32 protein-coding genes and 1 pseudogene (2 of these 33 cut by a window edge) are annotated in these 57671 nt (G+C 41.0%); 28 read left to right on the top strand and 5 right to left on the bottom strand.

The window, feature by feature from the left end:
- From BMX11_RS12380 to BMX11_RS12335, 10 genes are all read left to right on the top strand, one after another.
- On the top strand, nt 1-946 hold the final stretch of the coding sequence (locus BMX11_RS12380; protein ID WP_090884692.1) for a SusC/RagA family TonB-linked outer membrane protein. The gene continues 2258 nt to the left of window position 1, outside the view; only the last 946 of its 3204 coding nucleotides appear in the window; its start codon lies off the left edge, out of view; the stop codon is at nt 944-946.
- A 4-nt stretch (nt 947-950) separates the two neighbouring features.
- Nucleotides 951-2846 (top strand): RagB/SusD family nutrient uptake outer membrane protein, encoded by a 1896-nt coding sequence (locus BMX11_RS12375; protein WP_090884690.1) that lies wholly within the window; start codon nt 951-953, stop codon nt 2844-2846.
- A 20-nt stretch (nt 2847-2866) separates the two neighbouring features.
- Complete coding sequence (locus BMX11_RS12370; RefSeq protein ID WP_090884687.1) at nt 2867-4045, top strand: DUF5000 domain-containing lipoprotein; 1179 nt, start codon at nt 2867-2869, stop codon at nt 4043-4045.
- 23 nt (nt 4046-4068) lie between these two features.
- On the top strand, nt 4069-5250 hold the full coding sequence (locus BMX11_RS12365; RefSeq protein ID WP_090884684.1) for a DUF4998 domain-containing protein: 1182 nt from the start codon (nt 4069-4071) through the stop codon (nt 5248-5250).
- A 446-nt stretch (nt 5251-5696) separates the two neighbouring features.
- Nucleotides 5697-8819, top strand: coding sequence for a SusC/RagA family TonB-linked outer membrane protein (locus BMX11_RS12360; protein ID WP_090884682.1), 3123 nt, complete (start codon nt 5697-5699; stop codon nt 8817-8819).
- A gap of 33 nt (nt 8820-8852) precedes the next feature.
- Nucleotides 8853-10478 (top strand): RagB/SusD family nutrient uptake outer membrane protein, encoded by a 1626-nt coding sequence (locus BMX11_RS12355; RefSeq protein WP_090884680.1) that lies wholly within the window; start codon nt 8853-8855, stop codon nt 10476-10478.
- Between the two features lie 406 nt (nt 10479-10884).
- Nucleotides 10885-11904: a glycoside hydrolase family 43 protein gene (locus BMX11_RS12350; protein ID WP_090884761.1), complete on the top strand. Its 1020-nt coding sequence runs from the start codon at nt 10885-10887 to the stop codon at nt 11902-11904.
- A 1-nt stretch (nt 11905) separates the two neighbouring features.
- Entirely contained in the window at nt 11906-14404 is a 2499-nt protein-coding gene (locus tag BMX11_RS12345) for a glycoside hydrolase family 2 TIM barrel-domain containing protein (protein ID WP_090884678.1), read from the top strand.
- A 324-nt stretch (nt 14405-14728) separates the two neighbouring features.
- Nucleotides 14729-15133: a hypothetical protein gene (locus BMX11_RS12340; protein ID WP_139180180.1), complete on the top strand. Its 405-nt coding sequence runs from the start codon at nt 14729-14731 to the stop codon at nt 15131-15133.
- Nucleotides 15134-15343: 210 nt separating this feature from the next.
- Nucleotides 15344-15808, top strand: coding sequence for a zinc-binding dehydrogenase (locus BMX11_RS12335; protein WP_090884674.1), 465 nt, complete (start codon nt 15344-15346; stop codon nt 15806-15808).
- 557 nt (nt 15809-16365) lie between these two features.
- Here BMX11_RS12335 and BMX11_RS12330 read toward each other — a convergent pair.
- Nucleotides 16366-16638, bottom strand: a complete 273-nt coding sequence (locus tag BMX11_RS12330; RefSeq protein WP_090884672.1) for a hypothetical protein — start codon at nt 16636-16638, stop codon at nt 16366-16368.
- 338 nt (nt 16639-16976) lie between these two features.
- Here BMX11_RS12330 and BMX11_RS12325 point away from each other — a divergent pair, with 338 nt between their 5' ends.
- The 5 genes from BMX11_RS12325 (at nt 16977) to BMX11_RS12305 (ending at nt 27612) form a co-directional block, all read left to right on the top strand.
- Entirely contained in the window at nt 16977-18872 is a 1896-nt protein-coding gene (locus BMX11_RS12325) for a 7TM diverse intracellular signaling domain-containing protein (protein ID WP_090884670.1), read from the top strand.
- 252 nt (nt 18873-19124) lie between these two features.
- Nucleotides 19125-22211: a SusC/RagA family TonB-linked outer membrane protein gene (locus BMX11_RS12320; RefSeq protein ID WP_090884668.1), complete on the top strand. Its 3087-nt coding sequence runs from the start codon at nt 19125-19127 to the stop codon at nt 22209-22211.
- Between the two features lie 11 nt (nt 22212-22222).
- Nucleotides 22223-24097, top strand: a complete 1875-nt coding sequence (locus BMX11_RS12315) for a RagB/SusD family nutrient uptake outer membrane protein (protein WP_090884759.1) — start codon at nt 22223-22225, stop codon at nt 24095-24097.
- 33 nt (nt 24098-24130) lie between these two features.
- Nucleotides 24131-26347 (top strand): beta-glucosidase BglX, encoded by a 2217-nt coding sequence (gene bglX / locus BMX11_RS12310; RefSeq protein ID WP_090884666.1) that lies wholly within the window; start codon nt 24131-24133, stop codon nt 26345-26347.
- Nucleotides 26348-26439: 92 nt separating this feature from the next.
- Nucleotides 26440-27612 carry a glycoside hydrolase family 88 protein gene (locus BMX11_RS12305; protein WP_090884757.1) on the top strand — a complete coding sequence of 391 codons (1173 nt, stop codon included), beginning with the start codon at nt 26440-26442 and terminating at the stop codon, nt 27610-27612.
- Between the two features lie 345 nt (nt 27613-27957).
- Here BMX11_RS12305 and BMX11_RS12300 read toward each other — a convergent pair whose 3' ends face one another.
- Nucleotides 27958-28524: a hypothetical protein gene (locus BMX11_RS12300; protein ID WP_090884664.1), complete on the bottom strand. Its 567-nt coding sequence runs from the start codon at nt 28522-28524 to the stop codon at nt 27958-27960.
- 191 nt (nt 28525-28715) lie between these two features.
- On the opposite strand from BMX11_RS12300, the gene BMX11_RS12295 reads away from it, so the two are divergent.
- Nucleotides 28716-29588, top strand: coding sequence for a winged helix-turn-helix domain-containing protein (locus BMX11_RS12295; protein WP_245738653.1), 873 nt, complete (start codon nt 28716-28718; stop codon nt 29586-29588).
- Nucleotides 29589-29744: 156 nt separating this feature from the next.
- Here the strand turns inward: BMX11_RS12295 and BMX11_RS12290 are convergent, their stop codons facing one another.
- From BMX11_RS12290 to BMX11_RS12275, 3 genes and pseudogenes are all read right to left on the bottom strand, one after another.
- On the bottom strand, nt 29745-32249 hold the full coding sequence (locus BMX11_RS12290; RefSeq protein ID WP_090884660.1) for a sensor histidine kinase: 2505 nt from the start codon (nt 32247-32249) through the stop codon (nt 29745-29747).
- A 497-nt stretch (nt 32250-32746) separates the two neighbouring features.
- Nucleotides 32747-33861 (bottom strand): annotated as a pseudogene (locus tag BMX11_RS12280) (acyltransferase family protein).
- A gap of 204 nt (nt 33862-34065) precedes the next feature.
- Nucleotides 34066-34836, bottom strand: a complete 771-nt coding sequence (locus tag BMX11_RS12275) for a class I SAM-dependent methyltransferase (RefSeq protein WP_175474546.1) — start codon at nt 34834-34836, stop codon at nt 34066-34068.
- 908 nt (nt 34837-35744) lie between these two features.
- Here BMX11_RS12275 and BMX11_RS12270 point away from each other — a divergent pair.
- The 12 genes from BMX11_RS12270 to BMX11_RS12215 all read left to right on the top strand — a co-directional run.
- Entirely contained in the window at nt 35745-37247 is a 1503-nt protein-coding gene (locus BMX11_RS12270) for an alpha-L-fucosidase (RefSeq protein ID WP_090884653.1), read from the top strand.
- Nucleotides 37248-37832: 585 nt separating this feature from the next.
- On the top strand, nt 37833-38855 hold the full coding sequence (locus tag BMX11_RS12265) for a GntR family transcriptional regulator (RefSeq protein ID WP_090884651.1): 1023 nt from the start codon (nt 37833-37835) through the stop codon (nt 38853-38855).
- An 8-nt stretch (nt 38856-38863) separates the two neighbouring features.
- Entirely contained in the window at nt 38864-40456 is a 1593-nt protein-coding gene (locus tag BMX11_RS12260) for a solute:sodium symporter family transporter (protein ID WP_090884650.1), read from the top strand.
- 349 nt (nt 40457-40805) lie between these two features.
- The gene (locus BMX11_RS12255; RefSeq protein WP_245738652.1) at nt 40806-44102 is read left to right on the top strand and encodes a SusC/RagA family TonB-linked outer membrane protein; all 3297 of its coding nucleotides are present in this window, start codon (nt 40806-40808) and stop codon (nt 44100-44102) included.
- Nucleotides 44102-46024 carry a RagB/SusD family nutrient uptake outer membrane protein gene (locus BMX11_RS12250; protein WP_090884646.1) on the top strand — a complete coding sequence of 641 codons (1923 nt, stop codon included), beginning with the start codon at nt 44102-44104 and terminating at the stop codon, nt 46022-46024. The genes BMX11_RS12255 and BMX11_RS12250 overlap by 1 nt, the downstream gene beginning before the upstream one ends.
- 23 nt (nt 46025-46047) lie before the next feature.
- Nucleotides 46048-47280, top strand: a complete 1233-nt coding sequence (locus BMX11_RS12245) for a DUF5000 domain-containing lipoprotein (protein ID WP_090884755.1) — start codon at nt 46048-46050, stop codon at nt 47278-47280.
- Nucleotides 47281-47316: 36 nt separating this feature from the next.
- A complete protein-coding gene (locus BMX11_RS12240; RefSeq protein ID WP_090884644.1) occupies nt 47317-48531 on the top strand; it encodes a DUF4998 domain-containing protein in 1215 nt (404 codons plus the stop codon).
- Nucleotides 48532-48606: 75 nt separating this feature from the next.
- The gene (locus BMX11_RS12235) at nt 48607-50937 is read left to right on the top strand and encodes a glycoside hydrolase family 95 protein (protein WP_090884642.1); all 2331 of its coding nucleotides are present in this window, start codon (nt 48607-48609) and stop codon (nt 50935-50937) included.
- Nucleotides 50937-52958: an alpha-amylase family protein gene (locus BMX11_RS12230; protein WP_090884639.1), complete on the top strand. Its 2022-nt coding sequence runs from the start codon at nt 50937-50939 to the stop codon at nt 52956-52958. The genes BMX11_RS12235 and BMX11_RS12230 overlap by 1 nt, the downstream gene beginning before the upstream one ends.
- Nucleotides 52959-52988: 30 nt before the next feature.
- Entirely contained in the window at nt 52989-55199 is a 2211-nt protein-coding gene (locus BMX11_RS12225; protein ID WP_090884637.1) for an alpha-galactosidase, read from the top strand.
- A complete protein-coding gene (locus tag BMX11_RS12220) occupies nt 55199-57151 on the top strand; it encodes a sialate O-acetylesterase (protein WP_090884630.1) in 1953 nt (650 codons plus the stop codon). The genes BMX11_RS12225 and BMX11_RS12220 overlap by 1 nt, the downstream gene beginning before the upstream one ends.
- A 175-nt stretch (nt 57152-57326) precedes the next feature.
- On the top strand, nt 57327-57671 hold the start of the coding sequence (locus BMX11_RS12215; protein WP_090884628.1) for a glycoside hydrolase family 32 protein. 1302 nt of this gene lie beyond the right edge of the window; only the first 345 of its 1647 coding nucleotides appear in the window; the start codon lies at nt 57327-57329; its stop codon lies beyond the right edge, outside the window.

The following is a 57671-nucleotide window of genomic DNA, read 5'->3' as shown; positions in this document are numbered from 1 at the left end:
TGTGTTCTCTGAAACCAGGGACAACATCTTGATGACCCGTGCTTCTATTCCAAGCACTATGGGACTTGCCGCTGCGATCAAAGCCAATACCGGTAAGGCAAAAGCCAACGGTGTGGATATTTCGGCAGACTATAGCAAAAATTTCAATTCTTCGTTGTGGCTGCGCCTTCACGGGAACTTTACTTATGCCCATAGTGAATTTTTACAGTTTGAGGAACCTGAATATAAAGAACGCTACCTTTCCCGAATCGGGCAGCCACTCAGTCAAACCTATGGGTTAATTGCTGAACGCCTGTTTATCGATCAGGCTGATGTGGCAAATTCTCCTAGGCAGACTTTCGGTGAATATGCCGCTGGAGATATTAAGTACCGAGATGTTAATGCTGATGGTCAAATCACAGACCTGGATAAAGTGCCTATAGGATTGCCTACCGATCCGGAGATTATCTATGGTTTTGGATTTTCTACCGGTTACAAGAATTTTGATTTGTCCGTCTTCTTCCAGGGATCTGCCCGTTCATCATTCTGGATTGACACCAGGGCTACCGCACCATTTGTGCCTTACAATTACCCCGGAGAATCGTTGGGTGGAACGCAAAACGCATTAATAAAGGCCTATGCGGATAATTACTGGTCTGAGGACAATCAAAACCTTTATGCACTATGGCCACGCTTAAGTGACAATACAAACTTAAATAATGCACAGACCAACACCTGGTTTATGCGTAATGGTTCTTTTTTGAGATTGAAATCTGCTGAAATGGGTTATTCGCTACCTAAGAAAATCCTAAACAAGATCAGGTTGAGTAATGCCCGTTTTTACGTTAGCGGCACTAATTTATTAAGCTTAAGTGGATTTAAGCTTTGGGATATAGAAATGGGGGGTAATGGTTTAGGTTACCCTGTACAGAGGGTTTACAATGTTGGTGTACAGATAGGATTTTAATATTATGAAAAAGATAAGCATATTTTTAGCACTGGTGGTTTTCGCATTCATCACTTCCTGCAAAAGAGACTTTTTGGATATCGTTCCAGATAATATCGCTACCATAGATAATGCGTTTACCAATAGAAATGAGGCAGAGAAATATTTATTTACCTGTTATTCCTATTTGCCTCAGGAAAGTAATATTTACCAAAATCCAGCGATGCTGGTTAGCGATGAGTTTTGGACTTACTGGCCTATTACCTCGTTAAGTCGTTTGCCTTCCGGGCCACAGCAAATCGCCCGGGGAAACCAGTCACTTACTTTTCCGCTACTTAATTATTGGGATGGTGAGTCAGATGGTAAAGCTATTTTCAGGGCATTGAGAGATTGCAATATTTTCCTTGAACATGTAAATGAGGTTCCTGATCTTGATGCCTCTCAAAAGACAATATGGGCAGGTGAGGTACAGTTTTTAAAAGCCTATTATCATTTTTATTTGTTACGGATGTACGGACCGATTCCAATTATTGATAAAAACCTGCCCATTACAGCAACAACTGAAGAGGTGAGGGTAAAGCGTGAACCGTTAGATAAAGTGGTGGATTATATTGCCAGTTTAATGGATACTGCCGCCACGAAGCTGCCCATTAGCATTCAAAACCGCTCTTCTGAACTCGGACACATTACCCGCCCGATTGCGTTATCCATTAAGGCCAGGGTGCTGACTTTGGCAGCAAGCCCGCAGTTTAACGGGAATTCGGATTACAGCGGGTTAAAGAATGCAGATGGTACGGCTTTGGTGAATACCACTTTCAGCGTTCAAAAATGGCAAAGAGCGGCTGAAGCCTGTAAACAGGCCATTGATCTTTGTGAAAGGGCAGGGATTCGCTTGTATAAGTTTAACGCTGCGGTGTCCAATATATCTGATCGGCTCAAACTGGAAATGAGTATCAGAAACAGTGTTTGTGAGCCATGGAACCAGGAACTCATCTGGGGCTTTACCAATGGTACCGGTTCGGGGATACAACTTCAGGCTATGCCCAGACTTGACGTGGCAAGATCCGGGAATGAATCTACGCTCGGTCAATTGGCCCCTACTTTACGCATCGCCGAATTATTTTATACCAAAAATGGTGTTCCCATTTCGGAAGACAAGACCTGGGACTTCTCTAACCGCTACAGTTTAAAAACAGCCACCGGTGCAGATCAGGATTACCTGCAGAATGGTTACATCACCGCTGCATTGCATTTTGACAGGGAACCGCGCTTTTATGCTGATTTGGGTTTTGATGGCTCTCAATGGTATATGCAAAACAAGACCTGGCCAGTTCAGGCCAAGGCGGGACAGGGTCAGTCCAGGAGGGCTGCTTTTGGTTACTCCATTACCGGATACTACAGCAAAAAACTGGTGAATTGGAAGTTCGTTATCCAGGACGGCTTAAGTTATACCCAAGAACAGTATCCATGGCCAATCATGCGTTTATCCGATTTATATCTTTTATATGCTGAAGCATTGAATGAAGCAAGTGGCCCATCTGAAGCCGTTTATCAATACTTAAACCTGGTGAGGGAAAGGGCAGGTTTGCAATCCGTTCAGTCATCGTGGGATACTTATTCGATAAATCCCGGAAAGTATAGGGATCAGGCAGGCTTGAGACAGATTATCCATCAGGAAAGGGGTATTGAAATGGCTTTCGAAGGTAGCCGCTTCTGGGACCTGAAACGATGGAAGGAAGCCTCTTCAACCCTTAACAATGGTGTGTACGGTTGGGATATAGAGCAAACTGATGCAACAGGATATTATAGACCAAAATTACTTTTCAATCAAAAATTTGTTGCACCCCGTGATTATCTATGGCCAATAAAGGAAAACAACACTATTGTAAACCCCAATTTAGTTCAAAACCCAGGATGGTAATTACTTAATAATTAAATGTTATGAAAAAAAATAAATGGTTTGTATTGTTGGCACTTTTTTGTGCAACAGTACTCGGTTGTAAGGAAGATATGCTGGCACCTGTAGAAAAGGATAGCGTAGTGCCACAACAGATCACAAATCCGGTAGTAGAACGCATGTCTGGAGCTGTAAAAGTAACCTATAACCTTCCATCTGATCAGGATCTGATGTACGTCATGGCTCAGTATACCAATAAATACGGGAAGTTGATCAGCGTAAAGGCATCTGCTTACACCCGCTCGCTTCTTGTTGATGGTTTTGCGGATACTGCCGTTTATAACCTCAATCTATATGCAGTAGATAAATCGGATAACAAATCCGCACCGGTGACCATAAAAGTGAAGGCGCTGGAACCCCCAATTTTTGCCATCAGGAGAAGCCTGGTTTTGGCCAGTGATTTTGGGGGGATAAACATTAGTTTTGCCAACCCTACAGAAGCTAACATTGCAGTAGTGGTAAATTATAAAGATTCCCTTGGCAACTTTGCAACGCGTGAAACCATTTATACAAAGGCAAAAAATGGCGTATTCTCCTCGAGGGGATTTCCGTCAAAGGAAACTATTTTCGGCGTTTATATTCGCGACAGATGGGACAACCGCACCGATACTGCAATGACTAAGCTTACCCCGATCTTTGAAAAGGAGCTTGATAAAAGTAAATTTAAAGTACTCACATTACCAACAGATGCCCCCGTAGGTTGGGGGCTGCCTATCAATAATTTATGGAATAAGGTAATTTCAGCCGACGGGAACATGTGGCACACAACCGATGTAGGCATGCCACTTCACGTCACCTTTGATCTGGGTGTCACTGCTAAAATCAGCCGATTTACCCTGTGGCAGAGACAAGGCGTTTGGATATACAACCATGGAAATCCCAAAAGATATGAGATATGGGGCTCGAATAATCCGGCCAGTGACGGTAGTTATACCAACTGGACTCAACTGGCTTCATGTGTTTCAGTCAAACCTTCTGGTCAGCCACTCGGCTCTAATTCCAATGAGGATGTCGCTGCGGCAGCTCGTGGTGAAGAAACCAATGTTCCTTTAAATGCACCTTCGGTCAGATACATCAGAATTAAGGTTTTGGAAACCTGGGCTGGCCCAGGAGGACTGGCTGCCCACGTTTCAGAGATGACCTTTTTCGGAAATGATAATTGATCTTTTACTAAATATTTTTTGACATGAAATATATTATTGCTTATTCTATGGTTGCTGTTGCTTTGCTGATGGCTTCCTGTAGCAAAATGGATGATTATAAAAAGCTTACTGACGGCAAAGAGATTACCTATCCTGGTAAAGCCGATTCATTAACTGTTCTATCAGGCCGTAACCGGGCACTCGTCAAGTTTCTGCTGATTTCCGATCCCAATATTACCAAGGCAACAATTTACTGGAACAATAAAGCCAACCATCAGGATGTTGCCATTACCAGGGGAAAAGGGATTGATACCATCAAAGTGATGGTGCCTTCATTACCGGAAGGTAATTACTCCTTCGAAGTTTTTACATTTGATAAAAATGGTAATAAATCCGTGGCTGCCCTTAAACAAGGTGCTACCTATGGGGATATTTTTGAAAAATCGCTGTTGAACCGTATCTTGGAACGGGCTGTATACCAGCCTTCCACCGGGGCCACCATTCTTAACTGGCGGGTTTCTGATGCCGGTTCTGTTGGCGTAGATGTTACCTATACTACTGTCAATGGGGTCTCCCGTACAAAAAGGGTAACCAAGGCCGCCAACCAGATTGTTTTGACAGACCGTAATCCCGATACTGACATTCAGTACAGAACTCTTTTTTTACCAGATTCCACTGCGATTGATACCTTTTACAGCGCTTCGGTAAGCAGGAAAATTAATGAATTCCTTTTGAAAAATTCCGGTGCGCCATTTATTGCGGGTAAACGGGATGGAAGGTGGGGGGATCTGGCAGAATGGACGACTAATGCCGCAGCAAAAAATATGTCCAATAAAACAATTGGGGGATTCGATTCCTATAATGGAGGTGGCTTTATCTCATTTGAATATTGGTACTCCCCCCAGATTTCAAATGGTAAAATATTTCAAACCACCACGCTTCCTGCTGGTAAATACCGTTTTGTTGCAACAGTATCTGAAATCAACAGCACTTTAGAAGCCACTTATTTAGTGGTTGATGCAGGGAAGACCTTGCCTGATGTCGCCAATATCTCGCAGGCCATAGGTAATTTCAGGTTTTTGGATAATTCGCAGAATGGAAAAGATTATGCTGTATCCTTTACACTTGCGCAGGCACAGGAAATATCGCTTGGCTTTGTTTCAACTATGTTTGTTAAACATGAAAGCAGTATTAGGATTAGTAAAGTGCGGTTGTATAAAGATTAAGATATTCTTCTTTACAGACTAGAAACATCTCTAATTTTTTCAATTTAGAAAAGAGCGTTCTTACAACAGGAACGCTCTTTTTTTGTCAAATAGTCATGTTCTATCTATCCAGGACAGGAATTGATGGCGAAAGGACGGAAAATTATAAAAACAGGTCTGAATACGTCAAATTAATTTGGCCTGCCGGATTTTATATTTGATTATGTTTTTTAACAGCTCAAAAGTATAGAAAAGCCGAATAGATTAATGTTAAGATGGTGTAGCCATGTTAAAAATAGAAATTGATTCTGTTCCCCTAAATACAGAGCATGCAGACCTGGTTAATCCAAACTTTTAATCCAAAAATTAAAATGGCCTATGAAAGGAAAATAAACTCATCAGATCTTTTGATTAATCCGCTTTCCGGGAAATAATCTTATATAAAACAAACTAATAACTAACCAAATATGAATAATAATCCAAAGTCGCCAGAAAACTGGTGGAAATTGCTTACGCTTTTTGGTATTGGCACAGTACTTTCAGCTACCCCTTTTGAGCAGGCAGTTGCCAATTCCGCAAAAAAATATCTAAATACTAATACTTTCCTATTTAATGAAAAGTCTGCTTCCCTGACCTATGCCAAAGTGGATATCAATATTAAGGGTAAGGTTACCGATCAAGGTGGAAAAGCCATACCAGGGGTGGTGGTCAAGCATAAAGAATCCGGCAAGGCTACCCAGACAGATACACAGGGGAACTACACCCTAAGCATACCCGACAGCAAAGGTACCCTGATTTTTAGTTACATTGGTTTTACTACTAAAGAAGTGCTTATCGGTGAACAGACGCAAATCAATATTCAGCTTACCGATGACAATAAAAAACTGGATGAAGTTGTTATCGTAGGATATGGCACACAGAAAAAAGTTAACCTTACCGGATCGGTAAGTACAGTGTCTTCAAAAGACCTGGATAACCGCCCCATTACGCAGGCATCACAGGCCTTATCCGGTTTATCGCCAGGAGTACAGGTACAGCAAGGCGGCGGCCGGCCAGGAAGTGATGGCGCAAGGGTAATTATCAGGGGGGTAGGTACATTTAATGCAGGAAGCAGTCCTTTGATATTAATTGATGGGATTGCAGGATCTCTAGATGATGTAGCCCCGGATAACATTGCCAGCATGACTGTCCTTAAGGATGCCGCATCAGCTGCTATTTATGGTAACCGGGCGGCCAATGGGGTAGTGTTGATTACGACTAAACGTGGACAAAAGGGAAAAACTGTAATCAGCTATAATAACTATGTGGGATGGGAGAAAATAACAAGCCTGCCCCAGTTCGTCGATTCATGGACTTATGCTGAACTGACCGGTGCCAGCGCTGATGTGGTGGCGAAGTACAGAAGCGGTACCGATCCTGATAACTTTCCGAATGTATTCCACCTGAAGGATTTATTAAATTCCGGATCAGGGTTTCAGCAGTACCACAACCTTAATGTTTCTGGTGGTGAAGGGAATAATGTGTATTATTTATCGGGCAGTTATCGTGACCACAATGGTTTGACTGCGGAGACCAATAATAAGAGATATGATATCCAGGCCAATATCGATACCCGTATCAAGGATAACTTAAATCTTAAAACCAGTATATTGGGATTTTCCCGGTTTCAAACCCAACCTCAATCCAATGCTGCTGGAATAGGCGGGATAATTGGTTTTGCTGTACGTGAGCCTAATACTATTGCCGGTTTAAGATCTGATGGCACTTATGGCCGCCAGGATTTCTATGCACCGGAAGCGTGGCTGGCCAGTGAAGGTTTTAATAATTTCAGGGCCAAAAATTTCTATGGAAATACGACGCTTTCATGGGATATTATTCCTGGACTGAACCTGAGCGGAACAGCAGGGTACCACTATTACACCAGCGTGAATACAACCTATATCGCTGATATAAACATTGATAGGACTACATATGTTGGCCCAAATAGCTTAAACGTAGAAAACATAGATGGAAATGAAGTTACACTGAACATGTTGTTGAAGTACACGAAAAGTTTTGGAAAACATAATTTCTCCATCCTGGGAGGTTACCAGCAGGAAGCACACCGCGATAATTATTCAAGGGCATTTCGGGATAAATTCCCAAACAATTTACTTTATCAACTCGATGCCGGCGCTACCACAAATCAGCAAACCGCAGGTAATGCGAATGAATATGCTTTCAGATCTTATTTTGCCCGTTTAAATTATGATTTCGGAGGTAAATATTTATTTGAGGCCAATATACGTTACGATGGTTCTTCCAGGTTTGCCCCGGACAACAGATATGGTATTTTTCCGGCGGTTTCCGCAGGCTGGAGACTTTCTGAGGAATCTTTTATCAAGGATAATATCAGTTGGATAGATGAATTGAAAATCAGGGCATCTTATGGTTCTTTAGGTAATGCGAATATTTCGGACAGGAACGGGAACCTCTTAAATTATCCATACCAATATAATTTCAGCACAAATCCAAGGTATAATTTTGGAGGGGTTATTGCGCCGGGAGCAGCAGTTACCTCTGCAGTCAATACCGGTATACAGTGGGAAACCACAACCACAACCAATCTGGGACTTGATTTTACAGTATTCAAAAATAAACTTAGCGCTACCGTTGATATTTATGACAGAACAGCCAAAGACATTCTTTATCAGGTGCCCGTATCCGCTACACTGGGCCTTACCGCACCAATACAGAACGCAGGTTCGATCCAGAACAGGGGTATTGAGCTGAGTTTAACCTACAATACTAAAATTGGTCAGGTAAATCTTGGCGTATCTCCAAATTTCTCTTACAATAATCAAAAAGTAATCAAAATCGCTGGTGATATTCAAAGTGTAATTCCCAATTTCTTTCTTGGAGAGTCACTTAATCCAATTTATGGTTTTGTAGCAGATGGCCTTTTTGTCGATGCTGCGGATGTGGCCAGTTATCCATCGCAGCCGAATGGTGGTGCGCCTGGGAATATCAGGTTTATGGATATCAGTGGCCCCAATGGCGTTCCTGACGGTAAGGTTGATGCTACATACGATAGAAAAATACTGGGCAATACAAATCCAAAAACCTCTTTTGGCCTGAATCTGACCGCAGCCTACAAAGGGATCGATTTGTCGGTCTTATTCTCTGGTCTAGGCGGATATACTGTTCAGATGGGCTCCTATCAGGCCTATGCCCTCTACAACGGTGGCAATGTTCAGCAATGGCAATATGAAAATGCCTGGACTGTGCAAAATCCGGACCGCAATGCAATATATCCACGGATTACAAACTTGAGCCAGGGGAGCGCCAATGTGCAGAGAAACTCTTACTGGAACAGGTCCGGAACATTCCTGAGGCTGAAAAATGCCCAGATTGGCTATACTATACCTGCTAATCTGAGCAAGAAAGTAGGACTGGAAAAATTGAGAATTTTCGCGGGAGGCCAAAATCTTTTCACCTTAAACGATTTTTATGAAGGTTGGGACCCTGAAAACGGTCAGGGCTCAGGAGATTCTCCAAACTTCTATCCACTCACGGCCATCTATACTTTTGGTATTAATGTGAAATTGTAATCTAATGTAGTTAGGACAATTAAATTAAATAAAATGAAAAATTATATATATAGATTATCAGTGGTGGTAGGTTGTACCTTCCTTACTGTAATTGCAGGATGTAAAAAAGATCTTTTAAATACCCAGCCGCTTTCAGCCATATCTGATGCCACTTTCTGGAAAACGGCCAATGATGCCACACTTGCTTTGAACGGCGTTTATGATAGTGGGGCTGGCTTCACCGGATATAATTTCTGGGCGGCCACATCCATGGTTAATTTGGATTTGATGGCAGGAAATGGTTCAGAAAAAGAGTCTATTCCAGATAATTTCACCAATGGGACATTAAATTCAACTTACGGGTTTGTGGGGTCTTATTATTCGCAGGCCTATTCACAAATTACCAGGTGCAATAATTTCCTGGCCAATATCGGCTCGGTTTCCATGGATGCTACCCAAAAAGCGGTGATGATTGGAGAAGTAAAGACTATCAGGGCATACAATTATTTTAATCTGGCCTTATATTTCGGAGATGTCCCTTTAGTACAGAAACTCCTGACGGTAGAGGAGGCAAATTCGGTATTCCGAACACCAAAATCAGAAGTTTGGGCGTTCTGTGAAACCGAACTGAAAGCGGCAGCAGCCGTACTTCCAGTCTCGGTAAGTGCAGACAGGCTTGGACATATGACCTCCGCCTCGGCCCTGGCCATATTGGGACGCTTGCAACTGGCCCAGAAAAAATGGGCCGAAGCAGCCGCTACCTATAAAGCCATTATTGATTTTAACTATTATACTATTGATCCCAGGTATCGTGAGCTTTTCCTGAATGCCGGAGAAACGAGCCGCGAGATCATCATGGCCATGCAATATATCAGAGACACCTATAACCATGCGTTACTACAATATCTGACCCCAGAAACCTGGGGCGGGTGGCACCAGTATTCTCCGTTCAATGAACTGGTAGAAGCATACGAATGCAAGGACGGGAAAACGATTGCAGAGTCTCCGCTATTTGATAAAAATAACCCTTATAATAACCGTGATCCAAGGATGGATTTTAATATTATGATTTCAGATCGCACCAGCTTCAGGGGGAAAGTGTATTCCGCTAAACCCGGAACGACCCTTCCAGATCGTTTAAACCAGTATCCAGGGGTGTGGAGTGGCTATGCAATTTATAAGTTTCTGGAAGATGATCCTGCAGTGGCAACCACAAACAATACCGGAAATAATTTTCCTTTGATCAGATACGCAGAGGTGTTGCTGGGCTATTTAGAAGCTAAACTGGAATCCGGAACGGGTGTGGACCAGGCACTATTAGATGCAACAATTAATAAGGTGAGGGGCAGGGCTGCCGTAGCGATGCCGGCAGTAACCACTACAGATCCTACAGCGCTTAGGGCCATTATCCGTAGGGAACGACGTGTGGAATTTGCTTTTGAAGGAATCAGGTATTTTGATTGTCTGAGATGGGGGATAATCGGAACAGAGAATAACCAGCAATTTACTGGTATGAAACTCACCAACGATCCAGCCAATTATAAGGATTACCCTGTTAATACCAATGGATATTACATTTATAAAAAACGAAATTTTGTGGTGGGCAGGAATGAGCTTTGGCCTATCCCTCAGTCGGAACGAGACCTGAACAAAAACCTGACCCAAAACCCGGGTTATTGAGTGATAGCAGGGTTAAACTTTTGTTTATCTCTGCAGAATATTTCCCAATAGATCATTTGGGGAGTTTAGGATTTAAAATAGTCATGTAGCTATGATTTATTCGTCCCGACAACTATATGACCGGGGTTAGGACATACAATATAGGAGAAACACCTTTTAAATCCGAAATGGATTGGGATTTAAAAGTGTATGATAACTTTTGCTCTGGAGAAGATCAAAATCAGAAGTACTGCGATTCCCTTTACGTTAAGGTCCTCCTTGAAACAAACAGGAGATTCTTGTAGGTTAGTTAGTTTGGCGTCATTCCTTCGGGAATGGCGTTTTTTATTCTTTCCAAACCCATTTATCATGATAAGCCAAAATATAAAAAATGAATATACCTGCTAAAATTAAACAACTATCACTAATGAACACTGCCCTGTATGTCAGAATGGTGCTGCTGGCTGTGCTACAGATAACTTCTGCCGGAATTTTATTTAGTCAGGAATTTGAGCCCGCTGCTGAAGATAATCAGGCTAAGGGGTATCTTTTCGCCTACTTTAAGGGAAATTCGACAATTGATGAGGCGGTATGTTTTGCCATTAGTACAGACGGGTACAACTACCGTGCTTTGAATAATAACCATCCTGTTATCGATTCAAAAATTATTAGTTCTACCGGTGGGGTAAGGGACCCTCACATACTGCGGGGAGAGGATGCTAAAACATTTTATATGGTACTCACCGATATGACCTCTGTCAAGGGATGGGATTCAAACAGGGCTATGGTACTGCTGAAATCAGATGATTTGGTGAACTGGAAACATAAGGTTATCAATATTCAGGAACGCTATGAGGGCCAGCAGAATCTGAAGCGCGTGTGGGCTCCGCAAACGATATATGATCCGGCAAAACAAAAGTATATGGTTTACTGGTCTATGCAACATGGGGATGGTCCGGATATTATTTATTATGCCTATGCCAATAGCGAGTTTAATGATTTTGAATCGGAACCACAGGTACTGTACCGCCCAAAAAATAATAAATCCTGTATTGATGGCGATATCATAAACAAAAACGGGCTGTTCTATCTGTTTTATAAAACAGAAGGCCACGGCAACGGAATAAGGTTGGCGATAACGGATTCATTAACCTCCGGGCGTTGGATCGAACAGCCGGGATACAAGCAGCAAACAACTGATGCTGTAGAAGGTTCAGGGGTGTTCAAACTTAACAACTCTGATGAGTATATCTTAATGTATGATGTTTATGGCAAAGGTAAATATCAGTTTTGCCAGAGTTGCGACCTGGATAAATTTAAGGTTATAGATCATGAGGTATCTATGGATTTTCATCCACGTCATGGAACAATAATCCCAATTTCGTTAAAAGAACTAAAAGCCTTAACCTCCAGATGGGGGATGCCCACAGATATTAAACTAAAGTAAAATGATAAAAAATACTAATTCTTGCGTTCTCTTGCTTTTTGTAACGCTGTTCAGTTGTTCAGCTGTTTTTGCGCAGCCCGGATTTGGGCAGGCTGAAAAGATCAATACTAACTGGCGGTTTCATTTAGGTGATCTGGATGGGAAGGCTGCAATAGATAGCGAAAATAAATCCTGGCAAAACGTAGAATTGCCGCATGACTGGAGTGTGAAGCAGGTTTTTAGCCCCACATACGCCAGCGCATCAGGTTATCTCCCCGGAGGGATCGGATGGTACAGTAAACAATTAAACATTGCCAGGGAAGATAAAGGTAAAAAAATATACCTTTATTTCGAAGGGGTCTATAACCGGAGTGAGGTATTTGTGAATGGGCAATCTGTAGGAAAACGCCCCAATGGATACATTTCCTTTAGCTATGAAATATCATCCTTGCTCAGGTATGGCCAGCAAAATCAAATTACCGTCAGGGTAGACCATAGCCTGGATGCAGATTCGCGCTGGTACACCGGATCAGGAATTTACCGCGATGTCTGGCTGGTTAAAGCCAGTGCAGTCCATTTGCAGCAGTGGGGGCTATATGCCTATCCGGTAGTCAGTGGCAATAAAGGAATCTTACATGTAAATGCTGAACTGGTAAATGATTCCCCTAAAAGTGCACAGGTTGTTATTTTACAGGAGCTTCTGGATCAGAGCGGAGCTGTGGTGTCCAGGAAAACACTAAAATCTACACTTCCCTCAGCTGGCAAAAGTGAGGTTAAATGTGAGCTGGAAATCAATAATCCCAAACTTTGGAATACTACCTCCCCTGATTGTTATACCTTGCGAACCACAGTGACCCAAAATAATAGGCTGATAGATCAAAATACTCTGGTTACCGGCTTCCGTACTTTCACTTTTGATCCTGATAAAGGTTTTGCGCTAAATGGCGTTCCTATGAAAGTCAAAGGCGTATGCTTACACCATGATTCAGGTGTATTGGGTGCTGAAGTATATCCAGAGGTTTGGCGTCGTCGTTTGCTTACACTAAAATCACTTGGTGTTAATGCGATCAGGACGAGTCATAACCCTCAGGCATCATCCCTGTATGACCTTTGTGATGAACTGGGCATGCTGGTCATGGATGAAGCATTTGATGAATGGGAGTATCCCAAACGTAAATGGCTTCAGGGCTGGAATGTTGGTGTTCCGGGATTTCAGGGTACATCAGATTTTTTCAGGGAGTGGGGGGAACGTGACCTTGCCGATATGGTAAAACGGGACCGCAACCATCTCTCCATATTTGCCTGGAGTATTGGCAATGAAGTGGATTATCCAAATGATCCTTATTCACATCCCATACTTGCCGGAGCGAGGGAAGGTGGGTTCACACAGCCGATTTTTGGTGGATATAAAAAGGATGCCCCTGATGCGATGCATTTGGGGGATATAGCCAAAATGCTCGCTGCCGTAGTTAGAAAATATGATGCCAGCCGTCCGGTAACTGCCGGGTTGGCCGGGGTGGCCATGTCCAACGAAACCGCATACTCGGCAGCGTTAGATATCGCCGGATATAATTACACGGAAAGCCGCTATGATCAGGATCATAAACGTTATCCTAAAAGGATAATCTTTGGCAGTGAAAATCGCCATGATTTTGATGCGTGGAAGTCGGTAAAAGATAATGAACATATTTTTGGACAGTTCCTTTGGACGGGAATAGATTATCTGGGTGAATCAGGCCGCTGGCCTTCACGTGGTTTTTATTCCGGATTACTTGATTTCGCAGGTTTTATTAAACCTCGGGGCTACTTCCGTCAATCTCTCTGGTCAGATAAGCCAATGGCTTACTTAGGCACTTACTCGCTTAATGAAGGAGGAAATGCCAAAGATGCATGGTCTGTACTCGAATCAGAACAGAAGCTAAATAAAAGTCAGGTTCCTTCTATGGATGCCTGGCCAATCTGGAATTACCAGGATGGACAATTAATTCGGGTTGTTTGCTACACCAATGCCCGGCAGATGCGCCTGGAGTTAAACGGAAAAGTTGTTGGAGAAAATAAAAAATATGACCAAAAACACGGAATCACGTACTGGGACATACCCTTCGCTCCAGGTAAGTTAGAGATCGTTGGTATGGATGCTGGCAACAATATCATTGTACGTCAGCAGCTACAGACGAGTAAACGTCCCACGGGCATTAAGGTTTTACAGGGAGATAAGTTACAGGTAAAGGCTAAAAAAGGAATAGCACAGCTGGAACTGCAGATTGTTGATGAAGAGGGTATACCTGTGCTTATTTCTGATGAAGAGATTACATGTGATATTACCGGTCCAGCAAGACTTCTTGGTATGGAAGCCGGAGACAATGCCGACATGGGGGATTATACAGATCATAAACAGCGCGTTTATCATGGGAAGCTGATCGTTTACATCCAGGCCAATGGCAAGCCTGCCCAAGAAGTATTGGTTCGTTTTACCTCTCCATGGTTAAAATCAGCAGAACTTAGGTTGGAGTTATTATAAATTAATCTCAGGATCATATTCTCCGGGGCAAATGAGTGTTCAGCAACATTGATTTTTGAGATGCAAATTTCGCAATGTGGGGATGGAAGTAGTGATAAGGTCGATCATCGACCTGAATTTATTTTCATAGCAGATCTTTTGGCCAGGTCTGTTTTTCTATTTCTCTATCCATCCACTCCAGAGAGATTAGTGCTATCACTCCTCCCGGTTCCAGGGGCATCGTGCTGCTGAAATGTTTGAAATTGTAGACCATCAGTACATAAAAATATATTTATGGAGATTACTCTGGATGAGTTGGAAAGATTAAAATGTAAATGCGTTTTGATGAATAAGTTTATGGCAGAAAATGGAGGGTTTACACTTGGTATGAGGCATTTGTTTGATGAGTCCAATAACAGGATCCTAGAAGCCCATACACTATTGAATATTAAGCTGCTTAGAAGGATGAGCGATGATTTAGACTATCAGATACTTAATAACATACCTTTGTCTTTAGCCTTAAAGCTGAAGGTTTTTTTTAGAGCAGAACGTCAAAAAGATATTGAAGCTGTGGATTTGTTGCAGGCCAGGACGATAAAGAAAATATTGAGGAATTCAGAAATTGCCAATGGGGAAGAATATCAACTTGTAAAAGGATACCTCAATGAGCGGGACTGTAAGAAAGGCAATGCAAAGGAGTTGGAGAAGCTAAGGGTCTTAATGCATAAATTTCTTCATTTTATCGGTTAATATTTTTCGTTATCATCTTTGGGCAGCCGGTGGTAATGCAATAAATTTATTATACAGTAAGGTTTACACCAAAAAGCAGGTTATATAAAATTAAAATAATAATGAAGGTACTTGTATGTAAAACTCCCGGTGAGTTTGAATATCAACAAAGGGAAATCCCTGTTCCAGGCACAAATGAGGCACTCTTGCGCATAAAAAGGCTGGGGATATGTGGTACAGTTGGTAAAAGACCTGGGCGCAGATGTATTAATCGACTACAAAGCACAGGATTTTGAAAATCTTCTAAAAGATTATGACCTCGTTCTAAATAGCCAGGATAACAAAACCCTTCAGAAATCGATTAACATTCTAAAACCAGAAGGTCAGATAGTTTCTATTTCTGGCCCGCCAACACCAGATTTTGCTAAAGAAATAGGACTTCCATGGTATTTGAGATTAATAATGTCGTTACTCAGCTTCAGTATCAGAAGTAAAGCGAAAAAACGAAACGTTAAATATCGTTTTCTTTTTATGAAAGCTAGCGGAAATCAACTAAGTGAGATTACAAAATTAATTGAAGCTGGTGTTATCAAGCCTGTAGTTGATAGAGTATATGATTTTGAAAAGGCAAATGATGCTTTAACTTATGTGGAAAGTGGGCGTGCAAAAGGTAAAGTAGTAATAAAAGTGAGGTAGAGAATCTGAACAGTAAATTATGTTCAACCAAACTCAAGAAAGTAAGTTTTGGATAAAATTTATCTGCTGTTCAATAGTCCCGATCATTATTTTAATGATGAGGGTTATAGTTTTTATCAACCTATAAATAATATTTATATCCAAGTACAAACTGATACTGGACTTGTACCGAAATACACCAGAACATGAATTCACTTTAGTGTTGAAGACCTGAATTGGGGATTTCGGTAGCAATAATCTATTCCTTTAGTTGTATAAATTAAGAATAAACAATGTCTTGTTTGATTTAAAAAAAGGAGATAAATTTAACTAATAATAGCTAATTTTTAGATCTATAGTTCCATCCATTTCTCACGAAATTCATCTCTGGCTATTGCGGGCGCAGATTTATCAAGTCGTGGTGAACATATTCTCCATATTCCTGCAAATAGACCCGCAGGTAACAGGTAAATTGCTTTGGCCAAATCTTTTGCTGTTGACTCAGTAGGAAGCGAATCAATCCAGCTTCCTATCAGTGGCGAATAATTGTAGGTACTTAGAGGAAGAAATATTCCAATCTAAAAAAAGATTAAAGCAATCCCGGTTATTGCAATTATAACAGCCTTTGTCCACCACCATATCATCTTATTGTTCACATCTTTTTCCATTTCATCTGCCTTTTCCTTTGCTTCCAGAAGTTCAGTTTCGAGCTGGCTTTGAGCAAAGTTTTTGGAGTGTTCTACTACTTCTTCATCCGTATACCCTTTTTTCACTATTCCTTTGAAATGTCCCAGGGAAATTGTATTGCTTTTATAAATGTTGTTTGGGAGGAGTAATTTTCTCTTATGCATTCTTTGGTAAAATGAAAACTAATTCTCGTCGGTGGCCACAGTCCTGCTCATCCGCTATATTCCGCTTTTACTAGGGTGCCGCTCCGATCAGGTTTATTGTCAATGCAGGTGTAATAATCTATTGAAAGTCCTGGAACGAAAGGGTGTCGAACCTTCGGTTTAAAATGTTATATTTCAGTATTTTAAATTTTGTTTTTTGATTTAATGTGCCAAAAACTCACCTTTATATGATTGGAAAAGATTGAAACAACCACCTGGGATAATCTTTGTCAAAATTGCCATTGGCAATTGGTGTTTTGCAATATTCTTTGTAATATGAGCCAACTAACCAACTTATCATGCATCATACTCTCCAAGCAACCATTGGAAATCAAGGGAATATTCGCAATTTAAGCTTTCGAAGGCTTTTTCTTGTCCTTTTTTGGACTGCTATATTCCTGTTTTCAACCAATTTACATGCCCAGGTTCCGCTTCAAATTGATGATAACATCCCACACCAGCTTTTCACCTATAAACAAATTGATATTCTTGAAGATCCTTTCGGTAAACTGGATATCGGTCGTGTCCTCAGCAAAGATTATCAACATCAATTCAGGCCAAGTAAAAACCGGATACCAAAGAATGAGCACCGAAGTTCTGCTTACTGGTACAGGTTTAAAATAGCCCACAATGAAGCGTCTAAAAAGAAATGGATCCTGGAGTTTTTTGATCAGTCTATAAATGATCTCAAATTGTATGTTTCTGAGGGAGGCAACAATTACCAGGAAAATTCATTCGGTACTCAATATGATTTTGCTAACCGGGTTTATGAACATAAAAATTTTACCTACGATCTCAATAACAAATCCAATAAACTGCTCACCTATTATGTAAGAATCAAGAGCGATAATCCTGTGAGTGCCATTTTTGTAGTCCGCGATTTCAGATGGTTTTTGGGTTATGCTACAGGAGAGTACTTCATATTCGGACTATTCTACGGCATGATCTTCGTTTTTTGTTTGTATAATCTATTGATGTACTTCGCTGTTAAGGGTAAACAATATCTTTATTATGTGCTCTACAATTTAGGGATCGGTTTGTATGAAATGTGTAATGATGGTATAGCTTTCCAGTATCTGTGGCCAACCTTCCCTGCATTAAATACATATGGATTTGGGCTTTCCCTGTTCATCAGCAGTATATTTGGAATGCTTTTTACCATCAGGTTTCTTTATCTGAAGGCGAAATCACCCCTTTGGTATAAGGCAGTTCTTTTTACCATTTTCCTCCGGAGCGGATTTTTTCTGGCCTGTCTGATTTTTCCCACACTTTTTAACCTTAAAGTGATTGAGCTTATCCCATTGATGATGGTGTTTTTTTCTGCATTGTCTGTTTATCGCAGCGGTTTTAAGCCTGCAATCTATTTAGTTTCTGGTTATGGGATTCTGTTGTTTGGTTTTTCAATAAAAATTCTATTACTGCTTAAATGGATTCCCTACGGTACGCTGGTTTACTATAGCTTAAGCATTTGCTTTGTGATTGAAATGGTGTTGGTTTCCTTTGCAATCGGAAACAGTATCCGAAGTTTGAGAAGGAAAAAGAACTTCGCTCAAAAGCGTATCATTGAGCAGCTTCAGGTTAACGATAAGCTCAACCAAACGCTTAACAATGAACTTACGGCCATGGTTGAATCCAGAACGCGTGAGCTTCGCGAGAAGGCAGAAATCATTGAGGCACAAAATGTGGAAATTTCCGTCATGAACGCAATGCTAAAACGGGATGTTAAAGCACTTAACCTGGACATTGAGCGTGTAAACAAAGCACGGGTAATGTCTAAAAAAGTCAATTTTGAAGAGTTCAGTAAAATCTATCCCGATAAAGAAAGTTGTTTTAAATATCTTTCAGAATTGAAGTGGACTGCAGGATATGTTTGCAAAAAATGTGGCAATCTTCATTTCTTAAGTGGCGCAACGCCCTATGCCCGGCGTTGTACCAGATGCGGTTATGATGAATCGGTAATTGCGGGAACGCTCTTTCAAAATAGCCGCATTCCAATTACCAAGGCACTTTATATGCTGTTTTTGGTATATAACTCTAAAGGTACGATATCCTCCTATAAGCTCTCTCAAATTCTGGATATCAGACAAGGAACCTGTTGGACTTACAACTCCAAAATCCAAAAGCTGTATCAGGAGAAAAAAGATATAGTTAAAAAGGCAGGGGAGGAAGGCTGGACCAAGCTTATTCTGGATTAGAGCGACTATCAATAAACTAAGTGGATAAATATTTTTTAAAAAAAATCTTGCTGTTGAAGCGTATTGTGACGATTGTAATGAGTAGCTATAGCACGCTAATAAACAGTTTTTTGTTCCTAATTTTTTGCGATTGAAGTGTGTTGTTATTTAATGTAAAGTACTGATATTTAGTGTTTTGACTTGTTTTTGAGTTTGTTTTTTGACTTTAAATAGAATACGTTTGTGTTCTTAATTTCTAAACCAAATAAAATTATGAGAAAAAAAATTACGCTATTTTTTAGTTTGGTTTGTTTTATGCTGCTCTCTGCATATGCGCAGGAAGTCAACATAAAAGGAACTGTAAAAGACAAAGCAGGAGTCGGTATCCCCGGTGTATCTGTCAAGATTAAAAACGCGAAAGCAGGTGTTTCTACCGGAGCTGACGGAGGGTTTTCCATTGTAGCACCAGCCAATGCTACATTGGTTTTTTCTTCATTAGGCTATACCCCACAAGAGGTTGCAGTGAATAAACGCACTACTTTTTCAATAGTCCTGGTTGATGAACCCCAGAACCTGAGCGATGTTGTCGTAATCGGTTACGGAACAGCGACCAAACGCGATGCCACTGGTGCAATTTCCAGTGTTAAGGCTACTCAGCTCGAAAACGAAAATCCGCAAAGCCTTTCTGATGTACTCAGGGGGAATGTTCCGGGATTATCTGTAGGCCTGAGTTCAAGTGCCAAGGGTGGGGGAGATTTTCTGGTGCGCGGGAAGTCAACTTTGAGTGCGGGAAGCTCGCCTTTAATTGTTTTGGATGGAGTGATTTACAACGGGCAGCTGGCAGACATCAACCCTAATGATATTGAAACTGTAGATGTGCTCAAAGATGCCAGTTCGCTGGCCGTGTATGGTGCCAAGGCCGCCACGGGAGTGATTGCCGTAACCACCAAGAAGGGTAAAGGCGATGAGCCACTCATTACTATCAATACCAATGCCGGTTTCGCAGAACTGGCCAAGAATATGCGCAGCTATGAAGGGGAAGGCTTCCTGGCCTGGAGAGGCGACGTTTTAAGGAGCGGCGCAACAACACCGGAATATCTGTACAATGATCCCAGAAATCTTCCTGCGGGCGTAACTTTAAACCAGTGGTTAAATGGCCAAACCGGCGATCCTGTAGATTTATGGCTGAACAGGTTAGGTTTGGTAGCCAATGAAAAGGCCAATTACCTGGCGGGTAAAACAGAGCCCTGGTATGATGATATTTTCAGAAAGGGCTTTCGTCAGGATCATACCTTAAGTTTGAGCGGGAGAAAACAGGAAATCAATTATTACATGTCTCTGGGTTATCAAAAAAACCAGAATTTGATTGAAGGAGGAGATTATACTGCCATCAGGGCCAGGATCAACCTGGAAGGTCAGGTCGCAAAATCGGTAACCCTTGGAATGAACTTCCAGTTCGCCGACCGTGATGAGGCCCGTACCGGCGATGGTTCGCTGGAGGCAAACTGGAACCAGCTGATTAACCTTTCTCCATATGGTGACCGTTATCTTCCAAACGGCGAATTACGTCGGATTCCTACAGATGATAGCGGACTGAACGCAAGAAACCCTTTCTTAAACATGACTTACAATGAAAGGATGAACAAACAAAATACCATTTTTGGGAGTGTATATGGAAAGGTAAAACTGCCTTATGGCTTTAGTTACCAGATTAACTTTAGTCCCGGGCTTGATTTCTACCGTACTTTCGATTACCGCTCATCGAGAAATCCTGATGTGGTAACACCTGGAGGATCGGCAACGAGATCAAACGAAACCCGATACAACTGGCAGATTGATAACCTCATCAAATGGAATAAAACCTTTGCCAATATCCATAATTTCGATCTTACACTTTTGGCGAATGCTGAAAAATATCAAACCTGGTGGACACAGGCTGGTAACGAGGGTTTTGTACCAGGCGATGTACTGAGCTACCATAACTTATCAAGTGGTATTAAGCCCACAACCAATAGTGAAGATAAGGTATACACAGGTGATGCCTTGCTGGCCAGATTAACGTATTCACTTTTACAACGCTACTACCTTACCCTAACCGTTCGCCGTGATGGATATTCTGTGTTCGGCTTAAATTCAAAAAGGGCAACTTTTCCATCTGCCGCGCTGGCCTGGGTATTTACCGACGAAAAGTTCTTTAAAAATCAAAAGTGGCTAAATTATGGTAAACTCAGGTTATCTTACGGGGTAAACGGAAATCGTGACTTGCGAAATCCAGATAATGGTACGGTGGATCCATATGCTGCACTTGCACAGCTTGCCAGTGGAAAATACCAGACGGTAACCCCTGGAGGAACAGCTTCTGATGTAAACACTGTGCAGATTGGCAGCAAGATGGCCAATTCTAATTTGAAATGGGAAGAAACCACTGCTTTAAATATTGGTTTGGATTTCTCACTGTTTAATGATCGGATTAATGGTTCTATTGAAGCTTTCACCAAAAAAACATCTGATTTGCTGGTGAGGCAAACGCTACCCAATGTAAGTGGTTATTCTACCGTGTATTCTAATCTTGCACGCATCAATAATAAGGGTGGCGAGTTTAATGTAACTACAAAAAATCTGATAGAAGGTCATATCAAATGGAGTACAAATTTTAATATTTCGTTTAACCGCAATAAAATCATCGCTCTGGCACTCCCAACTAACGACCCGGGTAACGGATGGTTCATCGGGAAAGACATTGATGTGATCTGGGATTATAAAGTAAACGGCGTTTGGCAAGTAGAAGAGATGGCTGAAGCAGCGAAATTTACCAAAGCGGCTATTAAAGCTGGAGATTTTAAACTGGAAGATGTAAATGGAGATTATGCTTATTCTGATGACGACAAACAATTTTTAGGATACAAAACACCCCGTTATTTTCTAGCGATGAGAAACGAGTTCAATATTTTTAAGAATTTTGATTTCTCCTTTCAGCTCCTATCCAATTGGGGACAAATGAAACAATATAACCAGGCAAAAAATCAACCTGGAAGTGTAGGTTTTGCCAGGTCGAATTCTTATGTACTTCCTTACTGGACACCTTCGAACCCAATCAATGATTATGCAAGGCTGAATTCAGGCTCCAGTGGAACCAGTTTTAACGTGTATTGGGATAACTCATTTATCCGCTTAAACACCGTTGCCCTTTCTTACTCGGTACCGGTGAATCTGTTAACTAAAATACGTGTTAAATCGGCAAAAATTTATGCCAACGTAACTAATGCAGGTTATTATGCACCAAGCTGGACCTTCTGGGATCCACAAAATGATGGGCCTACGCCAAGATATTATACTTTAGGCCTTAACGTGACGCTTTAATATTGATGATTATGAAAAATATAAATAAAAATATACTGTTCTTCCTGGGATTTCTCTCGCTGGTGGTAGCAGCAGGATGTAAGAAAACTTATCTCGATTCCGAGCAGCTTTCCGCTTATGCCCCAGAAAACCTCAATAATCTGGTGGCTATGAAAGCAGCCCTTAATGGTTTAGGTGCAGCAACAAGAAGAGAGTTCTTCGGCGATTCTGCACCTATGCTCACCGAATCAATTTTTTCGGACGTTGCCGTAGAGGGTACCACCGATAAAAATACCCCTGCTCAGGATTTGATTTCCAGAATAACCCCCGATGCGAACCTGAACAGTGATGACTATAATAAAATTGGGTGGTACTGGGATAATGAATTTGTTGCCGTTAGACAGGCAAATACCATTATCTCCAATATCGACAGGCCTACCTACAGTTCTGAGGCGGAGAAAAATCTGATTTTAGGATCTGCATTGTTTTACCGGGCCTATAACTACTACCGTTTAGTGCATCAGTTTGGTGATGTGCCGCTGCTTTTACAGGATCTTGAATCTCCTAAAGCCGATTTTTATTCTACCAAAAGAGAGGTTATCCTGGCTAAGCTGAAAACAGATCTGGAGTTTGGTCAAACCTGGGTAACTGATGGTGGTAATAAAGGAGAAGTTTCTAAGGGAGCCGTTAGTCACCTGCTCACTAAAGTTAACCTTGCCTTAGGAAAGTTCGATGATGCCATCGCTTCAGCCAATAATGTAATCAATGGCGGTAAGTATGGAATGATGACAGCCCGATTCGGAAGTACCGCTTCAGATGCGAGTAAAAACGTTATCTGGGACTTGCACCGTATGGATAACAAAGCCATCGCTGCAAACCGGGAAGCATTATTTTTAGTAATCGACAGGGAGAACTTTGTGGGCTTTACCGCTAACGGATCGCAGTTGATGAGAAATACCGTACCGGCATGGCATTTTGCGAATGTAAAAACACCATCTGGCGCAACGGCTATCGTAGATGCGGTAAGTGCTGAAATTCCCCTAACCAGAATGTATGGAAGAGGTATAGGACGATATCGCGGTACGCCATACAGCACCAAATACATCTGGACCGATAACACCGATTACAGGCATGCAAAGGGGATGTGGATGGATATGACTGATCTGGTTTACAATAACCCAGCGCTGAAAAATTCATCAAATGCTGCAGACAGAGCCCTTTATGGTCAACCCTTACAGCCCTATTCTGCTTCAAACCTGGCACAAAGATTTACCAATGGTGCGCTCGATACCATTCGCCACTGGTTCGGATGGCCACACTATAAAGTATTCATCAATTCTACCAACGCGCTGGCTAACGATCCATACTGGACCCCGCCACGTGGTACCAATACCGACTGGTATGTATTCCGTCTGGCAGAAACCTATTTGCTGAGGGCTGAAGCATATTACTGGAAAGGCGACCTTGGATTGGCCATGGCCGATATCAATGTTGTTCGGGCACGGGCGAACGCCACCCTGTTAACCAATGCCAGTGCCGTAACAATTGGTACTATTCTGGATGAACGGGCCAGGGAATTATATTGGGAAGAACCGCGCAAAACAGAGTTAACCCGCATTGCCTATATTTTTGCACAAACCGGAAAAGCAGCATATAACGGAAAAGTTTATACCACTGCTGCTTTCTCTGACAATAACTTTATGTACGACAGGATCATGGAGAAAAATGATTTCTATAAAAACCAGGTGCCAACCCTACAGGGCGTAAATTATAAAATTGCACCTTACCATGTACTTTGGCCGGTTCCTGCTTCAGCACAGCGATTCAATACTGATGGCCGAATTAATCAGAATAAAGGCTACGCGGGATATGAGCTTAATGTGCCAGCTCTTGATAAACTTCCGTAACTGATAAGAGAAATTAGGAGTAATAAACTAGATATGAGATATTTATCATTTGCCTTAATTTTTGCATTGCCCTTTACAGGTTTCGCACAGCATTCGAAGATCGACAAGCGGGTAGATTCGGTGCTCAAGCTGATGACATTAGAAGAGAAAATCGGGCAGCTTAACCAGTATACAGGTGATCGGGATGCGACGGGCCCGATCACTACCAGCCCCAATAAGCTTAAAGATATACGTGATGGGAAACTGGGATCTATGCTGAACATTCGTGGTGCCAAAGAAACCCGGGAGGTACAGCAGGTAGCGATGCAGTCCAGAATGAAAATTCCTTTGCTTTTCGGTCTTGACGTGATCCATGGCTTCCGGGTAACTTTCCCCATTCCACTGGCAGAGGCCGCAAGCTGGGATTTAACCGCAATTGAGAACAGTGCACGAGTAGCAGCCAGGGAAACGGCTGCTGCGGGTGTGCATTGGACCTTTGCCCCAATGGTAGACATTGCCCGCGATCCGCGATGGGGAAGGGTAATGGAAGGAGCAGGAGAGGATACTTATCTCGGTTCAAAAATTGCCTTTGCCCGGGTTAAAGGATTTCAGGGGAAGGGCCTGGGAAATCTGGATGCGGTAATGGCTTGTGCCAAACACTTTGCGGCATATGGCGCTGCGGTGGCGGGCAGAGATTACAATACGGTCGACATGAGTGAGCACAGCCTCTGGGAAACTTATCTGCCGCCTTTTAAAGCCGCGGTAGATGCTGGAGCAGCTACTTTTATGAATGCATTTAACACTTTGAACGGGATACCTGCAACGGCCAATTCCCATCTGCAACGTGATATTCTTAAAGGGCAGTGGAAATATCCGGGTTTCGTGGTGAGCGATTGGGGCTCTATCGGAGAGATGGTTGATCATGGCTATGCAGAAGATAAATCCCAGGCAGCCGAATTAGCCATTAAAGCCGGTAGTGATATGGACATGGAAAGCCGCAGTTATCTGCCGAACCTGGCCAAGCTGGTGCAAGCGAAAAAAGTACCCGTTAGTTTAATTGACGATGCTGTGCGCAGAATATTACGCAAAAAATTTGAGTTGGGGCTATTTGATGATCCCTATCGTTTCAGCAATGAAGCCCGGCAGGAAAAAGAACTGAACACTGCTGAGAACAGGCAGGCGGCCTTATCAATGGCCGAAAAAAGTATTGTGCTTTTAAAAAATGAAAAGCAGATATTGCCTCTGTCTAAAGAATTAAAGAAAATTGCTGTTATTGGACCTTTGGCAAAGTCGGAAAAAGATATGCAGGGCTTCTGGTCAATCAGCTGGCAAAATGATCAGTTGGTTTCTTTATTTCAGGGCTTAAAGAACAAAGTTGGCGATGGCACAGAATTGCGCTATGCTAAAGGTTGTGAAATTGCTGATTCCTCTACTACAGGTTTTGCTGAAGCAATAAGAGTTGCTAAACAAGCAGATGTAATTATCATGGCGGTTGGCGAAACGCTTGATATGAGTGGGGAAGCCAAAAGCAGGGCCCATATTCGTATCCCAGGTGTACAGGAAGAGTTGATTAAAGCCGTTCAGGAAGTGGGTAAGCCGGTAGTAGTATTGGTGATGGCCGGGCGACCTTTAATTTTTAATTGGACTGCCGATAATGTACCAGCTATAATGTACACCTGGTGGTTGGGTAGTGAAGCGGGAAATGCCATGGCTAATGTCTTGTTCGGCGATTATAACCCGAGTGGAAAACTACCCATGACTTTTGCAAGGGATGAGGGCCAGATTCCAATCTATTACAATGCTTTGAGTACCGGTAGGCTAGCTAAGAATGATACCGATACACGCTATCGCTCCGCTTACCTGGATATGCCTAATATTCCGAAATTTGCCTTCGGACATGGGTTAAGTTTCACTACTTTTGATTATTCAGGATTGATGTTGAGCAAGAGCGAGATTCGGCTCAACGAGAAAATTGACTTGAGTTTCATTCTAAAAAATACAGGTAAATACGCAGGAGAGGAAGTTGTTCAGTTGTACCTGCAAGATAAGTTTGCTTCGGTTGCACGTCCGGTAAAGGAACTCAAAGATTTTAAAAAGATCATGTTAAAGCCGGGTGAAAGTAAAACAGTAACTTTTACCATTGACCGGGAGAAGTTATCATTTTATGATCAACAATTGAAATGGGGGACAGAGCCAGGCGACTTTAAACTCATGATCGGAACAGCTTCCAACAACATTCAACTGGAGAAAGATTTCAAGCTGATCAACTAAACAAACAATGAGCAAGCAAAAAAGTACTGCCATAATGAGTCTGATAATTTAAAAAGAATCCTATGCTAAATGTGAAATTAATTGGTTACCATATGAAATTTAGAATTAATGCTGTTTTATTTATCCTTTTGCTTTGCCATGTTGCAAATGCACAAAAGGTTGATGTAAAGAAAGCCTTTGCATCTGCCGGAAAACAAACTGATTTGCTGATCCGGAATGTCGATTCTGCCCGACTGGTTAAACCCCAGCTTGTTTCTCCCCGGACTGTGGAAAAAGGTCAGTTTAAAATGGTCGGTTCAAAAGACTGGACCAGCGGTTTTTTTCCTGCCGAGCTGTGGTACTTTTATCAGTTCACAAAAGATGAAAAGTGGCTTAAGCTTGCCCGAAAGTACACCAATGATATTAAAGAGGAGCAATATAACCGGGGTACCCACGACCTGGGCTTTATGATTTATTGTCCTTTTGGAAACGGCTATCGTTTGACGAGAGATACGGCCTATCGAGCTGTAATCATCCAGGCTGCCCGATCGCTCGCTACCCGTTTTAACAAAACTGCGGGCGTGCTTAAATCCTGGGACCATAATGGTGACAAATGGAAATATCCGGTTATTATCGATAACATGATGAATTTGGAGCTGCTTTTCGAGGCCACTAAAATGACAGGCGACTCTTCTTTCTACAAGATTGCAGTTTCACATGCCGATCATACCCTTAAAAATCACTTCCGCCCAGATTTCAGTTCCTATCATGTAATTGACTACGATACAGCTCAAGCGGGGCATGTTTTGCAGAAAGTAACTGCACAAGGCTATGCTAACGAATCGGCCTGGGCAAGGGGACAGGCATGGGCATTATACGGCTATACCATGTGTTTTAGGGAAACTCAAAATGACCGATATCTTGCTCAGGCGGATGGTATCGCAGGTTTTATCTTAAACAACAAGATCACCCCAGCAGATGGAATTCCTTACTGGGACTATAATGATCCTCAAATTCCAAATGCTTCCAGAGATGCATCAGCCGCCGCCATTACCGCATCAGCATTATATGAACTCTCGAAATATAGCCGCAATGGAAAACAATATAAAGCAGCAGCAGATCATATTCTGAGTTCATTGAGTAAAAGCTATACCAGTAAGATTGGTGGTAATTACGGTTTTATACTGGAACACAGCACAGGTCATCGCCCTGCAAAGTCGGAAATTGATGTGCCCATTAATTATGCAGACTACTATTATCTTGAAGCCTTGTTAAGAAGCAAATAGTGTTCACATTATATCCCTCGCGAAAACAATCTGGCCTATGCCTTCTTCAACTATGGAATTCCGGGTAAAATAGATTAGGGGCAAGCGCTTAACAAAAAAAGGGGACGGAAGCTTTCCGTCCCTGATTGTGAAGGTTATGAAGCCAAAGCTGCGGCTTTTAGAAGGTCAGGCATAGTCACGATCGTTGAACCCTGATCGATAATCAGGTTTGCTATTTTATCGTCCTGTAATCCCGATTTACAAAGTTTATTACAGGCTTATGCTATTGCTCTGGTATGGGATTAAAATATTTATTCCCCAAGCAGGCTGAATACCATCCGTTCACCACATTTGGCTATCTATTAGCTAGCAGCCACCTTTGCGAGGAGCGCGTTCATAAATTATTGTACCCGCTCGTTCCACATAATCTCCAGATAAGATAGGATAAGCATATTTGGGCGCATGAGAAACATTATGGCTCTTTATGATTATCTTGTCGTTAACTTTTAAGCTATGCAATTGCTCAAACTCCTGATTAAAGCTCCAGAAATTCTTGGCAGATATTTCCGGTCCAAAAGCAAGGATATAATCCTCACCACTAATCCTGACCATCAAACCGAAACCCAATAATGAGCCTTTCGGAAGAGAAAGAGCGGTTACAATAGCTTCCATATTTTTATAATCCTTAACATTCCTGCTTATTTTAGCTGTACCAGCAAACACTTTCTCCCCTTCAGCAGTGGCTACCCATTTTTTATACTTTACACCATCGGGAGTAGCCTCCCAATTTTTCAATGCAACTTTCCTTTCAGCAGCAGAGAGTTGTTTTGAGGTTGAGTTTTTAGAAGTCTCCTCTTTAATTTTAAGATTGGCAAATACCAGTCCGCTTACCACAACCAGCGGTAAGATCAGTACATAATTAACTTTTTTCATATTTTACATGGTTTAACTAAAATAAATCCCCAGTCCATAGATCAGAACCGTTAAGGGTATTTCTACTTTTCAAATCTTGTGTATGAAACAAAAATACTTCTATATATTTCGGGACGAGGAACTTAGATTGTAAATAAAAATGTAACCTTTGTAAATAAATACTTGACACTATGCTTAATGGCCGAGATTTCATGTCCAGGAAAGGTAAGTACCTGGCAGGGACACTATTCGTTGTATTTGTTGCTGCAATCTGTGCAGCTTTCAGTATGGCTGATAGTGACGAATTCAATATTGCAAGAAGGGAAATCTTGCTTCGGAAGATTGCACATGAACTGCTTTTGCAGTCAGGTGATAGTACATCCAGGGTGCTTCCGATAAAAAATATAGCTGAAAATGAATATCAGATCAGGTTTGAGCATGCCTTCAGTTTTCAAGCCGATTCCCTTGTTAATACTACTCGGCGGGTGTTGGCGAAAGACCCGGATGCTAATCATTATGTGGTCACGGTATTGAATAGTGGCGAGTCTGGTATAGCTTATGGATATGCTATATCCAACAATAAAAAAGATGATATCGTAACCTGTGTAGGCAGAAAGCAGCCCCAGGCACATTACCTGATCAATATCAAATTCAAATCGACAGTTATACATACCATAAAGGATAAATATTTATTAGGCGGTTTACCCTTATTAGCATTTATTGGCTTTGTCTTTTTATCATCTGTTAAAGGGCGTAGGGTTGTACCTGAGATCCAGCATGATGGTATTTTCACTTTGGGTGCTATGTTGTTCGATGCAAAAAACCGTAAGCTCATGATCAATGGAAATACCATAGTACTCACCGGAACTGAAAGTCGTGTGTTGAATATTTTTGCGTCTTCCCCTAACCAAACGATAGAGAGAAGCCGCTTGCAAAAGGAAATATGGGAAGATGAAGGAGTTATTGTAGGGCGCAGCCTGGATATGTTCATATCAAAACTTAGAAAAAAACTGGAACCTGAGCCTGGTGTCAATCTTGTTGTCGTTCGGGCAAAGGGCTATAAGCTTGAAATTACTGCTGTCTGATTTTCTGGGCGAGGTGAAGGAAATATCCCTTGGAATGCATCGGATAGTGTGTATAAATTTGAAGTTATTGCAAGGGTTTTGCAGGATTTTCACAGTTGAAAAAGCTTATTTCAATTCAGCAATATAAAAAGGAAATATTGCTGACTGCATTTTTCATTAGCCCAGTACCCCTTCTGTTTTAATCGATTCTAAGATGGTATCTGGGGCATTTAGCGGATCATGTTTAAAAACAATGGTAATCCTTGTCCCATTTGTAACCTCAAAGTGCGTTTCAGCTTCGATGTCTTCGCTTAAACCCTTTATTAATCTTAATCCCAGGGATTCTGGTTCATCATCATAGTCGATTTGTGGCATCCCAACACCGTTGTCAGCTAGGGCCAACCTTATTCGCCTACCCTCTTCAAACATGTTAATGGTAATTTCCCCATTCCTGTTATCAGGAAAAGCATATTTAATAGAATTCGTAACGGCTTCATTGATAATCAAAGCTAAAGGTATGGCATGTGAAATACTAAGTGATATAGGCTGGATGTCCAGTTTGAACAGGATGCGGTCAGACACGCCAAAACCGTCTTGTAATGATTTTACCAGTTCGGGAATATAGGAGGCCATATCAATGGATTTAATATCATCAGATTGGTAAAGTTTCTGATGGATTAACGAAATGGCGTAAATGCGGTGTTGGCTGGTTTCTATAGCTTCCAGTGCATCATTTTTGAGGTAACGTGCCTGAGATTCGAGTAAACAGATTACAGTATGTAAATTATTCTTCACCCGGTGATGCACCTCTTTTAAGAGCCATTCTTTTTCTGTAAGCAGGTGTTGAAGGGAATTATTTTTACGGGCTATCTGATCGTTTGTTCGTTGTTTTAATTGGTAGCGGTTTATAATTAAGCCCAAAAGCAAGGCCAGTAAGCATCCTCCTGCAATCATGAGATTACGGATAACTTTTCCTTTTTTTAGTTCTGATTGCTGAATATCGTGCTGTTTACGAAGTAAAATGAGGTCCTGGTCTTTCTTCGCCGTTGCATATTTCAGCGTTAACTCATTTAGTTTTTTTTGCTGATCGTAACCAGCCAGTACCTCATTGGCTTTTTTAAATAATATATGTTTTTGAAGCGCAGCCTTATAATTTCCCTCTAATGAGTCTATCTTGTATAAGATGCTGTATTTTAAAGTATTGTAGCTATCAGGGGTTGAAGATTTTGAGTTTATTTGATTTAGAAATATACGGGCGATTGGAGTCTTTTTTAATCTAATATAAAATAGAGCGCACTCAGCATAGATTTCGGGTAACTCGCCATATGTGTCATTGTAATTTTTGGTAGCATAGAGTATTTGCCTGTATGAACGATCGGCATAGGAAATGTCATGCAAAATATTGTAACAGTAGCCCAGGGTTGCAAGTATCTGTACTTTTTCCCAGGTAGTTCTGGGAGGATATTTGGCAACTGTTAAATTTACCAATCTAATGCATTCTTTTGGTTTGCCCAGATCAGCAAGCGCCGTAGCCAGGTATAAAAAGCTCTTATACCAAAAGAAATGCGTCTCTTCACTTTTTATTTCAACCCCTTTTCTGTACCAGGGAATGGCCATTTCGGGTTTATTAACATGAGCATAAACTACGCCAACCCGCATGTTAAAACCTCCTGCAAATTGATTTAGTCCAGACCATTTCATGTTTTTGAGGCCTGCATAGGCCGCTTTTAAAGCTTCTGAAAATTTAGTATTGTTATTGTAAACAATAGTCAGGAGATAGTGAGTAAACAGTTCATGTCTATACCTGGATGAACGCTGCATGGCAAGCACCTGCTTAAAATTGTCTTCTGCTAAAGCCCTATCATTGCTCATGTAATAATCTGCAACGAGCCAACGCAAAATTATTTCATTTTCTGTCAGGTGGAGGCGATGGTAAATAGCTAACGACCGTGTCAGATAGGCCAATCTGGCGGTATCCCGCAAACCAAATGTTTTACTAAATTGCTGTAGTGCTGCTGCTGCTACGGCGGTTTCAGTTCCTGTTTTTAAAGGAGAGAAGATGCTCGAAAAAAAACGTCTGCTGTTGTCAATATTGCCTCTTTGAAATTCAATATCGCCCATGATCAAGTTTGATTCTTCATGCCATTTTTTTGAAGATCTTGCTCTTTTGATATTCCTGGCGAGGTCTACATAATGTTGTGCGCTATCCAGGTCACGCTGCAAGGCATGTGGCTGATGAAGGTACCAAAGGGATAATAGTAAGCATGACTTGATTTGCTCTTCACCTTTTAATTGTTTTGAAAGATTTTTGGCTGCGGATATTTTATTGCCGTTAATCAACCAGGTAGTAGCCGAAAGTTCATCACCCTCAATACGATCGGTGTAAGGCAGCATAAATGGCTGACCAGTAATTTTGGAAGCGATTAATTGAATACTGTCAGCATCCAGATGTGACTGTGTGATTGTATTTATAAAAATAGCGGTGTTTATAGACAAAAACCGCTTTTGTGCAATAGAGTATTTCTTAATTACTTCATGTGCCGAAATTGATTTCCAATAAGCAGGAGGCATTGAACGATCCGACCCAGGCTGAGCAGAAGCTGTGGTGACCAAAGCAGCTACACAGATCAATAAGGCCAAAATTTGAAAAAGCATGCGTACGGTAAAAACCAGTTTTTTCATAACTACCCGGGCTAGTTAATAATCCTATCTGCACAGTGCATCAGCGCACGCTCACTCGTCGATTTTATAAAAATGGAGTTATTTTAGGAGCTAATTGATCTTGGTGGCTTAAATCTTGCTGATTAACAAGGTGTTAAGTCCTGTTAATAATAAATATCCTAATTTTTTTCTTTAAATGAAAGCGCTGAAGCATATTTCGCAATTAATTGTGAAACAGAGGTTGGCGAAAATCAGGTAATTGAAATTTACGTTTATTACCTGCCTACGATTTCTCTTTTGCAGGCTATTTCCCGTGCAGATAATCCTGCAATTACTTTGTGGTGTGTACAGACAGGCTTCCTGAGTCAATATATACCTGTTGGCGGGCAACATCATGCACTTAATGAAAGGGTAAACTTCAAGCATTTTAACTTCAATCATTTTGCGTCAGATACAGCTGCATCTGATACCGTTCCCCTTTTTTATAATTTGAACTGAATCAGTTCATTATTGAGATCCTAAGCAATTTTTTTTCGCAACCATTTGCGCACCGGCTCATCATACCATTTTAATGCCTCATAGGCCAAAACTATTCCTCCAATTAAAATGAGCAATGCGTAGGGCCAGGCTTGTGCAAGTGTTACGCCTTTATGATTGCTGATCCAGGCCACATAAAAATAAACCAGTGGATAATGTACCAGGTAAAGCGGATAAGAGATGTCGCCTAAGAATTTACATATTCTGTTCTCTCTTTTAGTTTGCAGCACGCCACTGGCACCAAGGTATACTATAACCGGGAAAATGATTATGATACAAACAGATTCATAAAGCCCATTCATCCATGCCTGATTAGCCCCACCAATTCGCGGCATGTACAGCACAAGAACAATTAAAAGGCTGCACCATAAAAAGGCATTTTTAATTCGGGTAGGTTTCGCTATGCGTGAGAGCAACAAACCCGCAAAGAAAGGGTACATGGTTCGGGTGAGCCCAATCCTCACTTGTTCTACATTTAGTGTCCAACCACCACTAACATCGCCATTTGTAATGGCCAGGTGCGCAAGAGCAACAGCAGATACAGCTACCAGAATGGTCAACGCTTTTTTGAAAATTTCCTGATCCAGATGGCATAGAGAATATTGGCTATGTATTCAAAGAATAACGACCATCCTACGCTATTAAGTGGGTGCATCTCCTGCCAGCCACGTATATCAAGTGATAAGGGTACGGGCAGGATAGTATAGCCGATTAGCATAACCAACATCATTTTCCAAAGCGGCACAGTATGTATGAGTGGCCATAAGGTAGAATCGGTAAAATAGAATCCGATAGCTCCGAGCGTCATTCCCAAAATCACCATGGGCTGAAGTCGTTCGATCCGTCGTTTGAAAAAACTGCCAAAGGTAATTTTATGCCAGCGATCATCGTAGGCATAACCGATCACGAAACCTGATAATAAAAAGAATAGGTCTACGGCAAGGTAACCGTGATTAACGAGATTATCTAGATGGCCGGTTGCTAGTGGCTCCGCGAGGTGAAAGGTTACAACGATGATGGCAGCGATGCCACGAAGACCATCTAGTATGGGGTAATGTGGCTTGGTGGCCAATTCATTGTTTTGGTTAGATTTCATTCAATAGGTGTGAAGACGCAATTTGTAAAAAATAGCTAATACTATCCAACTGAAATTTAACTGTAGCATCATCACAATCAAATGAAGGCACTTTTCTATCTAAATTGATACGATTGGAGCGCATTCCACTGAAAATAAATGATAAAATGAGACTTAGTGGTCTGGCAGTAATGATCGGTGACTAGGCATTATCAAATTGCCCGATTATATTTTTCCAAGAAACATTTTTGCATCATATTCTAGCTTTACCTTACCATTTTTCTCAAAGCGATCAAAAATTGAGCGTAGGTTACTTTCAGCAGAAGTATATTCCGGATCGCCAGGAAGTGGAGCGTAGGAGGATGACCTGAAATAGCCCAGTAGTTCATTGAAATCAAGCAATCTGCTGTGATAGATTTCCTGAACAATGATTTCTGCACCATTAAAGAAGTGCTCAACTTGTTCTTTGTCGGCTTTGTCTCTGTAGGGTTTTGAAACCGAAAAACCTTCTTTAAATTGTTGATATGCCTTTAAGAAAGGTGTTTTATGTTGTAAAATGTTCCATACGAGTAAAACATAAGCGCCAGGTTTGGCTATTCTCAGAAATTCTGATCTTACCTGTTGGGTATCAAACCAGTGAAAAGCTTGTGCAACAGTAATTAAATCTATTGTTCCGGAGGGTATAAGTGTAGCTTCTGCTCTGGTTCCAATGCTTTTGAAGTGGCGGAAATAGCCTAAATGTTCTTCTGCCTGAAGCCTCATTTCGTTGTTGGGTTCTACTGCGGTAACGGGATAACCTTTTCTTAAAAATAGTTCTGTAAATATGCCCGTACCCGAACCTATGTCGGCAATATTTTTTTTAAGGTTTAAGCCAATGTTTTGTTCTAAATATGTAATAATGGCATCTGGATAGCCGGGGCGATATTTTTGGTAGTCGGAAGAATGGTCTGAAAATCTTGAAATGGGATCTAAGCTCATATAAAAATGTTCGTTCAATTTGAATTAAGTTATCGGATGATGGTAAGCCAATTTTGGGCAGAAAAGAAGCAGGGGCGTACATCCGTCTCGCCCCGGCTAACAACAAAACTGTTTTCTGATCTGGCGCAACAATTTTAATGCTTCACCAGATGTTTCAGAACTATGCCGACAAATATAATATTTATGTATATTAAATCTATAGAAAAAGTAGTTATTTTGATTTCGTCTATCTAGTTGCAAGTAGCAAGTATCGAGTATCAAGATGCTGGTATCAAGACTTCCGACTCCAGACTAAATTGCGATTAGGTCTCCAGAACCCTGATTATTTATCTTGTTTGTTGGTAAGTAATTAAAAATCAGAATGATAATGGTGTATTTTTTAAGTTGATGTTTGCATTAGACAATCGTTTATAAGTGAAAAAACATCTAAAAAACTGGTTTGTTAGAGGTTATATTTGGTTAGAGGAAGGGGATTTGTCTGGTTGGAAAATCTCTTTCTTTTTGGTCAGATTGGATTAGGTAGTTGGAAAGAATCAAGGTGTCAACTTAGATATCTGAAGTTTATAACCTAGTTAAATGAATTTTGGATTTAGATAGATTGAACCCTTATGCTGCTTCGTGTACTCCTGTAAGTTGATAATTGAATATAAATTGATTGTAGTATTTTGTAGATGCTTTTGTAGTTTTTGTTTTTGAGTCCAGAAAGTGAAAGAATATTAGCATATTTAAAATGCTACCTGTTTATGAGCATGTCAAACGTTTGTTTATTACCTTAAAAAAAGATACAAAATGGAATGTATATGAATCACAACAAGATAAAAATTGATCTGCAAAGTTTGCGCCTGGTTAAGTTGCCTTTTAGAGGGGGACTTTGGTTTTGAACCTATATTAAATCTTATAAATTTGTTCTCCTCATCAACTAACAAATGAAAAAGACCATAATTTTTGTTTCCCTATTAATCTCTCAAGCATATGCTCAGAAAAGTATCGTTACCATTTCGCCCGGCGATAGCCAAAGTACAATAATTGCCAAAGCAGCAAATGTAGTCCCATCACCAAGGCAATTGCGTTGGCAAACGCTGGAATTAACAGCTTTCTTCCACTTCGGTATCAATACTTTTACCGATAGAGAATGGGGCGATGGGAAAGAAGATATCTCTAAGTTTAACCCCGAACAACTGGATGCCGAGCAATGGGTAAAAGCCATTAAGGAAGCAGGTTTTAAACAAGCCATTATTACAGCTAAACACCACGATGGTTTCTGCCTGTGGCCAAGTAAATTTACCGAACATAGTATCAAAAACACTCCTTACAAGGAAGGAAAGGGTGATATTGTAAAGGAAGTTGCTGATGCCTGTAAAAAATACAACATCGGCTTTGGGGTTTATTTGTCGCCATGGGACCGCAATCATGCATCATACGGAACAGCTGCTTACAATACGTATTTTGTTAATCAATTAACGGAGTTGTTGACTCAATATGGAAAGGTAGACGAAGTTTGGTTTGATGGTGCAAATGGGGAGGGACCCAATGGTAAAAAGCAAGTGTATGATTTTAATACCTGGTATGCCCTGATTAGAAAATTACAGCCTCAGGCCGTTATTGCCGTTCAGGGACCTGATGTACGCTGGGTAGGAACAGAAACTGGTGTTGGAAGGGAAACAGAATGGAGCGTATTGCCTATGGCAGAACAAAGCCAGGAAAAAATTGCTGCCTTGTCACAGAAAGAAGTGAATGTAATCCCAACCTTGTCCGGCTCTTACAAAGATCAGGATCGTGGAAGCCGTAACAAATTGGTGAATGCTACAGGCTTGGTATGGTACCCTGCAGAAACAGATGTAAGCATTCGTCCGGGATGGTTTTACCATACCAACGAAGATGCAAAGGTAAAAACACCTAAAAAATTAATGGATATCTACTTCACTTCTGTAGGTAGAAATGGAGTTTTGCTTTTAAATATTCCACCCAATACCAAGGGCCTCATAGCCGATAGCGATGTTAAAAATTTAGCAGCCTTCGGAAAGAAAATGAGAAATACATTCTCCAATAATATCGCTAAAACAGCTACTGCCAATGCAAGTTCTGGTAAAAATGTTAAAGCCATGTTCGATGGAAAATTGAATACTTATTTTAAAACAGCAGGTGAAGACACCACAACATCCATCGAATTCAGCTGGGCGAATAACGTAACCTTTAATGTACTCTCGCTGCAAGAAAATATTGCAGTTGGACAACGTATAGAACAATTTGAAGCAGCCTATTTTGACGGTAATGAATGGAAGAATTTTGCTGTTGGCACCACCGTGGGCTACAAACGACTATTAAAATTTGATCCGGTAACTGCTAAGAAAGTAAGATTTAAAATATTATCCTCCCGGTTGAACCCAACACTGGCAGAATTTGGATTGTTTCTTTTAGGAAATGAATGATAGCAGTATAGAATTATTGAATGACTGAATGATAGAATGTAGATAGATTGAATTATAGAATGGAAAGGTATTCATTCATTCAAAATTAATGATAGATTGATAGAATGAGTGAATGATAGAATGTAGATAGATTGAATTATAGAATTATAGAATGGAAAGGTATTCATTCATTCAAAATTCATTCATTCAAAATTAATTATAGATTGATAGAATGAGTGAATGATAGAATGTAGATAGATTGAATTATAGAATGGAAAGGTATTCATTCATTCAAAATTCATTCATTCAAAATTAATGATAGATTGATAGAATTATAGAATGGAAAGGTATTCACTCATTCAAAATTCATTCATTCAAAATTAATGATTGATGATTGAAAAGGCGATCGCTTTGCAATTCACTAATTCACTCATTCGAAACTCAATCATTTAAAATTCAGTCATTCAAAACTCAATCATTTTAAATTCACTCATTATTAAGCTCTCGCGAGGCAGGTTATTTACACATTTGCCAATTTTTTAGCATTAAATTTCTATATTTCGAGCAAAATTGATCTAATTTAACCAAATACCTAAATAGTAACGCATGGATAAGAAAAGCCTTTTTAGTGAAATTAAGGCCTTAAGCATGATTAATTCTTTCTCCAAACACGAGCAATTGGTACAAGGAATCATCAACGGTTTGAATCATAAAATGATTGCCCGGGGAGATATATTACCCTCTGTAAATGAAATGATGAGAGAAACGGGTTTTGCCAAGGAAACGATAGGGAAGGCTTATAAAGAATTGATTAAGAGGGGTATTTTAGAATCAAAAAATAGAAGGGGGTACTTCGTCGCTACCGATAATACAGAGCAACACCTTAAGGTTTGCTTGTTAATGTATGCTTTTGATACTTTCCAGGAAACCTTTTACCAGCACTTCCGTAATCACCTGGGCGAGCACATTCAGGTCGACGTTTATTTTCACCACAATAATTTCAGTGTTTTCGAATCGATAATCAATAACAATAAAGGACAATACGGCTTATATGTTATTGCACCTATGGAAAGTAAGGAAGCCATTGATTTATTAGAAGAGCTTCCTAAAGATAAACTACTCATTGTAGACAGGTATGTAAAATTGAAGGGCGATTATTCTTACATCGTACAGGAATTTAAAAAGGCCTCTTACAATGCCTTTGAAGCATTAGCTCCTCAAATCAAAAAGTTCTCGGAGTTTGTTTTCTTTTTTAAACCCTCCTCTGCCGAGCCCGAAGAAGTTTTGGTTGCCTTTAAGAAATTTATTAAGGCTTATAACATCAACGGAAAGATTAAAAATCATTATGAATCGGGGAGTATAGAGGCCGGTAAGGTTTATTTTACCATTCATAATCTCGAATTGTGGGAAATCTTAAAAGACGCAAAGGTAAAAGGCCTGCAGGTGGGTAAAGATTTAGGCATTCTCTCACATAACGATGATAATGTTAAAGAGATCATTTTTGATGGCATTACCACGTTTTCGATTGATTTTGCAGAGATGGGCCGATTGGCGGCTGAATTTGTACTTAGCTTAACACCTGTTGCGGTGGTCATGGAAAATAAACTTATCAGAAGAAATTCTTTATAACAAATAAATTGGGAGCAATAGCGATTATCAGCTTTGTGTTGTTTACGGTTTTGGCCGCAACCATTTCTTATTTCAAGTCACGAAAAACGCAAAGATCTACCGTAACCGGATTTCTGTTTGCCAACAGAACCAATGGGTTTATCTTGATAGGCGCTTCATTATTTTTCAGCAATATCAGCGCCAATCAGTTTATTGGAGAGAATGAATCTGTGTACATCAATAACATGTCGGTAATTGGATGGGGAATTTCCTCCATTCTGGCGATGATTATCGTATCCGAATTTTTCATTCCCATCTACTTCAAAACCGGTATCCGGACCATTCCCGATTTTTTAGAAAAAAGATATGATCCACAGGCGAAAACCCTGGTTTCCGTGATTTTCCTTTTCAGTTACATCATCAATCTCCTGCCATCAGTATTGTATGGCGGTTCGGTTGCTTTTAGTAACCTGATCGATTTATCTGCCTTTAAGCTATCCTACTGGGAGAGTATTTGGATTTTTGTTTGGGTTATGGGGCTTATTGGTTCTATTTACACCATTTTAGGCGGATTTAAAGCCATAACCATTTCTGATACAGTACTCAGTGCAGGTATGTTGGTACTCATTGTGGCCTTACCTTACTACGGATTACGCTATTTAGGGCATGGCGATTTCTATACCGGACTTCACACCATACTATCGACTAAAAAGGAACATTTAAACGCTATTGGCAGCAGTAAAGATGCCGTACCTTTTCCAACACTTTTCACCGGCATGTTCATTATCAACCTGTATTACTGGGGCATGGAACAGTATATTATCCAGCAGGTGCTTGCCGCAAAAAGTTTGGAAGAAGGCCAAAAAGGCATTGCCTTAACTTGTTTTGCTAAACTACTTTGCCCCCTGTTAATTAATGTGCCCGGATTAATCGCCGTGCATGTATATCCCGCGTTAACCAATACCACTCAGGTTTTTCCCATGTTAATTAAGGATGTACTACCTCCTGTACTAACCGGACTTTCTGCCTGTGTATTGTTCGGAGCAGCCATTACCACTTTTAATGCGGGATTAAATAGTTCCAGTACTTTATTTATCCTAAACCTGTATAAGCCTTTTCAGGAGAAGCGAGGGAAGGAGTTATCGGATAAAAAGCTACTGCGCGTAGGCAGGCTATTCCAAATTGGTGTTTCGCTTTTTGCTATGACGTTTGCACCATTTATTATTTTCTCCAAAAATGGGTTTTACGAGTACCTTCAAAAAATAAGTGCCATATTTAGCTTACCAATCTTTACCATTATCTTTCTGGGCTTTATCACCAAAAAAATGCCGCCCATTGCAGCTAAAATCGGAATGATATTTTTTATTACCTGTTATGTATTAAGCGAATGGGTGTTTACCGTTCCGCTCCATTATTTGCACGTACTGGCCATCATTTTCGTGGTAACTGTTATACTCATGTTGAGCATATCCAGGTTTTATCCCAATCAAAAACCTTATCAACTGGTGCTCAATAATAATATTGAAATTGTACCATGGCATAAAAGACATTATTACCACATCGTTTTAATCGTACTCATGGCCCTGGTTTTCTTCCTCTTTTCACCCTATGTATTAGCCTAAGCAGCTAAAAAAATCTCTTATTTTCTCTAAGCGCTTGTATTATAATTTTTTTTACCTATAATTGCATACGGAAAAAGTAGGATAGTATAGTATAGGACAGTTGGAGTGATTGATAATGAGTATCATATTAATCAAAAAACCATGCCGGTACAATTATCCTGTTTTCCCTAACCAAAAAAACATTTTATGAGAAAATCTACAACTAACTACCAAAAAAGTACAGGGCTTCTATTTTTTTTAAGGGAGAGCAAATTGATTTTACACATTCTTCAAAGATCATAGTAGGATCAAAAACCAATCATTTCCAAAAAAAACTATTTGAATTCAACATTTAAAGGCTACAAAGCAAATGAAGCACTTATTTTTCTTTTGTGGGTATTTAACGATGCCCAACAGGATTAAAAATGCACTGATCGTAACTGGATCAATCGTGGCATTTTTCCTGATTTTTACCCCTGTAATTGGGGCAGCCCAGCAAACAACAAAGAAAACCATCACCGGAAAGGTTACCGATACGCTCGGGTTAGGTTTGCCAAGTGTGACCATTGCTGTGGTTAACAAAGCCAATGTAGGCACACAAACCGATGCCAACGGAAAGTTTGTATTGGATGTGGCGGTTGGCGATGTCATCCGGTTCTCGTATGTGGGCTACAAAGAACAGCGCATAACAATAGGATTATCCAGCGTGATCAACATCAAATTGCAGGAAGACAACCTGCTCTCAGAAGAAGTGGTGATCACGGCCCTGGGCCAAAAACAACGCAAGGAAGCTTTAGTTGGTTCGGTTACTACGGTTAAGGTAGCCAATCTTAAAATTCCATCAAGCAACTTAACCAATGCACTTTCAGGGCAGATTGCGGGGGTAATAGGCTATCAGCGCAGTGGGCAACCTGGACAAGATAACTCGCAGTTCTTTATCAGAGGGGTAACAACCTTCGGTTATAAGCAAGATCCATTGATTTTGATTGATAACGTAGAGCTCACCAGTTCAGATCTTGCCCGCTTACAGGTAGATGATATTGAAAGCTTTTCTATCTTAAAAGATGCCAGTGCCACCGCATTATACGGTGCGCGCGGTGCAAACGGTGTAATTTTGGTGAGTACCAAAAGTGGTAAGGAGGGAAAGGCCAAGATTAGCTTCAGGCTGGAGAATTCTTCTTCCCAATCTACCCAAAATCTCGAACTGGCAGATCCGATTAGCTATATGCGACTTTATAACGAAGCTAGTATTGGTAGAGGAATGGATCCTAAGTTCACACAGAATCAAATTATCAATACACAAGCTACAGTAAACAAAAGCCCAGGATATAATGAATATGTTTATCCTGCGGTAGATTGGTTGGGCTTATTGTTTAAAAAACGTACATCCACGCAAAGGGCCAACTTAAGTGTGAGTGGGGGTGGCGGTGTTGCCAGATACTACATTGCTGGTTCTTACAACCTGGATAATGGGGTGCTCAATCAGGATGAACGCAACAACAACGACAACAATGTTAAGTTTAAGAATTATCAGCTCCGTTCTAACATCAACATCGATTTAACCAAATCAACCGAATTAGTTGTAAGGTTAGCAGGAAATTTTAGTGAATATAATGGCCCTTTGGCTACAGACGGTGGATTTTCTACCGATTTGTATAATGTTGCCGTACACACCAGTCCGGTGCTGTTTCCAGCTTATTTTCCTGCCGATAAAGCCAATGCCAATGCACAGCATATTCTATTCGGAAATGTTGGGGGTACCGGCGTAAACAGTATACTCTACAACAACCCTTATGCGGCGCTTTTGCGTGGTCATAAAAATTCTTCCGAATCCCGGATGTCGGCGCAGTTTGAACTCAATCAAAAATTTGATTTCATAACCCAGGGATTGTCATTCAGGTCTATCTTCAGTACCAACCGGTATTCTTATTTTGATTCGCAAATGGCTTATTCGCCATTTTACTACAACGTAGGATCATATGATCGCCAAAGCAATCAATATGTGCTCAACTGGTTAAATTCCTCGGTGGTGAATAATGCACCGAATATTGCCCAGGAGTATCTAAGCTATAATGCAGGTGAGCCTAACATCAATACCTTTTTATACGGGCAGGCCGCTTTGAATTATGATCGTACTTTTGGTAATCATTCGGTAAGTGGGGTTTTAATTGGAACTGGCCAACAAACGGTATATAATAATGCCAAGGATCCTAAAACCGAACAGCGAACGTTACAGTACTCACTTCCATACCGTAATATCGGTTTAGCGGGAAGGCTGACCTATTCCTACAAGGGAAAATATTTCTTAGAATCTAACTTTGGCTATAATGGCTCTGAACGTTTTTCAGAAAACCATCGCTTTGGCTTTTTCCCAACCATTGGTGCAGGATGGATTGTATCTAATGAGAAGTTTTGGAGTGGATTTTCAAACGTTGTTAATCGCTTAAAATTAAGAGGAAGCTTTGGTTTAGTGGGTAATGATGCCATTGGTTCTCAACGTTTCTTCTACAAATCTGATGTAAATCTGAATGGTGGTGGAAACTATGCAGAGTTTGGGTTTAATAAGGGTTCTAACCGCCCTGGTGTATACATCAATAGCTATGAGAATACCGATATTACCTGGGAAACTTCAAGGCAAACGAATATTGCACTCGAAATGACCCTGTTCAAAAACATGAACATCATTGCAGAGGTATACAATAATTTGCGCTACAATATCTACATGATTCGCAAGAATGTACCGAGTACCTTAGGCTTAGAGGCTATTGATCCGAAAACAGGCGTTCCGGATATCGGTGCCAACATCGGTAAGGCACGTTCAAGAGGAATAGATCTGTCGTTGGATTACAAATTCAATGTAAACGATTTTTCTTTCGCTGTGCGCTCTAACCTCACATTTGCCAAAAACAAATACATTAACTACGAAGAGCCACAATGGGCTGAAGCTTACCGCTATACCACTGGTCAGGCCATTAGCAGAAACTATGGTTACATTGCCGAGCGCTTATTTGTAGATGATAAAGAGGTGGCGAACTCGCCAACTCAGATTTTCTCTACCGGAGGTAAGCCACCAAGGGGTGGAGACATTAAGTACAGAGATTTAAACAACGACGGAAAAATTGATGATGGTGATAAAGCTTACATCGGTTTCCCGCAATCGCCAGAAATTGTTTACGGTTTTGGTTTTAGCTCCTCGTACAAAGGATTTGACCTTTCGGCTTTCTTTACCGGGCAAGATAGAATGACATTTTTTATCGACCCGAGAAAGGTGAGTCCTTTTGTACCGAGCGATCAGGAATGGATTTTAGGTAATACACAACTGTTAAAGGATTTTGCTGCCGATCATTGGTCGCCAGAAAACCAGAACCTGTATGCCCTTTATCCAAGGCTGGCAGTTAACCCTGTAGATTTAGAAAACAACGCACAAACCAGTACCTGGTGGATGAGAAATGGCCGGTTACTACGTTTGAAATCTGTAGAAATTGGTTACACACTACCACAACAGTTTTCTAAAAAAATTAAACTTTCATCTGCCCGGATTTATTTTAACGGATTGAACCTGTTAACCTGGAGCCCTTTCAAAATGTGGGATCCGGAGCAAGGCGGAAATGGCTTTGCCTACCCAATTCAAAAAGTATTCAATGTTGGTCTTAACGTAACCCTGTAATGAAAAAAGCTTTAAAATATACCTGCGTTATTATCTTGTTGTTAACAGGAGCATCCTGCAAAAAATACCTTGATATTACTCCAGATAACCTGGGGACGCTTGATTATGCCTTTAGAAATAGAAACGAAGCAGAAAACTACCTTTATTCCTGCTACGCCTACCTTCAGCGCATGGCCGATGTTTCGTCTAATCCTGGATTTACCACTTCCTCCGAATTGATCTATTCTAATACACTGGATAATTATCAGGGATTCAATCGGACGGGATTTAACTTGCTTCGTGGAAACCAAACGGCTGCAAATCCAGGTTTAAATGCCTGGGATGGACAGGAAGGCAGTTATAGCCTTTTCCGATCTATCAGAATTTGTAACATCATGCTGGAAAATATCGATAAACCCATCGATTTGTCAGAAACGGAGAAGAAAAGATGGATTGCAGAAACCAAATTCTTAAAGGCGTATTATCACTATGTGCTTTTTAAAATGTATGGCCCAATTCCGTTGATCAAAACCAATTTATCCATTTCTAGCACTACAGACGAGGTACGGATTAAAAGAGCAACAGTAGACGAAAGTGTGGCTTATATTGTATCACTTCTAGATGAAGCAGCTCCGGATCTTCCGCCAGTCATCACCAGTCAGGCCACGGAGCTTGGACGGGTAACCAGCGTAATTGCCTTATCGGTAAAAGCAGAAGTGTTAACCACTGCGGCAAGTCCCTTGTTTAATGGTAATCCAGATTATGCAGGCTTTAAGGATAAAGATGGAGTAGCTTTATTTCCAGCTGCTTTCGATGCGCAGAAATGGAGAAGAGCAGCCGATGCCGCGAAAGTGGCAATCACTGCTGCAGAAGCCCAGGGTATTAAATTATATACTTTTATTGCACCAGCAACGGTAGGTAAATTGTCTGATTCGTTAAAGGTAACGTTAGACGTTCAGAATGCCGTAACCGAACGCTGGGAGCTAAATAATGAAGTGATTTGGGCCACCAACCCCGAATTTGCTCACCAGGGTTTTGCTACACCGAGGTTAACCCCAAAATCGGCTGTAAATGCCTTCTCTAATCCTTCTACTTTTTCTGCACCAATAGCTACCCAGGAACTTTTTTACACGGCTAATGGTGTACCAATCAACGAAGATAAAACCTGGGATTACACCGGAAGAAATACCATTAAAACCGGAGATTTTGCCAGCAGATATTATATCAAAGAAGGTTATGAAACTATAAAGGGACATTTCGGCAGAGAAGCCCGCTTTTATGCAGACATCGCTTTTGATGGCGGAATCTGGTTTGGAAATGGCCGTTATAACCAGGACGATAACAGCAATCCATTGTACCATGTTTCTGCAAGAGGAAATGGCCTGGCTGCACCCAGTGATAACATCAGGCTGAATATTACAGGCTACTGGCCTAAAAAACTGGTGAGTTATGCCTCAGTATATGATGATGGTTTTCAACAATCACAGTTTAGGTTGCCTATTATCAGGTTAGCCGGATTGTACCTCCTTTATGCCGAGGCATTAAACGAGGTAAACGGGCCAACTGCTGAGGTTTTCTCTTACCTGGACTTGGTGAGAAAAAGGGCAGGGCTAAAAGGTGTTCAGGAATCATGGGCAGCTTTTTCCAGAACGCCTGCTAAATTTAATACCAAGGATGGCCTGAGGCAGATTATCCATCAGGAAAGAAGAATTGAACTGTGTTTTGAAGCGCAAAGCGGATGGGACCTTCGCCGCTGGAAGGAACTCCAATCGGTACTTACCGCGCCAATTCAAGGATGGAGTATCAATAATGCCGATGCTGTAAATTATTATCGCCCGGTTACCCAATTTATCCCTGTTTTTGGAATTAAAGATTACTTGTGGCCAATTAAAAGCTATGATTTGATTGTAAATCCAAATTTGGTCCAAAATCCATTGTGGTAATAAAATATTTAAGCTAAATGAAGATGAAAAATATTAAAAACAGCCTGTTGATGGTAATCATGTTTTCTGTTGCCATACTAACAGCTTGCGAGAAGATGGAGGATTATAATGATCCAGCTTCAACAGATATGACTAAACCCGATGTGGTAAGCAATATCAAGGTCGATAATTTTAATGGAGGAGCATACATTACTTATACGCTTCCCAATTCTAAAAACCTTTTGTATGTTCTGGCACGTTATAAAATAAATGGCGTTACCACCCGGGAAACAAAATCCAGCTATTATTCTGATTCGATTATGGTGGATGGTTTTGCAAAGAAGCAAGCTTATGATGTTACGCTTTATGCGGTAAGCAGGGCTGATGTAAAATCAGATCCTGTTGTGGTGAAGGTAAATCCGGATACCCCACCTTATCTCTTATTTAAGCCAACAGTTGATGCACAAGCAGATTTTGGCGGTTTTAAAATTACGGGGAATAACGCTTTGAAAAACAATTTAGGGATTATCTTACTGGGCGTGGGTGCCGGAGAGACATCAGATGTGATTGATCAGCACTACACCAAATTACCTGTGGTAGATTACTCCGTTCGGGGATACGAACCCGTACCTAAGAAAATAGGTTACTACGTAATGGATAGCTTTGGAAATATCTCCGATACGACCTATAAAACAATCACACCATTTTTTGAAACGCTACTGGATAGAAATAAATTCTCTGCTTATCGATTACCTTCAGATGGGGTAATTGCCTATGGCTGGGACCTTCCATATTTGTGGGATGGCAAAACGGATGGTAGTTCTAATGGTTGGCATACCGAACCAGGAGCGCCTATGCCGGCAATTGCCACATTTGGTTTAGGGGTTAGTGCTAAGCTAAGCCGTTTCGTTTTATGGGAAAGACCAGATGGTTCTGATAAATTTGCCTTTGGCCACGGAAATCCAAAAGTATTTTCGATCTGGGGTTCTAATGTTGCTGCTCCGCGTGATGCCAAACTTCCGCTTTCTGCCGCCGAAGGAACCGTAATTGGCGATTGGACCAATATGGGCAATTACAATTATCCAGATCCACCTTCGGGCGCAAAACCGGTAGCCCACACCGCTGCCGATAACGATTTTGTTAAGGCTGGAGTGAGTTTCAATTTGCCCCTGGCTAGTCCTAAAGTGAGGTTTGTTCGCCTTTCGGTTAGCAGCACCTGGTCTAGCGGAACATTTGCTCATGCTATGGAAATGGCTTTCTATGGCGATCCAAGATAGGTTTAGAAAAGTAATTGATCTTAATATCATTTCAAGATGAAAAGTATTTATAAAAATATTGGTTTGATAGCCTTACTCATTGCAGTATTGATTGGCTGTACCAAAGATGATCTTGCTTTTAAAGATTATCTAAAAGATGGAGAAATCGTTTATCCGGGGCGTGTGGCAAACATCATCAGCAAGCCTGGTAATCTGCGTACCGCATTATGGTGGAATCCAAGTCCCGACCCAAGCATAAGTAAATATGTAGTGTATTGGAACAATAATGCCGATTCTGTAGTGGTGCAGGCTACCAGCCATAAACCAACAGATACCATTAAGGTTACCATTCCCAATTTAAGGGAATACACCTATAATTTTACGATCTATTCTTATGATGGTAAAGGCAATCGCTCTATTCCGATAGAAGCCAAAAATATCAGGGTTTTTGGCCCATTGTACCAATCTGCCTTACTTAACAGGCCGTATAATGCCACAACGCCTTATGTGGTAAACAGTAATGGTTCCGTTCAGTTAAATTTTAATACCCCAGACACGATTAATGTTTCGACGGTAATTAAGTACACCAACACGGCAAATGTGGTTTCAGAGAAAATTTTGTTGCCGAAAGACAATTCCCTGGTACTTGCTGATTATAAACTAGGTACAGAGATACAGTACAAGTCGTCGTATATCCCCGGACAGGGTTCTTTAGATGTGTTTGCGGTTTCAGACTATTCTGTTTTTCCAAGGATTTTTACGCTCGAACAGTGTGATAAGTCGTTGTTTAGAGAGGTACGATTGCCAAATGATGTGAACTATTACGAATCAGGAACCAGTATCAGTAAGCTTTGGGATGGCAGCGTTGGACCACAAGGGTATCCAAATATTTTCCATAGTGATGGCAGCTACATCGCGCATGTGCTTACTTTCGACCTGGGTAAAAGTTATGCTAATTTAGCTCAAATGGAAGAAACCGGACGGGATTGCTGTAACAACCCTGATAAGTTTGAAGTTTGGGGAATTAACGATATTAGCAATGCCGCTACCACATTAAGAGCAGATAATGCAGGCTGGAAAGCAGAAGCCATTGCAAAAGGCTGGACTTTGTTGAAAGAGGTTAGCCGTACGGATGACGGGAAAAATGCAATGAAATTTGACTTGCTTGCTGATCCACCTCCGGTAAGATATATCCGCATCAGGGTGTTGCATACCGTAACCGGATCGGGATACAGTAATATGAGTGAATTAACCTTTTGGAATAAACAATAGATGCCTGATTTTCACCTGTAGTATGTTAATTTACAGGTGAAAATTAATTTGAATATTTTTAAACTAACCAGTACAATGATGCAAACCAGACTAAAAGTAGGTTTTTTAATCACTTTTACCTTCCTTTCTACACAGCTTATAGCACAAGAGAAATTACGCTTATGGTACGATAAGCCTGCGCAAAAGTGGGAAGAAACGCTCGCTTTGGGTAATGGCCGTTTGGGTATGATGCCCGATGGCGGTGTAAAATCTGAAAATATTGTTTTAAACGACATTACACTTTGGTCTGGTGCGCCACAGGATGCCAATAATTATGAAGCCAATAAAAGCCTTCCTGAAATTAGAAGGTTAATTTTAGAAGGGAAGAATGATGAAGCCCAGGATTTAGTGAACAAGAATTTTATTTGTAAGGGCGAGGGCTCTGGGGGTGCAAATTATGGTTGTTTCCAGGTGTTGGGAAATTTAAAGATCGATTATCAATACGCCAATCAAAATGTAAACCCAAGCGAGTATTACAGGGAGCTTTCACTTGATCGTGCCGTAGCTAAAACCACTTTTAAGGTTAAGGATATTACCTATACACGTGAGTACTTCACCAGTTTCGATAATGATGTGAGCATCATCCGTCTTACTGCTTCTAAGCCTAAACAACTCGGCATTGAACTTTCTATTTCAAGACCAGAACGTGCTGATACCCGGGTAGAAAATGGTGTGTTAGAACTTTTTGGTCAGCTGCATAATGGCATCGATGGTAAAGGGATGCGTTACTCTGCCAAGGTAAAAGTGGTAACCAGCGATGGAACACAGCAGGTTAACAAAAATACGATTCAGGTTAAAGATGCATCAGCTATATTGATATACATTTCTGCAGGAACGGATTTTAAAGATGCTGATTTTAAGACCAGGCAAAACCAGCGTTTAGCCAAAGCAAGTGCCAGAAAATATACGGAGGAACTTTCAGGGCATATTCGCAACTACCAGAAGCTTTTTAATCGCTTAAGTTTAAACATTGATGGCACAAGCAACGATCAGGTTCCAACCAATCAGCGTTTAATTAATTATCACGCCAGGCCACAGGACGACAATGGTTTCCCGGTGCTTTTTTATCAGTTTGGACGTTATTTAAGCATTTGTAGCACCCGGGTAGGTTTGTTACCCCCTAATTTGCAGGGACTTTGGGCAAACCAGATCCGTACACCCTGGAATGGCGATTATCACCTTGATGTGAATATTCAAATGAACCAATGGCCTGTAGAGGTGAGTAACCTTTCAGAACTGAACTTGCCACTGGCAGATTTGGTGGCGGGAATGGTTAAACCTGGAGAACGAACAGCAAAAGCTTATTACAATGCCAATGGATGGATAGCCCATGTCATTACCAATGTTTGGGGATTTACCGAGCCCGGAGAAAGCGCTTCGTGGGGTGCATCAAATGCAGGTTCGGGTTGGTTGTGCAACAACCTTTGGGATCATTATGCTTTCAGTAACGATAAAAACTACCTCAAAAAAATATATCCGATTTTAAAAGGATCGGCTCAGTTTTATGCTGATGCTTTGATTAAAGATCCACAAACAGGCTGGCTGGTTACCGCACCTTCTGTTTCTCCCGAAAATACTTTTTATCTGCCTAATGGTAAAACTGCCAGTATTTCTATGGGACCAACCATCGATAATCAAATTGTAAGAGAACTTTTTACCAATGTAATTGATGCCGCAAAAGAATTAGGAGTTGATGCAGACTTTAGAAAAAGTTTGTTAGAGAAATTGAAATCAGTTCCCCCTGCCGGAAATATCAGTGCGGATGGTAGAATAATGGAATGGATCAGAGATTATAAGGAAACCGATCCACAACACCGTCATATTTCTCATTTGTATGGTCTTTATCCAGCATCGCTGATAACCCCAAGCAAAACACCTGCCCTGGCAGAGGCAGCCAAGAAAACCCTCGAGGTTAGGGGAGATGATGGACCAAGCTGGTCTATTGCCTATAAATTGTTGTTTTGGGCAAGGTTGCAGGATGGCGAACGCGCACAAAAATTACTGGTAGAATTGTTGAAGCCAACCGAAAGGACAGATATTAATTACGGTGCCGGAGGTGGTATTTATCCCAATTTGCTTTCTGCGGGTCCGCCTTTTCAAATCGACGGCAACTTTGGTGCAACTGCCGGCATAGCCGAAATGTTGATCCAAAGCCATGAGGGGTATATCGAATTTTTACCTGCTGTTCCTGCCAATTGGAAATCGGGTGGTAAGGCAAAGGGAATTCGCGCAAGAGGCAACTTTACGGTAGATATGGAATGGAAAGCTGGCAAGGTGGTAAATTATAAAATTACCTCAAAGCAGCCACGTAAAGTAAAAATTAAGGTAAATGGCGTGGTTAAAGAGATAGTGGCAGCAAAAATATAATGATGAAATATTTATCAACCAGCAGCATACTGATGGTAGTTTTGGTGCTCTTTTTGAGTGTGAAAACGACGGCGCAGGAGATTTCCTTTGGAAAGAACGGCATCATCAAAATTGATCGCGGGCAGGGGAATATCAGTGCCTGGCTAAATGGCCAGGAAATCGCATCAAATATCACTTCATCGTTAGAAATTGATGGAAAGACAGTTAAATCCAGCCAGTATACTAGTCGCAGTTATTCTAATCAGGCTTACAGCGATGCTTTGGGCAAGGGAAGGAAACATGTGATCAAGCTTTCAGGGGTTGGTCTTCCCAACCTCCAACAGGTTATTTATACCTATCCGGGCCATAATTATTTCGTGATGCAGTTGGTTGTTACCGGAGAAAATTTAAAAACGAACCACATCATTCCAATTCATGCATCGCTTAAGGCAGGTTTGGAAAATCCGGATTTAACCACCTTAATCGCGCCCTTTGATAATGATACTTTTATCAGCTATGAAGCGAAAAGCTGGGCTCAAACAGATCAATCCATCAGCGCAGAGCTAGGTGTTTTATACAGCAATGCTACTCGTAATGGGCTGGTAATGGGTTCGTTGCAACAGGCCGACTGGAAAACAGGAATTAAAACGCAAAAGCAAAACGCAAATGCCGAAATGAGTGCTATTTGTGGTTATACCGCTTATGAATTAACCAGAGATCGACTGGCACATGGTTTTTTAAGTGGAAATACCATTGCTTCAGCTAAAGTATTGTTTGGTTATTTTCCGGATTGGCGCCTGGGTATGGAAGAGTTTGCCAAAGCAGTTAAAGCCAACCAAACCAGAGTAGTTTTTAAATGGAACAAGCCCACGCCAATCGGTTGGAACAGTTGGGGCGTAATGCAGGAAAAAATATCTCAGGAGAAAGCCATGAAGGTGGTCGATTTTTTTGCCGATAGTTTAAAAAATTTTAGAAATGATGGTGTATGTTTTGTTGATCTGGATTCTTACTGGGATAACCTGGTGCAGCATGAAGATTATTCCAAACTCAAAGCATTTGCCGATTACTGCAAAAGCAAGGGGCTAAAACCCGGTATTTACTGGGCACCCTTTACCGATTGGGGTTTTGCTGCCGGAGGCGATCGTAAGGCAAATGGTGTAGATTACAATTTTTCAGAAATGTGGACTAAAATAGGCAAGGGCTACCACGATTTTGATGGGGCCAGAGCATTAGATCCTACCCATCCGGGCACTTTGCAGCGGATAAAATATATGATCGGGAAGTTTAAAGCCTGTGGTTTTGAGATGATTAAAATAGACTTTTTAGGTCATGCTGCGGTAGAATCCGATCATTTTTATAATGCCAAAATTCAAACTGGTATGCAGGCTTACCGATTTGGAATGGATTTTTTACTCCAGGAACTGGATAATAAAATGTTAGTGTATGCAGCAATATCACCAAGCCTGGCCACAGCTCCATATGTGCATGTAAGGCGAATTGCCTGCGATGCTTTTAAATCTATTAACGATACTAAATACACCCTAAATAGTGTAACCAATGGCTGGTGGCAAACCCATCTTTATGATTATGTAGATGGCGATCATGTAGTGTTGGGTACAGAATCTTACGAAACCAATGTTTCCAGGATGCTTTCAGCAATAGTTACGGGTACTTTTATCTGTGGCGATGATTTTTCGCAGCATGGCCCCTGGACTGAAAGGGCTAAAAAATTATTCCAAAATCAGGAAGTGTTAGCGGTTTTAAAAGATGGAAAAGCCTTTCAGCCGGTAGAAGGGGCGCTTCAAAAAGAAGCTTCCAACTTGTTTATAAAGCATTTTGGAAATAAGAAATACCTGGCCATATTCAATTACAACAAAACAGCGCAGGAAATTCCAATCCATTTTGAGCGCTTAAATATTGCAGGAAGTTTTGTTGAAGCTAAAGAACTAATCAGCGGAACACCGTATCACATTCAAAATCATACTACTATTAAACTGCAACCTGAGCAGGCTATTTTACTCCAGGTTTCATCATCACATTAATCTATCTATCAATAACCTAAACAAAATAAAATGTACAGATCTGTTCGTCTTAGAAAAGTCTCCCGAGCTACAGTTTTACTCGTTTCATTACTTTTTACGGGAAAGCTCAGTAAGGCTCAAACCATTATTCCCATCGAAACCGAAAATCAGGCACTGGTATTGAAAGCCGTTAACGGTGGCGATGTTACCATTCAATATTTTGGTCAGAAGCTAGTCTCAACAAAGGAGTATGGGTTAATTGGTGGCACTTATAAGCAAACAGAAGATTATACCGGTCAACTAAATTCAGTTTACACACCATCAGGTTCGAGAAATTTACTGGAGCCTGCCATTTCGGTGGTACACAGTGATGGGAATAATAGCTTGAACCTTTCCTATGTTTCACACGAAACCAGAAAGATCAACGATAATACCAGCTTAACCAAGATCCTCTTAAAAGATCCAGCCTATAATTTTCAGGTGGAGCTATATTATCAGTCGTACTTTAAAGAGAATGTTTTTGAGCAATGGACGGAAATTAAACACCAGGAGAAGGGCAATGTCATATTGCAGAAATTTGCATCAGCTAATCTTCATTTGAAGGCCAAAGATTATTACCTGAAGCAATATCATGGCGATTGGGCCTTAGAAATGCAGCCTGAGGAAAGTCGCATTACCCACGGGATTAAAACTTTAGATAGTAAGCTGGGTACAAGAGCCAATCTTTTCCAACCTTCTGTTTTTATGGTTTCACTGGATGCACCTGCTACAGAAAATAATGGAAGCGTGCTTTATGGGGCAATGGAATGGAGCGGTAATTTTAGGATAGATCTGGAAGTAGATTACCAGGATAACCTTCGCATAATTGCCGGAATGAACAATTATGCCTCTCCCTATAAATTAAAACCTAATGAGGCTTTTGTAACCCCGAAATTCCTGTACACTTTTTCTAATCAGGGTAAGGGCGCCGCCAGCAGACAATTACAAAACTGGGCACGTAACTATCAGATTTTGGATGGAAAGGGAGACCGTTTAACGTTACTGAACAACTGGGAAGCCACTTATTTCGATTTTAACGAGCAGGTGCTTGCCGCTTTGCTGAAAGATACCAAGAAGCTGGGGGTAGATCTATTTTTACTGGATGATGGTTGGTTTGGTAATAAATATCCGCGAAATAGCGATCGCGTGGGCTTAGGCGATTGGCAGGAAAATAAAAGCAAGTTACCAAACGGAATCTCCTCACTGGTTAAAGAAGCCGAAGGAAATGCGGTAAAGTTTGGGATCTGGATAGAACCTGAAATGGTTAGCCCGAAAAGTGAACTTTATGAAAAACATCCGAGTTGGGTAATTAAACAACCTAAAAGGGCAGAGCATTATTTCAGAAATCAATTGGTTCTGGATTTAAGTAATCCTGAGGTACAGGATTTTGTGTTCGGAATTGTTGATGGTCTTTTTACTAAAAATCCTTCGTTATCATATATCAAATGGGATTGTAATGCCGTAATTTACAATGCTTATTCCGCCCATTTAAAAGAAAATCAGGCTGCCTTTTACATCGATTATGTGAAAGGTTTGTATCGTGTTTTAGAAAGAATACGAACCAAATATCCTAAAGTGCCGATGATGTTATGCTCCGGTGGAGGTGGAAGGGTAGATTATGCCGCCCTGAAATATTTTACCGAATTCTGGCCAAGCGATAATACCGACCCCATGGAAAGAATCTTCATGCAATGGGAATATTCGTATTTCTATCCTGCCATTAGCAGCGCTAACCACGTTACCGACTGGGGAAAACAACCCATCAAATTCAGAACAGATGTGGCCATGATGGGCAAGCTGGGCTTTGATATTGTGGTATCGAAATTACCCGAAAAAGATTTGCTGTTTTGCCAGGAGGCGATAAAAAATTATAATGTACTTAAAACGGATATCTGGCAGGGAGACCAATATCGCCTGGCTAATCCAAGAGAGGGAAGTGTAGCGGCCATGTTGTATCTGAATGCAGATAAAGCATCGGGGGTGGTTTTTAATTATCTGGTGAATAACCGATATGAAGAAAAGAGTAAATTGCCTATTAAAATGCAGGGGCTCAATCCCAATAAAAATTACAAACTAACAGAGATCAATCTTTATCCGGGAACTAAAAGCACTTTGGATGCGACCCAGGTTTACAGTGGCGATTTCTTAACGAAAATTGGTTATAATCCAAACGTTAACGCAAGCAGAACCAGTGTAGTGCTTAAACTAGAGGAGGTAAAATAATGAATTTAAAATCGGCGGCAATTATTATTGTAGCGACATTTCTCTTAAATAGTTTTAATCTTTCAGCGAAGATTACCCTTCCTGCTGCACTTGGCTCCAACATGGTTTTGCAGCAAAAAACAAAGGTTACGCTTTGGGGAAAGGCAACACCAGCAAAAAATGTCACTGTAAAATGCTCCTGGAACAAATTATCCTATGCGGTTAAAAGTAATGCAGTTGGCAAATGGGAGATTAAGGTGGCTACACCTGCATATGGAGGCCCGTATACCATTACTATTTCTGATGGCGAAGTATTGACCTTAAACAATGTGATGATTGGGGAGGTTTGGTTTTGCTCTGGCCAATCCAATATGGAAATGCCTTTGGCACGCTGGGGAAAGGTAAATAACTATGAGGAAGAGATCCGTCAGGCCAATTATCCCAATATCAGATTGCTTCAGGTTAACCATGTAACGGCTGATTTGCCCATTGAAGAGGCGAGCATTTCTTCTGGAGGCTGGCAAAACTGCTCGCCAAATACGATCTCTGAATTTTCATCTACCGCGTATTTCTTTGCAAGAGAAGTTTATAAAAATACAGGTATTCCCATTGGCTTAATTCATGCTTCATGGGGTGGTACAATTGCTGAGGCCTGGACAAGTGCCCAAACGCTTAAAACACTTCCAGATTTTAAAGCAGAAACCGAACGCATTCAAACTGAGGCATTGCTGAACAAAAATGTAGATAAAGAGAAATTACAAGAAAACTGGGAGAAAAAGGTTAGGGAATCAGACCTCGGGTTTAGTGGCGGTAAATATACTTGGACTACTGATGCTACCGAAAAAGATTGGAGTAGAATGACTGTTCCTGCATTGTGGGAAGATACTGCACTGCCCGGGTTTGATGGTATTGTTTACCTTAAAAGGAAGATTGTAATTATCGAGCAGCCGAAAGAAGATGCAAAACTCAGCCTGGCGCAAATTGATGATAACGACATGACCTTTTTAGATGGTAAACTTATAGGTGAAACTGTAGGTTACAACCAAAATAGAAAATATAAAATTCCAGCTGCAAGTTTAACCCCTGGCGAGCATTTATTGGTGGTTCGTGTAATGGATAGTGGCGGCGGCGGCGGAATTTATGGCGAAAAAAGTCAGGTGTTTCTAGATTTGGGCAATGCCGGTAAAATAGATTTGAGTGGAGATTGGCTTTATCGTGTAGCCCTGGATTTAAAAAAGGTTGGTCCTTCACCTTCATCTAACCAAACCGCTAACCGGCCTACCGTATTGTTTAATGCGATGGTAAATCCTTTTCTGAAATACACCATCAAAGGCGCGATCTGGTATCAAGGCGAGTCGAATGCCGAACGTGCAGCGCAATACCGTACACTTTTTCCTTCTCTGATAAAAGATTGGCGTAGACATTGGAACATAGGTGATTTCCCTTTCCTCTTTGTTCAATTGGCCAATTTTAAAGCGAAAACTTCCACCCCTGGTGACTCACAATGGGCAGAACTTAGGGATGCGCAATTGAATACGTTGGCACTTCCAAATACTGGCATGGCGGTAACCATTGATATTGGCGATTCTCAGGATATTCATCCCAAAAACAAGCAAGAGGTGGGCAAGCGTTTGGCCTTAATTGCACTGGCTAAGGTATATGGAAAGCATATTGCTTATTCTGGTCCTCAGTATAGCAGCATGAAAGTGGTTAATCAGTCTGTTGAACTTAGTTTCAATTTTGCCGAGCAACTCAAATCTACCGGAAAAAGCCTAACCGGATTTTCAATTGCAGGCCAAGACCGTAAATTCTACTGGGCAGATGCAAAAATTATTGGCGATAAGATTATCGTAAGCGCTCCCGATGTGCCTCATCCGGTAGCGGTACGGTATGGCTGGGCAGATAATCCAGAGGCAAACCTGACCAACAAATCGGGCTTACCCGCCACGCCTTTTAGAACGGATGATAATTAATGAGTGAATTAGAGAATGATTGAATGAGAGTCTGTATTAGAACAGTTTACTAAATTTAATTGCTCACTCCAGTAAAGTTGAATAATTATTTATTAAGTAAAACCTTTTAGTTAAGTTTACTGAACAGTTTCTTTAGGCGCTGTAATTCATTTACTCAAAGTTCATTCTAACCAAAATGAAAGTTACCATTAAGACAATATTGGGCATCGGAATTCTGCTGTTCATTTTTCAAGCCGCTGTTGCGGATGACATTACCATTAAGATTACTAAAAAATACCTCAATCTCCCGGTATCCCAAAAACAGGAGCGGGGAAATATGAAATTTGAACTGGGTGGTAAAACGGAAAGGGTTTTTAAAATCCGGTTATCCGGAGATGAACCAGAGTATTGGGTGTTTTGTGATGTGACTGCCTTAAAGGGTAAAACCATCAAAATCAGTTATGACGGAAAATCCTCCGGACTGCAAAAGATTTATCAGCATGATGAAATTGAAGGTCAGGAGCTCATTTATAAAGAGAAA

This window comes from Pedobacter rhizosphaerae (assembly GCF_900111155.1).
Taxonomy (GTDB): Bacteria; Bacteroidota; Bacteroidia; order Sphingobacteriales; family Sphingobacteriaceae; genus Pedobacter; species Pedobacter rhizosphaerae.
This window is presented reverse-complemented; position numbering and strand designations above follow the sequence as displayed.

Excerpts from the sequence above, each read along its gene's own strand:
- BMX11_RS12375 (WP_090884690.1), top strand. The coding sequence starts at position 951 with ATGAAAAAGATAAGCATATTTTTAGCACTGGTGGTTTTCGCATTCATC.
- BMX11_RS12370 (WP_090884687.1), top strand. The coding sequence starts at position 2,867 with ATGAAAAAAAATAAATGGTTTGTATTGTTGGCACTTTTTTGTGCAACA.
- BMX11_RS12365 (WP_090884684.1), top strand. The coding sequence starts at position 4,069 with ATGAAATATATTATTGCTTATTCTATGGTTGCTGTTGCTTTGCTGATG.
- BMX11_RS12360 (WP_090884682.1), top strand. The coding sequence starts at position 5,697 with ATGAATAATAATCCAAAGTCGCCAGAAAACTGGTGGAAATTGCTTACG.
- BMX11_RS12355 (WP_090884680.1), top strand. The coding sequence starts at position 8,853 with ATGAAAAATTATATATATAGATTATCAGTGGTGGTAGGTTGTACCTTC.
- BMX11_RS12350 (WP_090884761.1), top strand. The coding sequence starts at position 10,885 with ATGAACACTGCCCTGTATGTCAGAATGGTGCTGCTGGCTGTGCTACAG.
- BMX11_RS12345 (WP_090884678.1), top strand. The coding sequence starts at position 11,906 with ATGATAAAAAATACTAATTCTTGCGTTCTCTTGCTTTTTGTAACGCTG.
- BMX11_RS12340 (WP_139180180.1), top strand. The coding sequence starts at position 14,729 with ATGAATAAGTTTATGGCAGAAAATGGAGGGTTTACACTTGGTATGAGG.
- BMX11_RS12330 (WP_090884672.1), bottom strand. The coding sequence starts at position 16,638 with ATGCATAAGAGAAAATTACTCCTCCCAAACAACATTTATAAAAGCAAT.
- BMX11_RS12325 (WP_090884670.1), top strand. The coding sequence starts at position 16,977 with ATGCATCATACTCTCCAAGCAACCATTGGAAATCAAGGGAATATTCGC.
- BMX11_RS12320 (WP_090884668.1), top strand. The coding sequence starts at position 19,125 with ATGAGAAAAAAAATTACGCTATTTTTTAGTTTGGTTTGTTTTATGCTG.
- BMX11_RS12315 (WP_090884759.1), top strand. The coding sequence starts at position 22,223 with ATGAAAAATATAAATAAAAATATACTGTTCTTCCTGGGATTTCTCTCG.
- bglX (WP_090884666.1), top strand. The coding sequence starts at position 24,131 with ATGAGATATTTATCATTTGCCTTAATTTTTGCATTGCCCTTTACAGGT.
- BMX11_RS12305 (WP_090884757.1), top strand. The coding sequence starts at position 26,440 with ATGAAATTTAGAATTAATGCTGTTTTATTTATCCTTTTGCTTTGCCAT.
- BMX11_RS12300 (WP_090884664.1), bottom strand. The coding sequence starts at position 28,524 with ATGAAAAAAGTTAATTATGTACTGATCTTACCGCTGGTTGTGGTAAGC.
- BMX11_RS12295 (WP_245738653.1), top strand. The coding sequence starts at position 28,716 with ATGTCCAGGAAAGGTAAGTACCTGGCAGGGACACTATTCGTTGTATTT.
- BMX11_RS12290 (WP_090884660.1), bottom strand. The coding sequence starts at position 32,249 with ATGAAAAAACTGGTTTTTACCGTACGCATGCTTTTTCAAATTTTGGCC.
- BMX11_RS12270 (WP_090884653.1), top strand. The coding sequence starts at position 35,745 with ATGAAAAAGACCATAATTTTTGTTTCCCTATTAATCTCTCAAGCATAT.
- BMX11_RS12265 (WP_090884651.1), top strand. The coding sequence starts at position 37,833 with ATGGATAAGAAAAGCCTTTTTAGTGAAATTAAGGCCTTAAGCATGATT.
- BMX11_RS12255 (WP_245738652.1), top strand. The coding sequence starts at position 40,806 with ATGAAGCACTTATTTTTCTTTTGTGGGTATTTAACGATGCCCAACAGG.
- BMX11_RS12250 (WP_090884646.1), top strand. The coding sequence starts at position 44,102 with ATGAAAAAAGCTTTAAAATATACCTGCGTTATTATCTTGTTGTTAACA.
- BMX11_RS12245 (WP_090884755.1), top strand. The coding sequence starts at position 46,048 with ATGAAAAATATTAAAAACAGCCTGTTGATGGTAATCATGTTTTCTGTT.
- BMX11_RS12240 (WP_090884644.1), top strand. The coding sequence starts at position 47,317 with ATGAAAAGTATTTATAAAAATATTGGTTTGATAGCCTTACTCATTGCA.
- BMX11_RS12235 (WP_090884642.1), top strand. The coding sequence starts at position 48,607 with ATGATGCAAACCAGACTAAAAGTAGGTTTTTTAATCACTTTTACCTTC.
- BMX11_RS12230 (WP_090884639.1), top strand. The coding sequence starts at position 50,937 with ATGATGAAATATTTATCAACCAGCAGCATACTGATGGTAGTTTTGGTG.
- BMX11_RS12225 (WP_090884637.1), top strand. The coding sequence starts at position 52,989 with ATGTACAGATCTGTTCGTCTTAGAAAAGTCTCCCGAGCTACAGTTTTA.
- BMX11_RS12220 (WP_090884630.1), top strand. The coding sequence starts at position 55,199 with ATGAATTTAAAATCGGCGGCAATTATTATTGTAGCGACATTTCTCTTA.